Raw genomic sequence first — 49989 nt, 5'->3', positions numbered from 1 at the left:
CCTAGCCCCTCTCCCCCCATCAACCGATCGATGGACCAAAGAAAGGCGGCCAGCGTCTTGCCGCTGCCGGTGGGCGCCGTAATCAGCACGTTCCGGCCGGCGGCGATGATCGGCCAGCCGGCGGCCTGGGCAGCGGTTGGGCCGGCGAAGTTCTGGCGGAACCAGCGGTGGGTGGCGGGGCTGAACAACTCCATGGCGCCGTAGATGGGGTCTGTGGGCAGCGAATCCGGGCGCGCGAGCCGGCGGCCCGTCGACGGCGAGTGCCGGCCCAGGCAGAGGTCAGCGCGCCGGGATCTCCGCAATGGCCCGCTGCAAGGCCGCCCGCAGCCGGGCCGGCTGCAGGGGCTTGTGGAGCAGCCGGTAGCCGCTCTCACGGGCCAGGCGGATGCGCTCGGGTGCCGTATCCCCGCTGAGGAGGACGGCGGGCACAGGCTGACCCAAGGCGGCACGCACGGCTGCGATGGCGTCGATGCCGGTCTCCTCATCCCGCAGCCGCAGGTCGGAGAGGATGACATCCGGCACTTGCCCGCCCCGACGCAGCAGCACTTGCGCCTGCGGCCCAGACTGCGCCGTGAGCGCCTCGCACCCCCACTGCTCCAGGAGCACCGCGGTCGCCTGCAGGACATCGCGCTCGTCGTCGATGACCAGGACGACGCGGCCGCGCATCTCCCAGATCGGCGACGGCGACGGCGGCGACGCAGCCGTCTCCTGCCTACGGATGGCGCGCGGCAGCAGGATACTCACCACCGTGCCCCGCGCAAGCCGCGAGCGCAGCGTCAGGGGCAGCCCGAGCAGGTTGCACAGCCGCCGGACGATGGCGAGGCCAAGCCCGAGACCACGATTGCGGTCCCGGTGGGGATTGTCGATCTGGCGGAACTCCTCGAAGACCTCCGCGATGCGGTCCTCCGGGATGCCGACGCCGGTGTCCCAGACCTGCAGCAACACCCCATTGCCGCGCTTACGACAGGCGATGAGCACACCGCCCTGCTTGGTGTAACGGATTGCGTTGCTCAGCAGGTTGCGGACCACGCGCTCCAGCAACAGCGGGTCGGTCTGCACCAGCACGGCGCAGTCGCGGCAGCGCAGCCGAAGACCCTTACGGCGGGCCTCGGCCTCGTGCTCGCGCACGCAGCGCCCAAGCAGCCCTTCGAGGCGAAAATCTTCCGGCTCCGGTGTCACCGCAGCGGCGTCGAGCTTGGAGATGTCCAGCAAGGCGTTGAAGAGCTTGCCGAGCGCCTCGAGCGACTGCCCCACCCGCGGGTAGATATCGGCCCGGTCTCGGTCCGCCCGCGACGTCTTCAGGGCCTCGATGAGCAGGTTCAGTGCATGCAGCGGCTGGCGCAGGTCGTGACTCGCCGCCGCGAGGAACTTCGACTTGGCGACGTTGGCGTCCTCGGCGATCTGCTTCTGGCGTTGCAGGTCCTGAAGCAGGGCATCGTTGGCGTACTTGAGGCGCAGCGTCTGGGTGACGACGCCATTGAACACCAACGCGAAATAGACACATCCGGCCAGGAACACCAGCACCATGAGGCCGATCACCGCGATGCCTTCCGGCTCCTGCGTGAAAAAGTGGAGCGCCAGGGGCAAGGCGATGGGCAGTATAAAACCCACGTAGACGCTCAGCAGGTACGACAGCACGCCGATCGCGCCTGCCATCACGCCCCCCAGCGTGAGAGCAGTCAGCACCAGCACATCGGTGGAGCCCAGGTCCAGAATGTAGAGTGCGCTGCCCCAGCCTGCACCCGAGAAGACCGCAGTGAGCGTATAGAGTAAGGGGGTGGTGCGGCGGATCGGCCGCCCTCGGGCGGGAGGTAACACGAAGCGATGCAGCAATTGACGGATGAGCACCACTGTCAGAAACCCTGCCATCCAGATCCAAGGCCGCGGAGTCTGCATCTGGAGCCATAGGGCACCTGCGAAGATGGTGGCCAAGGACACGTTGAGTACCTGGCCCCGCGGGATCTGCTGGTGCAGGAGGCGCAGACACTCCTCGGCTACGTCCTGCCGGCGGGCCGTCACGAAGTCTGGGATCGGTTGTTGATGGGGTAATCGGCCCACGCTGGCCAGCTCACTCGCCGTCGAACTCGAAACCCCGCTGCTGCGCCAGCATGACCGCCTCGGTGCGGTTGCTGGCGCCGAGCAGGCGCAGCACACCTGCGACATGGACCTTCACGGTGTTGTCCGACACCGCCAGTGCGCGCGCGATCTGCTTGTTCGACCAGCCCCGCCCGAGCAATCGGAGCACCTCCTGCTGACGCCCCGTGAGCAGCGTCGACAGCTCACCGGCCTGAGGTAGGCGCGTGGTCATCATTTCCGCCGGCGGCGCCGCTTGCATCAGCGCCGCCGGCATATAGACCCCGCCGGCAAGCACCAGCTTGAGCGCCGAGATCAGCAGCTCGCTCGACGACGATTTGGGCACGTATCCGGCCGCGCCGAGCTCAAGCGCCGCGCGCACGTGCGCTGCGCTCTCGCTCGCCGACAGCACCACCACCGGCACCGAGCCCGCCGAGCTGCACACCTGCCGCAGTAGATCGAGCTCGACGGCGCCCGGCATGAACAGATCGAGCAGGATCAGGTCCAGCTCGGCCACCGCCGCCAGGCAGTCCATCACCTCCGCAGCGGTGGCCGCCTCAAACACATGCGGCTCCGGGTCCAATTGCGCCAGGGCTCCAATCAGGCCCGCTCGCACCAGGGCATGGTCATCTGCTACCAAGATGTTCAGTGCCGGCTCCTCCATCGAGGCTGAAGCGACGCAAAAGCATTAGCCCATTTGGGCTAGCTCGCTCGCGTCATGGTCTCTCCCCGGAGGCAATCATACACTGCTCTCGAACGGGGCCTAGTCTCATGGAACGTCGCCGCATCGGCACTGCCTGTGAAGCGCGCACGAGAGTCAGGACCGGCAACAACCAGGAATGAGGTACACAATGAACGCTAAGCGCCTGAATCAAAGTCAATCCCGCCGCATCGCCGGCGTACTGCTCTGCGCGACGGGGCTAGGTCTGCTGCCCGCTTCTCACGCATCCGCCGAGGACGCCGACAATGGCGTCGCTGCCATCGAAATGCGTCGCCTCCTGCAGCCGACGCCGGGCGAGCTGGCACAAGAGCAAAAGGGCCGGATTTACATCTACGACGGACTGCGTGCCGTCGATGTCGAGAATGCCATGGACACCGCATTCGACCGCATCGAAAACATGATGTTTATCCGTGTTCGCAAGACGGACGAGCACGGCAAGACGCTTCGCGACCCCGCCACCGGCGAGGTCCAGTTCGAAGACGACGGCTGCTGATGCGAGCAGGGGCTATGCCACGGGCCAAGGACCAAAACACACGAACCTCCGGGTTTTCGGTACCAAGGCGTTTCCCGGTGGCCGGTCCAGACGTATTAAGGGCACCTCGAAAAATTCGAGGTGCCCGTACGGGGCAGGATGCCCCGCCATTGCTCAAGCGCCTAAGCGCTTGAGCAATGGAGCGAAGCGGAAACCGCGTTTTCGCTTCACGTCTCGAAAAATGCCATGGAAGGCATTTTTCGAGGTGCCCTTAAGTAACGGGAGAAATCGGCATGCTGAGAAGACAATTCATCCGCCGCGGCGGCGAGGGTCTGTCCCTGGCGGCACTAGCATCCGCCGGCTTGTTGCCGTCGCTGCTGCGGGCTGAGGCGCCGAGCGATGCCTGGCCGACCGAGGCATTCCATGCCGAGCAGCTCGACCGGGCCCGCCAGCTGCTGTTTGGCTCAGCCTCTGCCGAGCCTACCGATGCCATTCTGATTGAAGCGCCGGACATCGCCGAAAACGGCCGTATGGTCCCAGTGACGACGACGGTCGACTTGCCCCAACCGAGGTCGCTGGCGTTGCTGTCCGACGAGAATCCGTTCCCTTTACTGGCGCTGGCTCATTTCACGCCAGCGGTTGCTGCGACCGTCTCGGTGAGGGTGAAGCTCGGAGCCAGCGCCAAACTGATCGCGCTGGTTGAGGCCGACGGTGGCCTCTACCGAGCCACACGCGCCGTCAAGGTCACGGCTGGCGGTTGTGGTGGTTAGGCGTTGGTTGGCTAAGAGAAACGAGAGGACGTTCTGGCGATGAATAACGAGCACGGCAAGATCCGCGCCCGGCTGCGCGAGGGCAACATCAGCGTCAGGGTGATCATGCGCCACCCAATGGAAACCGGCCGCCGCAAGCATCCCGCGACCGAGGCGCCGATCCCGCGCCACTTTATCCACCAAGTGGTTTGCGAGCATAACGGCAAGCCGGTGATGACCCTGGATTGGGGCTGGGGCATCTCGGCGAATCCCTACCTCGCCTTCGAAATCCTCGCAGGCGCGCCGGGCGACACGGTCAGCGTGCGCTGGACGGATGATCGCCAGAAGACGGCTTCGCTCGAGACCACGATCGCGTGATTGGACTCCACCCGGCATCTGCGTGAGGGGAATTGTCCATGCTGCTGACGAGGTAGCTCGCTAGCGTCTGGTCCACGGCTGAAGCGCCTTGTGGGGATCTTGCGAACCCGTCGTGCTGGCAGTTTTTCAAGGTCCAGAGCGTACGTGAGTATTTACGTATCGAGAGGCGGATTTTTCCGACAAGCTGATTGCGCGAAAAGCGGTTGTCCTGTTGCCTGCCGTTGCATAGCTTGAATGCAAGGTCCGCGTTAGGCGGGCGCCGAAGCAAGATAACCCACACCATAATCAGTCGGGCGAGGGAGAAGAACATGAAGAAGCACGTCGATGTTGCGGTGATCGGCGCGGGACACGCCGGCCTGAACGCGATCAAAGAGATTCTCAAGGTCACGGACGATTGGGTCCTCATCAACGGCGGTCCGCTGGGCACTACCTGTGCGCGTGTCGGCTGCATGCCGTCGAAGGTGGCCATCCACCTGGCAGATTCCTACAAGATGACCGACAAGCTGAAGCGCTACGGCGTGTCCGGCGGTGAGGAGTTGGCGTTGGACCGCCCGGCGGCGCTGGAGCACGTGCGCGACCTGCGCGACACCTTCGTCGATTTGGTGCTCGCCAACACCACCGACGAGATGGACGGCGAGCACCTGATCGAGGAGTACGCCGAGCTGCTTGATCCGCACCGGCTGCGGGTCGGCGAGCGGGAGATCACCGCGGACGCCATCATCGTCGCCACCGGCGCCCGCTCGGTGGTGCCCGAAACCTGGCGAGCCGAGTTCGCCGACGGCATTCTCACCGTGGACGAGATCTTTGAGCAGGAAGAGCTGCCGGCGTCGGTGGCCGTCATCGGCCTCGGCCCCATTGGCTTGGAAATCGGACAGGCGCTGCATCGCCTCGGCGTCGCCGTGACCGGCGTCGACCACGGCGAGCGCGTCTCGCGCATCCAAGACCCCGCCGTGAACCGCGCCGCGCTGGACATCTTCCAGCGCGAGTTTCCGCTGTGGCTGGCGCACGAGCCGCAGATCGAGCGCTGCGACGGCGGCTTTCGGGTGCGCTCCGGCGAGCGCGAAGTCGTGGTGGAGAAGCTGTTCCTGGCCCTGGGTCGGCGGCCCAACCTGGCGCGGCTGCGGTTGGACCGCCTCCGCGTGCCCATGGGCGATCACGGCGTGCCCATCTGCGACCCCGAGACCCTGCGCGTGGGGCGCACGTCGGTGTACCTCGCCGGCGACGCCGCCGGCGGTATCGCCAACCTTCAGCGTGCCGCCGCCCAAGGTCGCATCGCGGGCTGGAACAGCGTGCATCGGCGCAAGCGCAGCTGGCGGGCGCATACGCCCATGGCCATCGTCTTCAGCGAGCCGAACATCGCCTGCGTCGGCATGGAATGGAGTCGCTTCGATGAGCGTTCCATGGTCGTGGCTGAGCAGCGCTTCGGACCCGTGGGGCGGGCGCTGATCATGGGTCAGAACCGCGGGCTGCTGCGCGTCTACGCAGAGCGGAAGTCGGGCCGCATCCGCGGCGCGAGCATGGTCGGCCCGCGCTGCGAGCATCTGGCACATCTGTTGGCCTGGGCCATTGAGCAGAACATGACCGTCAAGCAGGCGCTGGCGATGCCCTTCTATCATCCCGTCATTGAGGAGGCGCTGCAGGATACGCTGCAGGAGCTGAACGGCGAGCTAACGAAACCCAAGATGCGCGGCGGGTTCGCGACCCGCTGGATCGGCGCCGGACGGGCATCGATAGGATCGGCAGCGCAGGTCTGACACCGGCTCACGCGGGGCCTGGGCGCCGCGCTGATCGCGGAGTACAGGGCTGCGAGCGCACGGGGTCTACCATCGAATCTGCAGGTAGCGGAGCACCCGTAGGAGCCTCATCTTGCTGAAAGAAAAGGATAACAATTGGACAGACTCAATTTCTGCCACCCAATGGAGACCGGCCGCCGCAAGCATCCCGCGACCGAGGCGCCGATCCCGCGCCACTTTATCCACCAGGTGGTTTGCGAGCATCACGGCAAGCCGGTGATGACCCTGGATTGGGGCTGGGGCATCTCGGCGAATCCCTACCTCGCCTTCGAAATCCTCGCAGGCGCGCCGGGCGACACGGTCAGCGTGCGCTGGACGGATGATCGCCAGAAGACGGCTTCGCTCGAGACCACGATCGCGTGATTGGAGTCGATCCAGCGTCTGCGTGAGGGTGATTGTCCGTGGTGCTGACGGGGGTAGCTCGCCAGCGCCTGGTCAATGGCTGAAGCGCCTTGTGCCGCACCAAAGCCCCGCGTCATGCGCGTCAGGAACCGCATTGACACTGACATCCGCATATCCGCACTTGACTCGAAAACAACGGTGGAGGTGTGACACATGAGCTTCCGAAACGCCATCTACGCAGCGCTCATTTGCGCGTCGTCTGCTGCCTTCGGGGCCACCCCGGAACCTGGTGACAGCGAGGCGGCGGAAATTCCCATGGGGCAGCGCTTGTTTCAAGAACACGGCTGTACCAACTGTCATGGTGCCGATGGCGTGCACCCAGAGGCGCGGTATGTCCCCGTCCTGCGCGGTAAGCCAGCGACGGACCTCTATGCGCATGCCAAGGAGATCTTCGGCGGTCAGGCAGAGTCCGATAAGACGGTGTTCATGCATGACCAGTTCTGTATCGGGCAGGCAGACCAAGAAGGCTGCTACGAGCCACCCAGTGATGCCGACCTGCGGATAATCGCCAACTGGCTGGGCAGCGATGAGCTGCCGAAGAAAAAGCAGACCGATCAGGGTCTCTATGTCACCGCCCGGCAGGCCTTCGAGCAGCTTCAGCAGCTCGGGGATAACGCCGTGTTCATCGATGTGCGCTCGCGCCCGGAGCTGGCCTTCGTCGGCGCGCCGGCGGGCATCGACGCCAACATCCCGTACATGACCGTTGGCATGTTTGATGAGTGGGATGACAAGAAGTAGACCTTCAAGATGCGGCCCAATAACGAGTTTACGCAGCGGGTCAATCAGCTCATGGAAGAGAAGGGCCTGCGCAAAGACACACCGATCTATCTCGTCTGCCGTTCCGGGAGTCGCAGCTCCAAGGCTGCCAACCTGTTGCATCTCGCCGGTTATACCAAGGTCTACTCGGTGACCGATGGCTTTGAGGGCGACAAGGCGACGGTGGGCCCACGCAAAGGCGAGCGTGTCGTGAACGGCTGGAAGAACGCCGGTCTTCCTTGGACCTATAAGCTCGACAAGCACGTCATGTACTGGGACTTGTAACCCAGACCATGCCTCGGTCATGCATCGGTGTCGTCGCTCTTTGCGCGGCCTCCGGTGCGGCAGACGGAGGCTCCGACGACAGGGCGCGCATCGATCGGGTGCGCACGGCGTGCGTCGATCTCAACCACCCGCCGGATACACCAGCCCCCCGCCCGGCCCCAGCGGCCAGCCGACGGCGACCCAGATCCCCAGGAGTACGGCCCAGACCGGCGCAAATATCAGCGTGTAGGGCAGCATCAGCGCCACCAGGGTGCCGAGGCCGGCCTCAGGGCGGTAACGGCGGATGAAGGCGAGGATGATGACCAGGTAGGGGTTGAACGGCGTAATGCCGTTGGTGACCGAGTCGCCGACGCGGTAGGCCGCCTGGGTCAGCTCCGGGGCGATGCCCGCCTGCATGAACATCGGCACGAACACCGGCGCGAAGAAGGCGTATTTGGCGCTGGCCGAGCCGATGAGCAGGTTGCCGGCCATCACCACACCGATGAACGCCAGCATTAGCACCGCCGGCGCCAGGGCCAGCTCGGCGAGCCAGCCGCCGCCCACCACCGCCAGCATCTCGCCGAGGCGGGAGTGGCCGAAGCAGGCGATGAACTGCGCCGCGAAGAAGGCCAGCACCAGATAGGGCCCCATGGTGCGCATGGTCTCGCCCATCATGTCCACGGCGTCGCGGTCGCGGCGGATGCTGCCGGCGCCGATGCCATAGGCAAGCCCGGTGCCCAGGAAGACGATGAGCAGGATGGGCACCAGCGCCTCCATCCAGCGCGGGAAGCGCGCGCCCTCCCCCGCCAGCGGCGCGCCCGGGAGTAGCACGGCGGCGAGCAGCAGCACCATCAGCACGCCGAAGGTCCAGCCGGCGAAGCGCAGCCCCCGGTCCTCGGCCTGTGGGGCGGCGGCCGGTGTTGCCGGCGCTTCGGTGTCCGACGCGTCGGCGTCCGGAGCCGCCGCCGGCTCGGACCCGCCGGCCATCTCGGCGGCTGTGGGCCGCGGCAGCCGCGGCTCCACGAAGCGCCGGGTCACGAAGGCCCCGGTGGCCGTGAGCAGCACCGTAGAGACGATCATGAACCACCAGTTGGCGCTGATGGCCACCTCGTAGTCCGGGTCCAGCAGGTGCGCGGCGGCGGTGGACAGCCCCGCTAGCAAGGGGTCGAGGCCGGTCAGAAACAGGTTCGCCGAGAAGCCGCAGGTGACGCCGGCGGTCACCGCCGCGATGCCCGCCAGCGGCGAGCGCCCGGCGGCGAGGAACAAGGCGCCCGCCAGCGGCGGCAGCACCACATAGCCCGCGTCCAGCGCCAGCGACGACAGGATGCCCACGAAAACCGTCATGGGCACCAGCAGCCGGCCGGGCGCCGCCGCCAACAGCCGGCGCAGCAGCACCGGCAGCAGCCCGGAGCGCTCGGCGACGCCGATGCCGAGCAGCCCCACCAGCACCAGGCCCAGCGGCGGGAACTCGACGAAGTTGTCCACCAGATTGGAGAGCAGCCACCAGAGGCCGTCGGCGTCCAGCAGGCTGACTGGCGTGATGGGCTCGGTGACCAGCGCGCCGTCGCGCTCCAGGGTGCGGGAGACCTCCCAGCCGAGCCACACCGCCAGCTGCGAGAGCAGCATCACCACCAGCGTGCCCAGCGCGAATAGCGTGGAGGGGTCCGGCAGCCGGTTGCCCAGCCGCTCCACGGTGTTGAGCCAGCCGCCGGTCATTCCTGACCTCCGGACTGGCGGCCGAGCGTCATCTTGTGGCGGTGGATGTGGCCCGACTCGAAGAAGTCCCGCATCGCCAGGGCTGCGATGCGGATGCGCTCCTCCTGATGCGGATAGGCCGCCAGCTGCTCGGCCACCCAGTCGTCCAAGGCCCGTTCCAGCGTGGCGCCGGTGAACACGAAAACCCTGTCTGCAAAGGCCGTCATGATCGCTGAAAAACTGCATGCGCTTGTGGGAGCGGCATCCTTGCCGCGAGATTTGGACACCCGGGCACTGGAAGTCGTCGCGGCAGGGATGGCGCTGCCACGGTCGCTTGAGGGAGCGCCATCCCTGCCGCGAAACGGGCGCGCCGGGGTGAGGGCGGCCCCACCGCTCAGGAGCCCGCGGTGCGCTTTGGCGGCTTCTCGATACCCAAGCGCTTGATCCGCGAGGCCAGCGTCGTCGGCTTGAGCCCCAGGCGCTCGGCGGCGCCGCCGGCCCCGAAGATCTTGCCGCCGCTGGCGTCAAGTGCGGCGACGATCATCGCCCGCTCCTGGGCGCGGCGCTCGGCTTCCGTGCTCGGCGGCCCGGCGGCGGTGCTCGCAGGCGCGGGCTGCGGCGGCGGGCGCTCGGCGGCCGCACCGCCCGCGGGCAGGTCGATCGCCAGCTTGTTGCCGGTGGAGACGATGAGCGCCCGCTCGATGAGGTTCTCCAGCTCCCGCACATTGCCCGGCCAATGGTACGCCTGCAGCCGCTCGACATCGGCGCGGGAGAGCTGCAGGCCGTCGCGGCCGTGGCGGCGGCTCACCTTGCCGAGAAAATGCGCCGCCAGCAACGGGATGTCCTCCGGGCGCTCGCGCAGCGGCACGGACTCGATGGGGAAGACGTTGAGCCGATAGAACAGATCCTCGCGGAAGCGCCCGGCGGCGACTTCTTCCTCCAGCCGGCGGTTGGTGGCGGCGACCACGCGCACGTCGACGCTGCGGGTACGGGTGTCGCCGACGCGCTCGAACTGGCCCTCCTGGAGCACCCGCAGCAGCTTGCCCTGGAGCTCCAGCGGGATCTCGCCGAGCTCGTCCAAGAACAAGGTGCCCTCGTCGGCGAGCTCGAAGCGCCCGACGCGGTCGGCCACGGCCCCGGTGAAGGCGCCGCGGACATGGCCGAAGAACTCGCTCTCGAACAGGTCCGCGGGCACCGCGGCGCAGTTGACACGGATGAGCGGGCGATCGCCGCGGCTGCCGGCGCCGTGGATGGCCCGCGCAATGAGCTCCTTGCCAGTGCCGGACTCGCCGGTGATGAGCACCGGCGCCTGCGTGGGCGCCACCAGCTCGATCTTGCGCACCACCTCCCGCACCGCGCGGGAGCGACCGACGATCTCGCGGTAGTTGGTTTCTTCCTTCAGCTCCTGCTGTAGGTAGTGGTTCTCCAGCTCCAGGCGGTGCTTGAGCTGCTCCAGCTCCGCCATGGCTGCGTGCAGGCGCGCCTCGGCGTCGCGGCGGTCGCTGATGTCGCGGAAGACGATGACCGCACCGATGATGCGCCCGCGGTCCACCACCGGGGTGCTGGTGTACTCCACCGGAAAGCTGCTGCCGTCCTTGCGCCAAAACACCTCGTCGTCGCGACGGTGCACGGCGCCCTCGCGGAAGGCGCCGTAAATGGGGCACTGCTCGGCGGCATAGCCGGAGCCGTCCGGGTGGCTGTGGTGGATGGCGGCGTGCATACCGCGGCCGACGAGCTCTTCGGCGGCGAAGCCCAGCATGCGGGCAGCGGCAGGATTGACGAAGGTGGTGATGCCGTTGCCGTCGACGCCGTAGATGCCCTCGCCCGCTGCGCGCAGGATGAGCTGATTGTCCGATTCGATGTCCGCGAACAGCCGCTCCACCCGCCGCCACTCCGAAAGGCCGCTGCGCAGGTAGGCCCCGGCGTCCGAGTGCAGCTCCCGCCGGCGCACGGTGGTGAGGTCCCGCGCCGTCACCAGCACCAAGGCGCGCTCTTCGGCGGCGCCGTCCAGGACCACCCGCCGGGCGTTGTACTCCAGCGCCAACCGCGAGCCGTCCGGCAGCTCGGTACTGAGGCCGTCGGTCCAGCACTCGCCGCGCTCCAGCACCGCCTCCGTGAACACCACCAGGGCGCCGCGCTCGCCGGAATGGAGCGCGCTCGGCGCCAACGCCAGCAGCTCCGGTCGGCTGCGCTGGAGCAGCGCGCAGGCCTGCGCGTTCACCTCGACCATACGGTCTGCGAGCGGGTCCCACAGCAGCTGGGCGTCGGGGTGCAGCTCGAACAGCGCGCGAAAGCCCTCTGGGCTCAGTGCCGGGGCACTGGCGGGGCTCGCGGCTTCAGCCGGGAGAGGGATGACGCGGGCGGGATCGGAGGGCGGTGTCATGGTCTACGCATTTTCGTGGTACAGCGACGCAATTTCGTGATCTACGAAAGCTCGTAACAGAGTGCGGCGTCCCTCGCGCATCCCAAGTACCCGCAGAAACAGGCTTTCGATGCCTGGCAGACCGCTGGCACGCGGTTTGCTTCCAGTGCCCGTGTCAGCTGCGGCGCAGCAACCGCCGCAAGTGCCGACCGGGTTGCGCCGTACGAATAGCGCGCAGGCTAGGGACCGGCTGCACTCCCACAGGGCAGATCGAGACGCCAAACAACCGAAACCAAGATCGCTTGCAACCACTGCGCCAGTCGGCGCAGTGCAGGCGTGGATGCCAATCCTGAGCACCTCCCAACCAAGGGGAAACCGATGTCGTACCGAAGCCTGGGCAATCCCTTCGACGCTAACGCCGACCTCCAGCATGGACCCGCCTGCAACTGCCCCATTTGCGTGTTCAAGCGCGAGCAGGAGGCGAGCGCCTACGAGTGCACCGAGTCCGAGATGACCGAGCGTCTGGAGCGCGCGGTGTTCGAGGACGCCGCGACGGACACCGGCGCGGCGTCGTCCGCCCTTGCCGCCGCCGGCGCCAGCCGGCGCGAGACCTTCGACTCCCCCGACGACATCATGGACCGCGCCATCGAGAGCGCCATCGTCCGCGGGGTTTTCGGCCACAACGACATGAGCCGCCGCCAGTTCCTAGGCGTCGTCGGCGGCGGCACGCTGGCGAGCATCCTCGGCACCATGCTGCCCATGGACAAGATCAAGGCGGCCGCCAAGGAGGAAATGGGCGCGCTCGAGAAGGCCAAGCTCAAGGTCGGCTTCGTGCCCATCACCTGTGCGACACCCATCATCATGGCGCACCCGCTCGGCTTCTACGAGAAGTACGGGCTGGACGTGGATGTCATCAAGACCGCCGGCTGGGCCGTCGCCCGCGACAAATCCCTGTCCGGCGAGTACGACGCCTCCCACATGCTCACGCCCATGCCGCTGGCCATGACCATGGGCGCCGGCTCCACCGCGGTGCCCTATCGCATGCCGGCTGTGGAGAACATCAACGGCCAGGCCATCGTCCTGCACAACGACCACAAGGACAAGCGCGACCCGAAGGACTGGAAGGGCTTCAAGTTCGGCGTGCCATTCGACTACAGCATGCACAACTTCCTGCTGCGCTACTACGTCGCCGAGCACGGCTTGGACCCGGACCAGGACATCCAGATCCGCGTGGTGCCGCCGCCGGAGATGGTCGCCAATCTGCGCGCCGGCAACCTCGACGGCTTCCTGTCGCCGGACCCGTTCAACCAGCGCGCCGTTTGGGAGAAGGTGGGCTTCATCCACATCCTGACCAAGGACATTTGGCCCGGTCACCCCTGCTGCGCCTTCGCGTGCTCGGACGAGTTCGCCGAGACCATGCCCAACACCTATTCGGCGCTGCTCAAGTCCATCATCGATGCGACGCACTACTCGCAGAAGGCCGAGAACCGCAAGGAGATCTCGGCGGCCATCGCGCCGAAGAATTATCTCAACCAGCCGGTGCCGGTCATCGAGCAGGTGCTCACGGGGCGCTTCGCGGACGGCCTCGGCAATATCCAGGACGTGCCGGACCGCATCGACTTCGATCCCTTCCCCTGGCATTCCATGGCGGTGTGGATTCTCACGCAGATGAAGCGCTGGGGCTATGTCGAAGGCGATATCGACTACAAGGCCATCGCCGAGCAGGTCTACGTGGCCTCCGACGCGGCCAAGTACATGAAGGAGCTCGGCTACGAGCCGCCGGATAAGACCTACGAGAAGTACACCATCATGGGCAAGGAATTCGATTGGACGAAGCCCGAGGAGTACGTGGAAAGCTTCGAGATCAAGCGCGCTTGATGACCAACGCGGCATGAGGCCCGCTCCCACTGTGATCTGGTATTGGCCAAGGACGGCCACTCAGCAGCGGCCTTATTGACCTAGGTAAAATCGCCAAGGCGCTCGGCATTGACCACGGATTGCCCCATGAGCGAATGACACCATAGTCTTCACCGCAGGGCTCATTGCATTGAGCGAGCCCTTGCACGCCCCGTATCGCCGGGGTCAACGCATCGCGCCGAACAGCACAACGACCCCAACTGAATCAGAGCTATGCTCCAATCACTCAACGCCCGTGCCGTACTGGTCTCCCTGGTGCTGCTGGTGGTCACCCTTGGCCTCTGGCAGCTGAGCCACAAGGCCCCCGAAGTGGACACGGAAATGACCGAGTATGAGCGGCTCATGGGCGGCGCCGACCAGGAGGCTCGGGTTCCGCCCCCGTCGCAGGTCATCGGCCTTGCGGTGGAAGAGCTCTCCAACCCTTTCTACGACGCCGGGCCCAATGACAAGGGCATCGGCATTCAGCTCGGCTATTCGATCTTCCGGGTATTGACGGGCTTCGGGCTAGCGGCGCTGGTGGCCATTCCGCTCGGCTTTCTGATCGGCATGTCGCCGCTGATGTACAAGGCCCTGAACCCCTTCATCCAGGTGCTGAAGCCCATCTCACCGCTCGCCTGGATGCCATTGGCGCTCTTCATCATCAAGGACTCGGAGACGTCGTCCATTTTCGTGATCTTCATTTGCTCCATCTGGCCGATGCTGATCAACACCGCCTTCGGCGTGGCCGGCGTGCGCAAGGACTGGGTCAATGTGGCTCGCACCCACGAGCTGACACCCATGAACACCGCCTTTCAGGTCATCCTGCCGGCGGCGGCACCGACCATCCTGACCGGCATGCGCATCAGCATCGGCATCGCCTGGCTCGTCATCGTCGCCGCGGAGATGCTCGTCGGCGGCACCGGCATCGGCTATTACGTCTGGAACGAGTGGAACAACCTGGATCTCACCAGCGTGATCTTCTCGATTCTGATGATCGGCCTCGTCGGCATGCTGCTGGACATGGCGCTGGCCAGCGCTACCCGCCTCGTGCAATACCAGGAGTGACGACCATGGCAGAGCAACACTTCCTCGACATCACGCACCTGGCCAAGCGCTTCGACACCGAGCACGGCGAGCTCACCGTCTTCGACGACGTCAGCTTCGGCCTCGACAAGGGCGAGTTCGTCTGCATCATCGGCCACTCCGGCTGCGGCAAGTCGACCATCCTCAACGTCCTCGCCGGGCTCGACTCACCCAGCGGCGGCGAGGTCTACATGGCCGGCAAGGAGGTCCGCGGGCCGTCGCTGGAGCGCGGCGTGGTCTTCCAGAACTATTCGCTCTTGCCCTGGCGCTCGGCGCTCAGCAACGTGGAGTTCGGCGTGCGGGCGCGCTTCCCGGGCTGGAGCAAGTCCCGGGTGCGCGAGCACAGCCTCCAGTATCTGCACATGGTTGGACTCAAGGACGGCGCCGAGCACCGCAAGCCCTCCGCCCTCTCCGGCGGCATGCGCCAACGCGTGTCCATCGCCCGCGCCTTCGCCACCCAGCCGCAGCTGCTGCTGCTCGACGAGCCCTTCGGTGCCCTGGACGCCCTGACCCGCGGCACCATCCAGGACGAGCTGCTCAAGATCTGCGCCGAGACGCACCAGACGGTGTTCATGATCACCCATGACGTGGACGAGGCCATCCTGCTGGCCGACCGCATCCTGCTCATGACCAACGGCCCGCACGCCCGGGTTGCCGAGTCCGTCAAGGTCAGCATCGAGCGCCCGCGGGACCGCACCACCATCGTGCACGACGCCGGCTACTACCCCATCCGCACGCACCTGGTGGACTTCCTGGTGTCCCGGTCCCGCGAGCTTTCCGACCGCGACGACGCCGTGCGCGATGCGGGCCACACCCGCGAGGTCCAGGCCGAGGCCATGGCACCGGTGGAGGTGGACCCCGCGGCCGACGCCCGTGCCGAGGCCGCCGGCTTTGCCCGACCGCACGCGCCCGATCCGCACGCGCCGCCGCCGCTCAAGGCCGTCAACGGCAACTGAGGTCGCACCGATCGCCGAGCGACGACCGCACCCCAACAGATCATCGAGCACACCACTGGACCCGACCCCATGACCGCATCCTGCGCGCTTGAGAGCGAGGGCTTCGCGCCCCGCCCAGACCTCGACCCGTCATTCGACCCGGCCGACCCACGGGTGCCGGTGACCGTCCTCACCGGCTTCCTCGGCGCCGGCAAGACCACGCTGCTGAACCGCATCCTGACGGAGCAGCACGGCCACCGCATCGCCGTCATCGAGAACGAGTACGGCGAGATCGGCATCGACCACGAGCTGGTGGTGCAGACCGACGAAGAAATCTTCGAGATGAACAACGGCTGCATCTGCTGCACCGTGCGCGGGGACCTGATCCGCATCCTCGCCCGGCTGATGCGCCGCAAGCACAAGTTCGAGCGCATCATCATCGAGACCACCGGCATGGCCGACCCGGGCCCTGTGGCCCAGACCTTCTTCATGGACGAGGAGATGAAGGCCAAGCTGCGCCTCGACGCCATCGTCACCCTGGTGGATGCCAAGCACATCACCGAGCACCTGGACGACTCCGACGAGTGCCGTGCGCAGATCGCCTCCGCCGACATCCTGCTGCTGAACAAGTCGGACCTGGTCTCCGCCGACGAGCTCGCCGCGCTGGAGCAGCGCGTGCGCGGCATGAACCGCCTGGCGCGGGTGCAGGCCACCGAGCACGGCGGCATCGACCTGGATCAGGTCCTGGATGTGCGCGCCTTCGACCTCGAGGCACGCGCCGCCGAGACGCCGGAATTCCTCCAGGAAGAGCTGCCCTTCGAATGGGCCGGGCTCTACGACCTTACGCCCGGCACCTACGAGCTTGCCTTGGCTGCGGGCCCGGACCCGACCATCGACCTCGTCCTCGGCGGCCCCGGTCTGGAGCATGAAGCAATCTTTGCGGACTGGAAGCGCCGCAGCATCCTGCTCTACTCGGGCGATGCCGAGACCCGCTCGGGCAGCGCCGACGATGCCCCCGCCGAGCCCGGCGAGACCCTGTACCGGCTCACCGTCGACGCCACCGACGGCGCCCGGCTCAGGCTCCGGATCCCCGCCGCCGGCCGCTACGTGCTGCTCACCCAGCACCTGCCGGAGGAATTCGACATGCAGCTTACGGACGCCGCCGGCGGCGCGCCGGCGCCCGTCGCCGAGCACCGCTACGCGAGCCCCCACGAGCACGACGACAGCGTCGGCTCCGTCGGCGTGACGGCCGGCGAGCTGGACCCGAGCCGCTTCGAGCAGTGGATCACCAACCTGCTGCGCACCAAGGGCCCGGACATCTTCCGCACCAAGGGGGTGCTGGCTTTCCGCGGCCGGCCCAACCGCTTCGTCTTCCAGGGCGTGCACATGCTCTTCGACGGCGACGACGGCAAACCCTGGCGGGACGCCGAGCCCCGCGGCAGCGAACTGGTGTTCATCGGCCGCAACCTGGACCGGGCCGAGCTAACGGCGGGGCTCAGCTGGTGCTCGGCCTAGCCGCCTCACTACCGACGGTGATGCAGGAACGCTGGCGGCATCAGCTGCCGGAGGCGGTCACCGCGCTGCGCTGGCGGCCCGCCGGTACGGACAGGCACAGCGGCGCCGACGAGGAACTGCTGGCCGCCGGCGCCGACGGCTGGATCCGCACCCATGCCGGCGCCGACGGGGCCGAGCGCCTCGCCTGGCAGGCCCACGACGGCGGCGTCACCAACCTCTGCCTACGCCCGCGGCCGAAGCAGCCAGCCAATGACCTGCCGGCCGTCCTTGCCAGCGCCGGTGAAGACGGCCGTGTCGCGCTCTGGGACACCCGCGGCGGTCTCGTGGCGACCCTCGCCGAAGAATCGAGCTGGGTGGAGCACCTGACCTGGACAGGGGACGGCCGGCTGCTGGCCGCCGCCGCCGGGCGCAGCATCCACCTTTGGCGGGGCGAGGAATCCCTCGGCGTGTGGTACGACGCCAACCGCTCCGTGCTGGCGCTGGCCTGGGCACCGGACGGCAAGCGCCTCGCCACCGCCGCCAACAAGGGTCTGCACCTGTGGCAGGTGGGCGGCGATGCACCGGTGCAGCTGCTCCAGTTTCCGGGGGCGCCGGTGGTGCTGGGCTGGCGCCCGGACGGCAAGGCGCTCGCCGTCGGCACCCAGGACGGCTTCCTGCAGGTGTGGCGGCAGGCCAGTCGCAGCCAGGGCTCGAAGGGCACCGGCCGCAAGGGCGGTTCCTCCCAGCTCACCATGCGCGGCTATCCGGCCAAGGTCAGCTGCCTGGACTGGCATCCAACGCGCTCGCGCGTCGCCACCGCCGGCGGCCAGGACCTGGTGCTCTGGGACATCCCCGCCGCCGGCGAGGGCAAGCCGACGCCGCTGCGCCTGCACCACACCGCCGTCACGGCGCTCGCCTATGCACCGGACGGCGCGCTGCTCGCCTCAGCCGACCGCGACGGCCGCGTCTGCATCTGGTCCGACACCGGCGCCCCGCTCCAATCCCTGAGCCTGGACGCCGAGGTGGCCTGCGCCGTCTGGAACGCCGAGGCCTCCGCCATCGCCTTCGGCTGCACCGACGGCAGCATCATGGTGCTGGATATCGAGCCGGGCGCAGGCTCCGGCCAGCACTCACAATCAAAGCGCTCGCAACCAAGCTGATTCGGGCGCTCGACTACGAAACGGCCTACGAAAAACAAGGCGATTCAACAGCGCGTAATAACCGCAGACCACCCTGAGACGTGCCGAAGGACGGCAGAGGTCTACCGCCTCGCAACACATGCGCCGCGGCCCCAGCCGCAGCATTCGAGCCCATCGCGGCATCCGAGCCCAAGAGTTCCGCAAACCCCCTGTCCCGAGGTGACACCATCATGACCCGAAGCAGCCACGCCGCCATCCTCAACGCCGTCAGCGCCCGCATCGCTACCGCCACCACCGGCCTCCTCGCCACCGCGCCGGCACTGGCCCATCACCCCATGGGCGGTATGACGCCAGAGACCATGACCCAGGGCCTGCTCTCCGGCCTCGGCCATCCGATCATCGGCATCGACCATTTCGCCTTCCTGGTGGTCGCGGCCCTGCTCGCCTTCACCGTCACCGGCACCGCCCGCTGGCTGCTGCCGGCGGCCTTCATCGGCGGCACCGTCGCCGGCACCCTGATCCATGTGCAGGCGCTCGGCATCCCCGCTGCCGAGCTGCTGGTGGCCGCGAGCGTGCTCGCCGGCGGCGCCCTGGTGGTCTCCGGGCGCAAGCTCGGCGCCGGCGCCCTGGCGCTGCTGCTGGCGGGCGCCGGCATCTTCCACGGGTATGCCTACGGCGAGGCCATCATCGGCGCCGATGCTCCGGTGCTCGGCAGCTACCTCGCCGGCTTCGCGCTGGTCCAGTACGCGGTCATGGCCGGCCTGCTGCTGGGTCTCGGCCGGCTCGCCACTCGCTCCGAGGCCACGACGAGCACGCTGATCCGCACCGGCGGCCTAGGTGCGCTGGCCGTGGGTGGGCTGTTCCTGGTGACCGGGCTCGTCTGAGCCGCCAGCTCGAATTCGAAATCGCAGCGCTGACCGCGGCGTCGCCCTGCGCGCCGCAGGTCACCCCTTTGCCTGATACAAAACTCCAGACGAGAGCAGTCCGATGCACGAGAACACCCTGATCTCCCCCGAGCAACTTCACGGCATGATGGACTCGCTGCCGACGGTGATCATCGACACCCGCGCCCCCGAAGCCTACGCCGCCGGCCATATCCCGGGTGCCGTCAACATCCACGACATCTTCACGTATTTGGCCACGTCGGACCCCGAGGGCATGGCCGCCCTAAAGGGCAAGTTCGCCGACGCCTTCGGTGCCGCCGGGCTCTCCGGCGACGAGGTCGCCGTGCTCTACGAGGACACCATGAGCTCCGGCTACGGCCAGTCCTGCCGCGGTTATTTCTTGCTCAAGTATCTGGGCTATCCGAAAGCCGTCGTGCTGCACGGCGGCTACCAAGCCTGGATCCACGACGGCTACGAGAGCAGCACCGAGGCCGTCTCGCCCGAGCCGAAGACCTTCCCCGTCGATGACGGCGCCGCCGACATCATGCTGGACAAGGACGCGATGCTGAAGTCGCTGGACGACCCGAGCGTCATCAAGCTCGACGTGCGCGACGTGGACGAATGGGTGGGCCTGAGCTCCAGCCCCTACGGCGTCGACTTCTGCCCCCGCAAGGGCCGGCTCCCGGGCGCCAAGTGGCTGGAGTGGTACCGCGTCATGAAGCCCGGCGACGTGCCCGTATTCAAGACCAAAGAAGAGCTGGCCGCCGAGTTCCAAAGCGTCGGCATCAAGGCCGACTCCAAGGTCTACCTCTACTGCTTCAAAGGCGCCCGCGCGTCCAACACCTATGTTGCCCTCAAGGAAGCCGGCGTCGACGATGTCGGCATCTACTTCGGCTCCTGGAACGAGTGGTCCCGGGATCCGGCGCTGCCGATTGACGAAAGCCGCCCGAGCTTGGGCTGATTAGCCAACCGCTGCGACGTACGTCCGCAGCATCTGCGAACGACAACGGGCACTGCAGGCCCCCTGGCGCCGGATACCGGGGGTCGCGGTGAGCGGCGCGGCACTTTGCCGCCCAGCGGCCGCTACGGCTTCAGGCGCAGGCCGCCCGACAACGCGGGGTCGCCCAGGGCGTACTCCGTCAGCCAGCTCCGAAACAGGCGGCGAATGCGGTCATGCGTCCATGCATACCACTCCACGTCCTTGACGATGGTGTTGCGGTCGTTGAACGGATGGGTCGGCAGGTGGGGCTGCATGTCGATGCCGGTGCCGATGTGCCCCGAGACGCGGCGGCTGGCGGAGCGGCGCGTCGGGCCGTAGGGCAGGTGGCGCGCGAAGCGGGTAAGCGCGTCGGTGCTGGTGGCCCAGCGGATGAACCGCTTTGCCGCGTCCAGGTGGCGGCTGCCGGCGGTGACGGCCCAGTTCTCCAGCTCCTGGATCTGGCCGTCCCAGAGGATCTCGATGGGGGCGCCGCGGTCGGCCATGGCGGCGAAGAAGCGGCCGTTGTAGCCGGTGGCCATGACCACGTCGCCCTGCTCCAGCAGCCGCGCCGGCGTGGCACCGTCCTGCCACCAGACGACCTGCTCGGCGATGTCCGCCAGCCGGGCCAGGGCCAGGCGCAGCCCGCGGCGGGTGCTGAGCAGCCGGTAGATGTCTGCGGTGGGGACGCCGTAGGCATGCAGGGCCCACTCCAGGTTGCCGAACGGGGCCTGCTGGAGCGCCCGGCGGCCGGGGAAGCGCTCCAGGTCGAACAGGTCCGCGACGCGGTCCGGGCGGATGCCGGGGAAGGCGCGGCGGTCGTAGGCGATGACCGTGGCATAGGCGGTGTGGGCGATGCCGCAGCGGGTCAGCGCGCCGGCGATGAAGTCGCGGCGGGCGGGGGTGCCGTCCGGCGACGGCGGCAGGTCGTCGTGGGGCAGCGGGCGCAGCAGCCCCTCCCGGCAGGCGGTGAGGGTATCGCTCATGGTCATGTCGACCACATCCCAGGTCACCTCGCCGTCGGCGTGCTGGGCGCGCAGCTCAGTGAGACCGCCGTCGTACTGCGCCACCCGAATCTCGATACCGGTGCGGGCCGTGAAAGGCTCGAACAGCGCCGCACGCTGGGCCTGCTCATAAGCCCCGCCCCAGGTGGCGATGGTGAGCATGGGCGGATCGCCGGTCGGCGCCGCCACCTCCGCCCTCGGGGCTGCCGGCGGCGCGCCCGTCGCAGCCGCAGGCGCGTCCGGCTGGTGCATGTAGGCCGGGTTGGGCGCGGCGAGCAGCGCAGAGCCCGGCGGCAGCACCATCGCCAGGACGAGCCCGCACATCAGCAGGTGATCCGCCGCGGCATGTCTGCCCGGCTTACCCGCCACCATGTTCCTCCCGTCTGACGGCATCCAGGGTCTCCACATGGGCCCGGGACAGGGCCACCTCCGACAGCACGCCCACGAGCCGGCGGCCGCCGCGCTCCACCACGGGCAGGGCCTCGCCGGTGAGGGTGCGCGCCTGGTCCACGGCCACCCAGAGCGAGCTGTCGGCGGCCACCACCGGGCGCTCGGCCTCGGCGGCGTCCAGCACCGGCGCCGCGCCCTGCCCGCGCCTGGCCTCCAGCGCGGCCAGGGTGACGGTGCCGCGGTAGCTGCCGTCGGCGTCCACCAGGTAGCCCTCGGCGCGCCCGCGGCGCCCCAGGGTGTCGATGGCGGCGGCAATGGGCAGGTCCGGTGCCAGGGTCACCGGCGCGGGCTGCACCAGGGGCGCGATGCGCTCGCCCTGGAGCAGCGCCCGACTGCGCCCGGCGGACAGGTCCAGCCCACGCCGGCGCAGCTGCACGTCGAAGAGCGAGCGGCCGAACACCCGGGCGCTGGTGAGGTTGGCCAGCGCGACGCTGGCCAGCGCCGCGGTGGTGAGCGTATAGCTGCCCGTCAGCTCGAAGATGATCAGCAGCGTCGCCATGGGCGCGCCGATGACGGGCGCCGTCACCGCCACCATGCCGGCGACGGCATAGACCACCATGGTCGCCTGGACACCGCCGGTGACGAGCGCCACCGCGTTGCCGCACAGCGCCCCGAACAGGGCGCCGATGAGCAGCGCCGGGCTGAACAGCCCGCCGCTGAAGCCGAAGCCCAGGCACATGGCCGTCGCCAACAGCTTGGCCACCAGGATCAGCGCCAGCTCCGGCGGCGGGATGGCGCCGGCGATGGTGGCGAAGCGCAGGGTCTCGGCGCCGATGCCGAGGATGTCCGGCACCCACAGCGCCGCCGTGCCCAGCACCGCCCCGGCGGCGGCCGGGCGCAGCACCCGCGGAATGTGCGAGCGCGGCGCGAGCCAGGCGGCGCCCAGCACCGCGCGCATATAGGCCGCCGCCACCAGGGCGCCGGCGGCACCCATGGCCAGGAACACCAGGTATTCCCAGCGGTGGACGATCTCGGCGGCGGCGACGTGGAACAGCGGCGGGCGCTCGAACACCAGGTCCTCGATGACATAGCCGGCGATGGCCGCCGCCGCCACCGGCGCGAAGGCCCGCAGCGCGAAGTGCCGCAGCACCACCTCGTGCGCGAACAGGATGCCCGCCAAGGGCGCCTTGAAGGCCGTCGCAATGGCCGCCGCGACCCCGCAGGCGATGGCGATGTTGTCGTCCGAGCGCCCGGCCCGCAGCAGCCGCGCCCCGACCGAGCCGAGCGTCCCGCCCATGTGCACCAGCGGCCCGTACTGCCCCACCGAAGCCCCGGACCCGAGCGACACCAGGCTGCTCACCGCCGACAGCAGGCCCGGGCGCAGCGGCAGCCGGCCCTGGCGGGTCTGCACCGCAGCGATGACGTCCGGCGGCCCGTGCGGGCGCCCCTCGGCGATGAAGCGATGCAGCAGCCCCACCACCAGGCCGCCCAGCGTCGGCACCGCCACGGCTGCCGCCGCAAGCCAGGCGCGGTGCTCGAACATCATCCGCGCCCGCGGCGAGATCAGCAGCCAGTCATTCAGCGCGAAGATGGCCAGCACGAAGCTCGCCGTCAGCAGTCCCACCACCAGCCCGACAACCGCGCCCAGGGTGACGACGAGGGACAGATTGAGCTCGGCCCCGCGGGGATGGCGGTGATCGGTCACTGGTGCGAATTCCAACGGCAAGGGAGGCAGGCGACCACATGTTGCGCTCAGGTCACACCGGAGTCTGCCCAAGGGTGCCCCGCGCGGCAAGGTCAAGCGCCGCCGACATCCAAGCCGCAACCCAGCCTTGCGCACCATCGAACCCGAAAACATCGTGCGGGATCGGCGTGCCGACGCCTGCGCTCGTTCCCGGGCTCCGCCCGGGAATGCGGTCACGAGGCTCCGCCTCGCGGTGCTACCTTGTGCTCGGGAGGCAGAGCCTCCCGGCTGGGCTCCCGAGCGGAGCCGGGGAGCCAGTGCGGACGGCAACGCGGCCGGCAGCGGTGCCAATATGGCCAATCCTGCCGACTTACCGGGATAATGGCGGGATGGGGTCCGACGCGCAGGCGACGATGGCGGAGCACTACATCCACGGCTTCAGTGAGGCGGAGCGCCAACGCCTGATGGCGCAGGCGCGAATGCTGGCGACACCAGTGTTCGGCGGGCTGGATTTGTCCGGCGACCGCAGCCTGCTGGAGGTGGGCTGCGCCGTCGGCGCCGAGCTTCAGCTGATTGCGCAGCGCGCCCCGCATCTGACGCTCACCGGCGTAGACCTGAGCAGCATGCACCTGCGCGCCGGCCAAGCCTGGCTCGCCGGGCGCGAGCAGATCCGCCTGCTCCAGGGCGACGCCCGCGCCCTGCCCTTCCCCGACGACAGCTTCGATGTCGGCATGACCATCTGGGTGCTGGAGCACTTGGCCGACCCCGAAGCCGTGGTCCGCGAGCTGTTGCGGGTGGTGAAGCCCACAGGCCGGATCATCCTCACCGAGGTCGACAACCATACCTTCGGCTTCGACCCGCCGCAGCCGGCCATTAGCGCCTGGTGGGACGCCTTCAACCGCTGTCAGGCGGAGGTGGGCGGCGGCGATCCCTGCGTGGGCGCCAAGCTGCGGGGCATTGCGGCATCCCTCGGCGCCGAAGTGCTGGCGGAAACGCCCCGGCTGGTCATCAGCAGCGCCGATACCAGCCGCGAGCGCACCGAGCAGCTCCGGTACCTACGCGAGCTATTGGCATCCGGCGCGGAGCGCATGCTAGCGGCAGGCTATGCGACCACGGCGATGCAGCAGGCCATGGCAGCGGGCTTCGACACCGTGCGGGCGGACGCCGACATCGCCTTCCGCTACGGCGCGGTCAGGCTGGTCTGTCGCAAGCCGCAGCCGGCAGGGGCAGACGACCCTGCGCTTTCATTGCCGCGCTGAGCACTCGGGCCCAGTCGGGCCATGGCCCAGCTTGACCGTAACGCCGGGCAGAGCGCCGGCCCGCACCACTCGCGCGGCCTCAGGCGCCTTCCTCCCGCGCCGCGGGCGCCATGAACTCGGGCCCGGCGGGGTCGGTGACATGCTCGGCGATGATGGCGTCGATGGTCGCGATGGCGTCGGCATCCAGGTGCCAACCATCGATGCTGCTCACCGCGTCCAGCTGATCCGGCCGCCGCGCCCCCCACAGCGCCACGCTGTGGCCCGGCTGGTCCAGCAGCCAACGCAGGGCCAGCGCCATGACGTCCTTGCCCGCGTGCTCGCGGGCGAAGCGGTCCAGGGCATCGACGGCGGCCAGGTATTGATCGAAGCGCGGCTGCTGGAACTTGGGGTCCACCTGGCGCAGGTCGTCGCCCTCGAAGACCCGGTCCCGCGACATCCGCCCGCTCAACAGGCCGCGGCACAGGGCGCCATAGGTGAGGGTACCGATGCCGTGCTCGGCGCAGTAGGGCAGCACCGCGTCGCCCAGCGCGCGCTCGAACAGGTTGTAGGGCGGCTGATTGGCGTGCAGGGGCGCGACGGCGCGAAAGGCATCCATCTGGGCCACATCGAAGTTGGACACGCCGATCGCGCGGATCTTGCCGGCCTTGTATAGCTCCGCCATGACGCTGGCGGTCTCCTCCATGGGCACGCGCGGGTCGGGCCAGTGGACCTGATAGAGGTCGATGCGGTCGGTGCGCAGCCGGCGCAGCGAGTCGTCCACCTCCCGCTCGATGCGCGCCCGGGTGGCCTCGCGCCACAGGCGCTCGTGGTCATCCGACCAATTGATGCCGCACTTGGTGGCCAGCACCACCTGCTCGCGCAGACCGTGCCGGGCCAGGGCCTCGCCGACGATGGACTCGGCATGGCCCATGCCGTAGACCGCCGCGGTGTCGATGACATTGATGCCCAGGTCCACGGCATGGCGGATGGTGTCGATGGAGCGCGCCTCGTCGGTGCCGCCCCACATCCAGCCGCCGATAGCCCAGGTGCCGAGCCCGATGCGCGAGACCTCGAGATCGGTATCGCCGAGGGTGGTGTACTCCATGCTGTCCTCGTAATGGTTGGTTGCTGAGCGGCGAGGCGCCGGTGCTCGGGAACCCCTCGTCTTGGCCGGCGCCGCCGGGAGAGTCCACCCGGCCCATAAGCAAGGCCTATGCCAGCGCCTCCAAACGCTCCGGGCGGCGATCTCGGCAGCGTCCGCCGTGGCCTTTGCCCCGCCGGCTGGTGGACCACAACCAAACGAGCCAGACTGAACGCCACCTGCGCCGAGCGGATGCAGCAATTCGCAAGGCCGCCGGGCATGTCATCAACATGCCGGCACCTGGCCGCGGGCCAGGGAGCGAAGATCCTGCAACCGGTGTTGACCGAGCTTGCCTGACGGCGGCATCCGCCCTGCTCAAACAGGGCCCACACGACCGGCGCGCCAAGCGCTCAACAGTGTTTCGTAGTCGACCGTGCGGCCGCGCTCGCTCGACTCGGCGCGTTGCGGCTTCGGTGCACCCGGCCGCGCGAGCCAGTCTTTCGGGTCCTCGCGCTCGTTCAGGCGGGGCTCGCAGCGGGCCAGTGTGCCCGCGGCGGTGATGCGCGCCAGGGTCTTGTCCTGCGCCCGGGCCAGCTCATCGAGAACCTGCTGGGGCGACTGCTCGCCGCGCACGGCCTTGCCGATGCGGGTCCACCAAAGCTGGGCAAGCTTAGGGTAATCCGGCACATTGAGACCGGTGGGGGTCCAGGCCATACGCGCCGGGCTGCGGTAGAACTCCACCAGCCCGCCGAGGCGGGGCGCAGCCTCGGTCATGGCCTCGGAGGCGAGGTCGCTCTGGCGGATCGGAGTCAGACCCACCAGGGTCTTCTTGAGCGACACCGTCTTGCAGGTGCAGAACTGGGCATAGAGCCAGGCGGCCCGGCGGCGGGCCAATGGCGTGCTGGCGAACAGGGTCCAGGCGCCGCAATCCTGGTAGCCGAGCTTCATGCCGTCCTCCCAGTAGACGCCGTGGGGAGATGGCGCGACGCGCCACTTCGCGCTGCCGTCGGGACCCATCACAGCGGCGCCGGGCTTGATCATGGCCGGCGTGAACGCGGTGTACCAGAACACCTGCTGGGCGATGTCGCCGCGGGCGGGCACCGGGCCGGCGTCGCTGAAGTCCATGCCGCGCGCCTCGGGCGGCGCATATTCTTGCAGCCAGTCCAGGTACTTGCGCAGCGCGTACACCGCCGCCGGGCTGTTGGTGGCGCCGCCGCGAGCCACGGCTGAGCCCACCGGATGGCAGCCCCGGGCGCGGATGCCCCATTCGTCCACAGGGACGCCGTTGGGCAGCCCCGGGTCACCGACACCGGCCATGGCAAGCCAGGCGTCGGTGAAGCGCCAGCCGAGCGACGGGTCCACCTTGCCGTAGTCCATGTGGCCATAGACGCGGCGCCCGCCGAGCTCGCGAACGCGGTTGGTGAAGAAGTCGGCGATGTCTTCGTAGGCCTGCCAGTTGACGGGCACCCCCAGGGGGTAGCCGTAGCGATCCTGGAAGGCGCGCTTCAGGTCTTCGCGCTGAAACCAGTCGTAGCGGAACCAGTAGAGGTTGGCGAACTGCTGGTCCGGCAGCTGGTAGAGCTTGCCGTCCGGCCCGGTGGCGAAGGGCAGCCCGATAAAGTCATCCAAGTCCAGCGTCGGCAGCGTAACCGGTGCACCATCACCCGCCATCCAGTCGGACAAGGGCACCACGGCATCGCTGCGGGTATGGGTGCCGACGAAGTCCGTGTCGTTGACATAGGCGTCGTAGAGGTTGCGCCCGTTGCGGGTCTGTTGCTGGATGCGCTCCACCAGCTCGCCCTCGTGCAGCAGGTCGTGCTGAACCCGGATGCCGGTGATCTCGTGGAAGGCGCGGGCCAAGAAGCGCTGCTCGTAGACGTGGGTGGGGATGGTCTCTGACACCACGTGGATGCGCTGACCCCGGAAGGGGGCGGCGGCACGAATAAAGAAGTCCATCTCCGCCAGCTGGGCGTCGACGCCCAGGGTGCTCGGCGTGAATTCACCGAGCACCCAGCGGCGGGCGGCCGCCGCACGCATGGGAGGCGACGGCCCCGCTTCGGCGAAGCCCCGGGCGATGGGCAGCAGGGATGCTGCCGCGAATGTCGCGGCGCTGCGCAAGAAGCGGCGCCGCCCGATCTGCGCCCGCTCGGAGCGGGTCGGGGGCGGATTCGGGCGTCGGCTCATGGCGGGCTCCAATGCGGACATGCTTGCGGCGCGTGGCTCGTGCTGCGTGCATCCGCCCGACGGGCCTGGTCTCGGCCACGCCGCGGCGGCCGCCCCGAGGACGCCGCGATCCGGGCGGCGTCAGCGGAATTGCACGCTGGTCGGATCCTGCAAGACCAGGTACAAAAGCCCCGCGAGCCCGGCGCCGAGGATGGGCCCGATCACCGGAATCCAGGCATAGCCCCAATCGCTGTTGCGCTTGCCGCCGGGCATGGGCAGCAGCGCATGCACCAGCCGCGGGCCCAGATCGCGGTCCGGGTTGATGGCATAGCCGGTGGTGCCGCCGAGACTCAAGCCAATCGCCAGCACCAGCAGCCCCACGGGCAGCGCATCCAGCGCGCCAAGCCCGAACACCGACACCGCCAGGAAGAGCACCGCGAACACCAGTACGAAGGTGCCGAGGACCTCCGAGAAGAGGTTCGACGGCACATCCCTGACCGCGGGCGCCGTGCAGAAGCAGGCGAGCTTGAGATCGCGGTCGTCGGTTTGCGCAAAGTGCGGGCGATACAGCAGCCAGACGGCAGCGGCGCCGAGCATGGCACCGACGAACTGCGCCAGCAAATAGGCCGGCACCTTCGCCCACTCGAACTTGCCGGCCACCGCGAGCCCGACGGAGACGGCCGGGTTCAGGTGCGCGCCGCTGAAGGCGGCGACGGTGAACACGGCCACGAACACGGCCATACCCCAGCCCCAGGCGATGACGATCCAGCCGGCGCCGTTGCCCTTGGTGCCGGTCAGGACGACGTTGGCCACCACACCATTGCCGAGCAGGAGCAAAATCGCCGTGCCGATGATCTCACCGAGGAATGGGCTCATGCCGTCGCCGCCTCGGGCTGCAGCGACTGCGCCGGGGTGACGGCCCGCGACTCACCGAAGTATTCGTCGTAGCGGGCCTGGGCCTGGTCGCCGAAGAGGATGCGGCAGGCCTCCATCAGACCATCGGCGTGCTGGATGGTCTGCCGCGGCACCACCAGGGCGATCTTGGAGCGCCGGCGCAGGAAGTCTTCCAGCTTGACGATCATCTCTTGGCGCTTGGCGAGCTGAATCTCGCAGCGCAGATAATCCGTGCCCTTGATCAGCACCTCAGCCTGACGCGGGTCCTCGCGGATCTGCGCCAGCAGCTCGAAGGCCTGCTGATCGTAACGGCGCCACAGCCGCGACGACAGCGATTCGATGGACTCGGGCGAGGTCAGACCGTCCAGATCCATGAGCTTGGCCTGGTGCATGTATTCCTCGTACACCGAGCGATGCGGCTCGCCGTACCAGCGGTAGTGCGCAAAGGGCAGCGCAATGCCGAAGCCGCTGACGATGGCCGAGACTTCGTCGCCGACGTTGACGCAATCGGTGAGCTTGCCGCCATAGATGGTGAGATGCCGGTTGGCCCGATCCACGTCGATTTCGTGCTTGCGCGAGAGCTGCATCCAGTCCCTGTCGGCGCCCTCACCGGCACCGTCCGCACGGCGGCGTACCACCAGCGGGCGCACGCCGCAGCGCTCGGCAATGATGTCCTCGCGCATGAGTGGTTTCGCCAGACGCAGGCGCTTATTGATGTTCTCCAGCACGAAGTCGCGGTCGGCGTCCGTCACCTGGGTGTAGGGGGTGTCCACCCGGGTGTCCGTGGTACCGATGCAGGTGCGCACACCCATGGGAATGACGAAGAAGAGCCGCCCGTCGTCGGCGAAAAAGGTCAGGATGTGCCGGTGCTCGGTGATCTGGGGCACGATGAGATGGATGCCCTTGGAGAACAGATGCTGGTGGGCGGTCTCTTCGCTGGTGAGCTGGTTGTGATCGTCGGCGAAGGGGCCCGCGGCGTTGATGAGCGCGCGCGAGCGGATCTCCAGCAGCTTGCCGGTCTCGGTGTCGCGGGCACGGGTGATCCAGAGGCCGTCTTCATCACGGCGCGCCCCTAGGGACTCCACATAGTTGGCCGCGATGCAGCCGCGGTCCATGGCGGAGTGCACGAACTGGAAGACGAAGCGGGAGTCGTTGTCGTGCAGATAGGCATCCGAGTACTCGAAGCCGCCGGCGGCCCGCGCCGTGTCCACCACCGGCTCTTCCCGCTCGATCTGGCGCTTGGCGAGAAGTCGCGGCGGCTTGGTGTAGCCGTTGCCGAACAGCCAGTACACCCAGGTGCCGAGCCACAGAAACCAGGGCGAGAAGCGAAAGCCGTGGTCGATGGTGGCGAAGAAGCGGATCTCCTTGACCCGGCTCGGGTAGCTGTCGATGAGGTGGTTACGGCTCAAGCAGAGCTTGCGCACCAGGCCATAGTCGCCGCTCTCCAGGTACTTGATGCCGCCCCAGGCCAGATTGGACGACTGCTGGCTGGTGAAGCCCGCGAAGTCACGCTTGTCGATGAGCGCGGCGCGCGCACCTTTGCCGGACAGGGCCGCGGCGGAGACGGCACCATTGATGCCGCCGCCGATGATGAGCGCATCGAAGACGCCCTCGGACAGCTTGGCGATGTTATTCTCACGCAGGGTCATGTCACTGGACCTCGGCTCTTGTCAGCGGGGAGCGGCCTGGGCGACCGTGGAAGCGCCATCCTTGCCGCGATGACTTCCAGGACATTGCCCGCCCCGCGTCGCGGCAGGGATGCCGCTCCCACTGGGACGGGGACTACTCATCGTCCAGCGCCCAGCCCTTGGCCAAGTCCACGGCCTTGTGCCAGCGCCGATACAGGCGCTCACGCTGGTCCGCGTCCATGCGCGGGCGGTAACGGTTGTCCAGCGCCCACTTCTCGGCGATCTCCGCCTTGCTCTCCCAGAAGCCCACGGCCAGACCTGCGAGATAGGCAGAGCCGAGCGCCGTGGTCTCGACGATGCGCGGGACCTCCACCTCGACACCGAGGATGTCCGCCTGGAACTGCATCAGCACACTGTTCACCGAGGCGCCGCCGTCGCAGCGCAGCTCCTTCAAGGTGATACCGGAGTCGCGCTGCATCGCATCGATGACGTCCCGGGTTTGGTAGGCCATGCTCTCCAGGACGGCGCGGGCCACATGGCCCTTGCCGGTGCCGCGGGTGATGCCGATGAGCATGCCGCGGGCGTAGGGGTCCCAGTGCGGTGCACCCAGCCCCACCAACGCCGGCACGAAATAGACGCCCTCGTTGTGTGGCACGCCGCGGGCGAGCTCGCGAGTCTCGGCGGCATTGCCGATGACGCCGAGCCCATCGCGCAGCCATTGCACCGCAGAGCCGGTGACGAAGATGGCCCCCTCCAGGGCATATTGCACCGGCTCGTCGCCGACGCCCCAGGCGATGGTGGTGAGCAGGCGCTCGTTGCTGGCGACCGCGTCCGCGCCCGTATTCATGAGCACGAAGGAGCCCGTCCCATAGGTGTTCTTGGCCATGCCGGGGCTATGACAGGCCTGGCCGAACAGCGCCGCCTGCTGATCGCCGGCGATGCCGGCCACCGGGATGCCACGAGTGCCGAAGAACATCTGCGGATTGGTCTCGCCGTAGACGGTCGACGACGGGCGCACCGCCGGCAGCATCGCCGCGGGGATGTCGAACAGCGCCAGCAGCTCGGCATCCCAGGTCAGCTCCCGGATGTTGTAGAGGAGGGTGCGGGAGGCGTTGGAGTAATCGGTCACATGGGCGTTGCCGCCGGTGAGCTGGTACACCAGCCAGGAATCGATGGTGCCGAAGCAGACCTCCCCGCGTGTAGCCCGCTCCCGCAGGCCCGGGGTATTGTCCAACAGCCACTTGAGCTTGGTACCGGAGAAGTAGGGGTCGACGACGAGCCCGGTCTTGGCGCGGACCATGTCCTCGACGCCCTCGGCCTTCAGCTGGTCGCAGTAGCGCGCTGTCCGGCGGTCCTGCCAAACGATGGCGCGGCCCACGGGCTTACCCGTCGCCTTGTCCCAGACCACCACGGTCTCGCGCTGGTTGGTGATGCCGATGGCGGCGAACTCGTCCGGCTGGATACCCGCCGCGCGCAGCGCGTCGGCGACAACCTTCATGGACACCAGCACGATTTCCTCGGCATCGTGCTCCACCCAGCCCGGCCGCGGATAGTGCTGCGTAAACTCGGAGTAGGCGCGGCCACGCACCTGCCCCGCATGGTCGAAGACCAGCACCGTCGTGCCGGTGGTGCCCTGGTCGATGGACAGGACGTAGCCTGATTGCATGCTTATCCTCCTCCGCCCGCGTTAACGGAGCCAGTGGTTTTTTTCGGCAGTCTTGTTTTTGTGCGCGTCCAGATGCGAGGCCGTGTGCGCCACTCATCCGCATCCGCCCCATCAGCGGCGTGCACGGGCGTGCTTCCCTCCGGGTACTAGCGAGGAGGTGCCCGAGCGGGCGCTATGGCTGGCAACGCATCATGCTAGCGATGCGTCGGCGCTGGCATGCTCCGCCTTTGCTGTCCCAAACGTCAATAGCCTGTGACGTTCAGACCAGCAGACGCTTCGCCGCATCCGACGCGGGCGCCGTCGATGCGGGTCGGTACAAATGTTTGCCCGACCTCGGGTGTTGTTCGGTGAAGGGGGAGCCAAGCGAATGGGCGGGGTCGGCAGGACGCAAGCGCTGCGAGTTGCCGGCGGGATGCCAGCCATTTCAGCAGCGCTCGGGCTCGGTGCAGGCAGCCATCCTGGAGCCCAAAGCCAAAAAGACGATAAGGCGCAGAGGGACCTGCTCCTTGTCAGAGCCCCATCTTCTCGAAAAAGCTCTTGACGCCGTCGAGCCAGCTGGTGGAGTGCGGGCTGTGGTGCTTGCCGCCGTGGGCCAGGGTCTCGTCCAGCTCGCGCAGCAGCTCCTTCTGGCGCTCGGTGAGGTTCACCGGGGTCTCGACCACGACGCGGCAGATGAGGTCGCCCACCGGGCCACCGCGCACGGGCTTCACGCCCTTGCCACGCATGCGGAACATCTTGCCGGTCTGGGTGCCCGCCGGGACCTTGAGCACGACCTTGCCGCTCAGGGTGGGCACTTCCATCTCGCCGCCCAGGGCCGCGGTGGCGAAGCTGATTGGCACCTCGCAGAAGAGGTGGCTCTCCTCGCGGGTGAAGATGGGGTGCTCCTGCACCATCACCTGTACATAGAGATCCCCTGGCGGGCCGCCCTGCTCGCCGGGCTCGCCCTCCCCCGCCAGGCGGATACGATCGCCCGTGTCGACGCCAGGCGGCACCTTGACGCTCAGGGTCTTCTCCTCGCGCAGCCGGCCGCTGCCGCGGCAGTGCTTGCAGGGATCATCGATGACGCTGCCGGTACCGCGGCAGGCGGGGCAGGTCTGTTGAATGGAGAAGAAGCCCTGCTGCATGCGCACCTGGCCGTGCCCATGGCAGGTGCTGCACTCCTTGGGCTTGGTGCCGGGCTTGGCGCCGCTGCCGCCGCAGTAGTGGCACTCCACCGTGGTGGGGATCTTGATGCTGACGTCCTTGCCCGCGACAGCCTCTTCCAGGGTCAGCGACAGCTCGTAGCGCAGATCCGTGCCGCGGTGGGTGCGCCGACCGCCGGCGCGCCCGCCGAAGATGTCGCCGAAGACATCGCCGAAGATGTCCGAGAAGCCGCCGGCGCCAAAGTCACTTGGGCCGCCACCGCCGAAGCCGCCCTGCCCGCTGACGCCGGCGTGGCCGAACTGGTCGTAGGCGGAGCGCTTGCGGGGGTCGCTGAGGACGTCGTGAGCCTCTTTGGCTTCCTTGAACTTGGCAAGCGATTCGGCGTCGTCCGGATTGCGGTCCGGGTGGTACTTCATCGCCAGGCGGCGGAAGGACTTTTTGATGTCCTGCTCGCTGGCGTTGCGGCTCAAGCCGAGGACTTCGTAGTAATCGCGGGGCATCGGCGGGGTCCGGGGAACTGCGGTGTGATTTGGGTCTGGGCGCTCTGGCATGCTCTGTGAATGCGCGTCATGCATCCACCGAGCGACGGCTTTGCTGGTCTCGCCGTGGCGTTTCCGGCGTCCATGATCGCGTCATCGGCCGCCGGCCGGGCAGAAACGATCAAGACGCGTGAGCCTGCGCCCACGCGTCTCCCGTCCCGGCTTTGCAGCACGAGCGCGCTTACTTTTTGTCGTCGTCCTTGACCTCTTCGAACTCGGCGTCCACGACATCGTCGCCGCCGCCGCTCTCGCCGCCGCCAGCGGCGCCCGCGCCTCCGGCCGACCCGGCGCCGGCTTCGGGGCCGCCCTGGCTCTGAGCGTAGAGGCGCTCGGCCATCTTGGCGGAGGCATCGCCAAGCTCCTTGGTCAGGGACTCGATGCGCTCCTTGTCCTCGCCCTGCATGGCCTCTTCGAGCTCCTTGATAGCGGACTCGATCTTGTCCTTCTCGCCGGGCTCCAGCTTGTCCTCGCCGAGCTGCTCCAGGGACTTGCGGGTGGCGTGGATCATGCTGTCCGCTTGGTTGCGGGCGCCGACCAGCTCGTGGAACTTCTTGTCGTCTTCGGCGTGGGCCTCGGCGTCCTTCACCATGCGATCGATCTCGTCGTCCGACAGACCGGAGCTGGCCTTGATGACGATGGACTGCTCCTTGCCGGTGGCCTTGTCCTTGGCGGAGACGTTCAGGATGCCGTTGGCGTCGATGTCGAACTTGACCTCGATCTGCGGCACGCCGCGCGGTGCCGGCGGGATGTCCGCCAGGTCGAAGCGCCCGAGGGACTTGTTGTCCATGGCCCGCTCGCGCTCGCCCTGGAGCACGTGCACCGTCACCGCCGTCTGGTTGTCGTCGGCGGTGGAGAACACCTGGCTCGCGCTGGTGGGGATGGTGGTGTTCTTCTCGATGAGCTTGGTCATGACGCCGCCCAGGGTCTCGATGCCCAACGACAGCGGGGTGACGTCCAGCAGCAGCACGTCCTTGACGCCGCCGCCGAGCACGCCGCCCTGGATGGCGGCGCCCACGGCCACAGCCTCGTCCGGATTCACGTCCTTGCGCGGGGACTTACCGAAGAACTCCTCGACCTTCTCCTGCACCTTGGGCATGCGGGTCTGGCCGCCCACCAGGATGACCTCGTTGATCTCGCCGGCACCGACGCCGGCGTCCTTGAGCGCCGTGCGGCAGGGCGCGATGGTGCGGTCGATGAGATCCTCCACCAGCGATTCCAGCTTGGCCCGGGTCAGCTTGACGTTCAGGTGCTTCGGCCCCGTCTGGTCCGCGGTGATGTAGGGCAGATTGATGTCCGTCTGCTGGCTGGCGGAGAGCTCGATCTTGGCCTTCTCGGCGGCCTCCTTCAGGCGCTGCAGCGCCAGCGGGTCGTTGCGCAGATCGAAGCCCTGCTCCTTCTTGAACACCTCCACCAGGTGGTCGATGACGCGCAGGTCGAAGTCCTCGCCGCCGAGGAAGGTGTCGCCGTTGGTGGAGAGCACCTCGAACTGGTGCTCGCCCTCGATCTCGGCGATCTCGATGATGGAGATGTCGAAGGTGCCGCCGCCCAGGTCATAGACGGCGATTTTCTGATCGCCGCGCTTCTTGTCCATGCCGTAGGCGAGCGCCGCCGCCGTGGGCTCGTTGATGATGCGCTTGACCTCGAGCCCAGCGATGCGCCCGGCGTCTTTCGTGGCCTGGCGCTGGGAATCGTTGAAGTAGGCCGGCACCGTGATGACGGCCTCGGTGACGGTCTCGCCCAGGTAGTCCTCGGCGGTCTTCTTCATCTTCTGAAGGACCTTCGCCGAGACCTCCGGCGGGGCCATCTTCTTGCCGTTCACCTCTACCCAGGCGTCGCCGTTGTCGGCCTTGACGATGTTGTAGGGCACCATCTCCTTGTCCTTGGAGACGATGTGATCCTCGTGGCGGCGGCCGATGAGGCGCTTGATGGCGAACAGCGTGTTGTTCGGGTTGGTGACCGCCTGGCGCTTGGCGGACTGGCCCACCAGCACCTCGCCGTCGTTGCTGTAGGCGACGATGCTGGGTGTGGTGCGATCACCCTCGGCGTTCTCGATGACCTTGGGCTTGTCGCCTTCCATTACGGCGACACAGGAGTTGGTGGTGCCTAGGTCGATGCCGATGATCTTTCCCATGGTGTCTCTCCAAAATCTGCAATGTGGTGAATCTGGGTTGTGCCCCCTCGGCACGCGCCGTCAGAGGCCGAAACTGCGAGGGAGGTTGGGCAAAACCTTGAAATTCTCAAGCCTACTGCGCCCCGCAGCCGGTGCGTCCCGGAGCCGTCTGAGCCAGATCAGATCCGGGATCACGTCCTGGATCAGGTCCCGGATCAGCTCCGGGATCAGATCCGGGTCGGGCACCGGCTTAGGCCTCCGAGGAGACCATCACCAGCGCCGGGCGCACCAGCCGGCCGTTCAGCGTGTAGCCGGTCTGGATGACGTTGGTGACGGTGTTCGCCGGCAGGTCCGAGCGCGGCTGCATGGACATGGCCTGGTGGTAGTCCGGGTTGAAGGGCTGGCCCTCTGGGTAGATGCGCTCGACGCCGAACTTGCTCATGGTGTCGCTCAGCAGCTTGAGCGTCAGCTCCGTGCCCTCCCGCAGCTTGGCGACGTCGGCATCGGGCTCCTGCGCCGCGGCGTAGCCGAGCTCCAGGCTGTCGCGCACCTGCAGCAGCTCTTTGATGAAGCCCTCCAGGGCGAACTTGTGCGCGTTCTCCAGCTCCTTCGCCTGGCGGCGGCTCATGTTCTCCATCTCGGCGCGGGTGCGCAGCAGCTGGTCGTGCGCCTGGTCCGCCTTGGCGCGGGCGTCTTCCAGCAGCATGGTGAGCTGTGTGGGGTCGGCCGCGGGCTCACTGTCTACAGGCGGGTCACCCGCTGCACCGCCCACGGGCTGCTCTGCGCCAAGGTCGCCCGGCGCGGCGCCGGCTTGCTGCTGCCCGCCGGCGGCTTCCTCGGGCGTGGGCTCGTCGGCGGGCCGTGCCGCCGTTGCGTCGGTCTCGTCGTCGGGTTGGCGATCTCGCTCCGGGCTCATGGTGTCTTCTCCAGGGACTGCCTCTCGTAGGCATGCCTCTCCAGCGTGTGAATGTCTGTGCGCGACGGCGCGGCCCGGCTGGGATCACCACTGCCGCTGGCTCGGCGCTGTCGCGCGCGCCGGCGTCCGATGAGCCGGCTGTTGGCGGCGCGCGCCGAGACGGTGTTCGGCGCGGCCGCAGGATGTTGTGTCGTAGCGCCCGTGGTGTGGCCGCGGGCGGGCTCTGGGGCGAATGGCACTAACTTAAGCGGCGTCTTCATAAAAACAGTCACTTAGCGAAGCGCTTGGCCTGCAACCCGAACAGCTCCAGGCCGTCCGACATGCGAAGACCGCCCGCTTGTGCCGCAGGAGAGCTTGGATCGTCGTATCGTATTCAACGTAAGTGTCTGATTCATATCGCGGACTGGCTTAAGTTAGCGCCATTCGGCTCTGGGGCTTTTTCTCCGGGCCGATTTAAGGGCGCCTTAGGGCCGCCGCGAGCAGTTTGGCGGTCACGTCCACCACCGGAATCACCCGCTGGTAGTCCATGCGCGTGGGGCCGATGACACCGAGCACGCCGAGGATCTGGTCCTCGACCCGGTAAGTGGTCGTCACCAAGCTGCAATCGTCGAGCAGCTCGAAGCCTGACTCCTGGCCGATGAAGATCTGCACGCCGTCGGCCTCGATACAGCGGTCGAGCAGATCCAATATCTGGCGTTTCTCCGTGAAGGCCTGGAACAACGACTTCAAGCGCTCCATGTTCGCCAGCTCTTCGAACTCCAGCAGATTGGTCTGCCCGGCGATGAGCACGTCGTCTTCGTGCTCGGCGCCTTCCACCACCCGCTGGGCCATTTCCATCGCCCGCATCATGAGCGCATCCATGTGCTGGTGCGTCTGCTTCAGGTCCTCCAGCAGGCGTCGGCGCACCTCGCGCATGTCGAGCCCAGAGAACATCTCCGTCAGGTAGTTCGACGCCTGTTGCAAGTGCGATGCCGAGCACTCCTGCTCGGTGTGGATGATCCGATTGTGGACCTCGCCGTCGGCGGTGACCAAGATCGCAAGGACTCGCGTGCCGGAGAGCTTCAGGAGCTCGATCTGATGAAAGACCTCGCGCTCGTGCCGCGGCACCATCACCAGGCCGGCAAGATGCGTCACACCGGAGAGCAGGCGCGAGGCGGATTCGATCAGCGCCTTGGACTCGCCGCCGGGCTCGAAGCCCGAGCGCATCTTGTCCACCAGCGAATGATCCATGGGCGAGACGGTGAGCAGACTGTCGACGAACAGCCGGTAGCCGGACACCGTCGGTATGCGCCCGGCGGAGGTGTGCGGCGAGGCCACGAGCCCCAGCTCCTCGAGGTCCGACATGACGTTGCGCACGGTGGCCGGGCTCAGGTCCAGCCCGGCGTCGCGCGCGAGGGTGCGCGAGCCCACCGGCTGACCGTCGCGAATGTGGCGCTCGATGAGGGCCTTCAGGAAGTGCAGCGCGCGCTCGCTGATCTGTCCCCCGCCAGACAGCGTAAACTTGGTGTCGCCGGTATGCGATTGACTGCTGTTGGCCATGGGACTGCAACATTATAGAAAGAAGGCCGACGGACCCAAGGCTGGTGCCGGGCATCCATCGCCGGCATGCCACCACCCACAGCGGTCGCTGCGGGCCCGCCGCCGGCGGCGACGCAGGCTTAGCACTCCACATCTGCGAGTGCTAACACTGTCAATCTAGGGCGAGCCCCGCCGGGTGTCAACCGCGGACAAGGGGTACACCAAGCCGAACGAGCCGGTCCAGGCGCAGCAACACACGCCCGCTCGGCTGTCGCCGCCGCCGGGCGCGGGCCTTTGTTGGCGCGCCCGCGAGCCCGTGCTACCGTCCGTGATCAAGGCGATGCAGACACCGCCCGAGCACCCGACCCCGCTGCCGCAGCGCGTGGCCGCCCAGTGACCGAGACATGAGCCAATTCCGAGTCGCCGGCATCATCGGCAAGCAACACCAGGACCCGCAGCTGGCCGGCACCATCGCCCGGCTCGCGGCGCATCTGCGCTGGCGGGGCCTGTCGGTGCGCTTCGACCCGGAGTCGGCGGCCGTCGCCGGCGATGCCGTGGGCGGGGATGCGGGCGCTGCCCTGAGCATCCCGGCGCTCGGTGCCGCCTGTGACCTCATCATCGTCGTCGGCGGCGACGGCACCCTGCTGCACGCCGCCCGGGAGCTGGCACCGGCGGACGTGCCCCTGCTCGGCATCAACCTCGGGCGCCTCGGCTTCCTGGTGGACATCTCGCCGGACCACCTGGAAGAGCGCCTGGACCAGATCCTAAACGGCGAGCACCACGCCGACGCCCGCGCCATGCTGGAGGTGCACACCGACGGCACCAGCGGCCGCGCCGTCAACGACATCGTTGTGCACAAGTGGAACAGTGTGCGCATGATCGAGCTGGAGACCTGGATCGACGGCGTCTTCGTCAACGCCCAGCGCTCCGACGGCGTCATCGTCTCCACCCCCACCGGCTCCACCGCCTATGCCCTCTCCGGAGGCGGCCCGTTGGTGCACCCCGGCCTGGATGCCCTGCTGCTGGTGCCCATCTGCCCGCATACGCTGAGCAACCGTCCGCTGGTCATCGGCGGCGACAGCCAGATCGAGCTTCGCATCCGCGACTACGAGCACGAGCAGGTACGCCTCACCTGCGATGGCCAGATCAACCTGCCGCTGGCGGAGGGTCGGGCAATCTACATCCGCCGCAGTCCGCACCGGCTGAAATTGCTCCACCCGCGCGGCTATGATCACTACAGCATCCTGCGCGCCAAGCTCGGCTGGGCCAGCGAGCGCCGGGCGGACGGCGCCTGCTGATGCATCGCAGCCGGCGGCGCCACCCCGGCCACCGGCAACCGCAGCCCCCTCGGGACCGATCCACCGGCCATGCTTACACACATCGCCATTCGGGATCTCGTCATCGTCAGCCGCCTGGAGCTGACGCTCACCGGCGGCATGACCGCGCTCACCGGCGAGACCGGCGCCGGCAAGTCCATCCTCATCGACGCCCTCGGCCTGGCGCTGGGCGAGAAGGCCGACGCCGACATGATCCGCAGCGGCTGTGAGCGCGCCGAGGTGAGCGCCGGCTTCGACGTGGCGCAGTGCCCGGAGGCGCGCGACTGGCTCGCCGAGCAGGCCCTCGACGACGGCGAGGAGTGCGTCATCCGCCGCGTGCTGGTGCGCCAAGGGCGCGCCCGTGCCTTCATCAACGGTCGCTCCGCCAGCGGCGCCCAGCTGCGCGCGCTGGGGGACCTGCTGGTAGACATCCACGGCCAGCACGCCCACCAGTCCCTGCTGCGCCCGGCGGCCCAGCGCGCGCTGCTGGACGCCTACGGCGGCCAAAGCGAGCAGGCGGCGGCGGTGGCCGAGCTCTACCGGCGCTGGCGGGAGCTGGACACCCGCCTCGCCGAGCTCACCGCCGCCCGTACCCAGCGCGCCGAGCGCATGGACCTGCTGCGCTTCCAGGTCGAAGAGCTGGCGGAGCTCGGCCTCGCCGACGGCGAGCTGGAGGCGCTGGACGCCGAGCAGCACCGCCTCGCCAACCTCGGCCGGCTCCAGGGCACCGCCGCGGCGCTGGTGGAGCTGCTCTACGAGGGCGAGGGCGCCCTGCGCGATCAGCTCGGGCGCGCCGGCGCGGAGCTCGCGGGTCTTAGCGACATCGACGCACGCCTGAGCGAGCCCCGCGAGCTCATCGACAGCGCCACAGTGCAGGTGGAGGAAGCGGCCTCGGCCCTGCGCCAGTACCTGGACCACCTCGACATGGACCCGGGCCGGCTCGCCGAGGTGGAAGAGCGCCTCGGGCGCATCCACGACCTCGCGCGCAAGTACCGCATCCAGCCGGCGCAGCTCGCCGACACCCTCGCGGAGCGGCAGGCGGAGCTCGACGCCCTGGAGCAGGACGACAAGACCCTGGGCACCCTGCAGGCGGACCGGGATGCGGCCCTGAGCACCCTGTTAGAGGCCGCGCGGCGCCTAAGCGAGGCGCGCCGCAGCGCCGCCCAGCGCCTCGGCGCGGCGGTCACCGGCTTCATGCAGGAGCTCGGCATGGGCGGCGGGCAGTTCGCGGTGGCCGTGGAGACGGCCGGCGACGACCAAGTCGGCGCCCAGGGCCTGGACGCCGTCGCCTTCCAAGTCAGCGCCAACCCCGGCCAGCCGCTGCAGCCGCTGGCCAAGGTGGCCTCCGGCGGCGAGCTCTCGCGCATTAGCCTCGCCATCCAGGTGGCCACCGCGGAGCTCGGCCGCATCCCCACGCTGGTGTTCGACGAGGTGGACGTGGGCATCGGCGGCGGCGTGGCGGAGATCGTCGGCCGCCTGCTGCGCCGCCTAGGCGAGGCCCGCCAGGCGCTCTGCGTCACCCACCTGCCGCAGGTGGCGGCCCAGGCCCACCAGCAGCTGAAGGTGCAGAAGCAGGCCGTCGACGGCCAGACCTACACCGACATCGCCCCCCTCGCCGACGATGCCCGGGTGGATGAGATCGCCCGCATGCTCGGCGGCACCGAGATCACTGCCACCACCCGCGCCCACGCGGCAGAGATGCTGCACGGGGCGGGCTAAACTAGAGAGGCACCCCGCCGCCATGCCCGCGGTGCCGAGCTCCGTCGCGGCGGGGACGCCGCTCCCACGAAAAACCTGCGGACAGTGTACGCAGGCCCAAGGCGTCTAAAACTCGGGGACAGTGTATGTAGCTCCAAGGCGCCGACAGCTCATCGGCCGCGCACAGCGCCCTGGAGTCATCCGTATCTCGCGGCCCCGGCTGCGCTCGCTGCTTGCCCACAGCATGATCTCGGCTATCCTGCCTTGGCGCCGAACGCCGGTGCCGGCGGCGACCTCGAGGCGCCAGAGGTGCTCCATACACCGCCCCGCAGTCAATCCGTATAACGTCACCGTGTTTCCTCTTTTTGGTTGCCGTGCTTCGGAACAGTCAGTCGCGGGTGGATGCAGCGCAGGCAGGCGATGCCGGTCTGCGGCATACCTTGGATGTGGGCCTCTGGCTCATCGGAGCGGCCTATCTGGTGGCGGCGCTGGTGGGGCTGCCCCTATTCGGCGACGGCGCGTACTACTACTTCAAGCTGGCAACGGACGTCGACCTGCTGCTGCCGAACCTGCGCGTCACGGCGGTGCTGCCGCAGTTGCCGGCATGGCTCGCGGCCAGCCTGGGTCTGGATGCCGTGGCAGTGCGTCACGCCTTCAGCCTGAGCTATCAGGCCCTGCCCTGGCTGTCGCTGCTGGCCTGCTGGCTCGTGGTGCGCCGGCGTTGGCCCGCGCTGATGGTGTTTCCGCTGCTGGCCGCGCTGGCCAATCTGATCAACTTCTCCGGCGTCTCCGAGCTGCTGAGCAGCCTCTACCTCACCTGGCCCCTGGCGCTGGCCATGGCGCTGGCGCCAGAGCGTCCTTGGGTGCGAGCCTATGCACTGGCGGCCGGGCCGCTGCTGCTGGGGCTGCATCCCATGGCCTTCGTGCCCGCCTTCGCGCTGGCGGCGGGCGCCGCGGTCATTGCCTGGCAGACGCCGGCACAGCGCCGCACATGGCGCCGGCTGGGCCTCTGGCTGGCGGGCTTCGGGGCGTTGCGACTGCTGTGGACGCTGCTCGGCGCCAACGCCTACGAGCGCGGCAACCTGACGCCGGGCGGGCTGGCTTGGTACCTGCTCACGGAGACACCGGGACAGCATGTCCTGCTGGCGACGGTGGTGCTGGCGGGGCTCCTGGCGGGCTGGGTCCTGTGGCGCCGTGCGCGGGGCAGCCATGCGGCACCCGTAGCGGCGGCGCTGGCAGCCCTGTGCCTGCTGGTGCTGGCGGCGGCGCTGGCGGTGGCGGCGGAGCTGCTGTTCGGCCACGGCATCAAGCTCAAGGCGGCGCTGGTCTTCGTCGCCGAGCTGGGCCTGATGACCCTCGCCTTCGCCCTCATCCGGCTCACCGCACCGAGCGCCGCCGCGTCGAGCCCGGCGACCTCCGCAGCGTTGCCGCGTGGCCCGCTGCGCTGGCTCGTGGCGGCCATGATGGTGCTGATCCTGGCCAAGTCCGCGGCCTGGTGGACGGCCACACACAACCTCAAGACCGTCATCGCCGCCACCGCTGCCGACTGCATCGCCTTCGCTCCCGAGACCCCCTATGGCCTGCAGTGGCCCTGGATGCAGGTCATCGACGACTGGGCGACGCCGATGAACGCCCTCGCCTTTCGGCCGCGGGTGCCAACCGCCGCCGGCGGCGTCGCACCGGTGCCGCTGCTGCTGCCCTATGACGGCTGTACCGTGCTGGCGCGCACCGGGAAGGCCCACCTGACTTCCTGGCTCGTACGGGACTTCGCGACCCTGGAGGCGGTCTTCGGGCCGCTGCGCTACCCGGGCACCGATCCGCGTTAGGACCAGCAAAGGGTGATCGCGCGCGCCGGCCGGAGCCGGCAACCGGCATCAATAAGCGGCGACGGCGTCCTCGCCCTGCGGCGCGGCGTCGGGCAGCTCGCCGATGTCGGCGAGCAGGCGCCGATGCACCGGCCAGAGTCGTGCCATGATCAAGGGCGCCCCGGCGAGATCTCCGGCGCGGGCCTTGTGCTCCAGCGTCTGCGCCAATGCCTGCGCCGGCTCGGCGCCGACGTTGCCGACGCTGCCCTTGAGCGCATGTGCCGCGGTGAATACCGCCTCGGCGTCGCCGGCATCCACACCCGCCTGCAGGCTCTGCATCAGCTCGGTGGTCTTGTGGGCGAGCAGCTCAAGAAACCGCGCGAAGCCGTCTTCCAGGAGCTCTTGCAGGCTCGACAGCACATCCGGGTCCACCACGATGGCATCGGCATCCGCCTGCGCCGCCGGCTCGCCCGCCGGCGGCGGTGCCGCAGCGTCGGACACCGCGAGCCAGCGCTCAAGACAGGCGCGCAGCTCGGCCAGCTTGAGGGGCTTGGCGAGATGGTCGTCCATGCCTGCCGCGATGCAGCGCTCGCGGTCCCCGGCCATGGCATTGGCGGTGAGCGCGATGATGATCGGGCAGGCAATCGGCTCGCGGTGCGCGCTGGAGTCTTGACGAGTCCGACGGCGCAGCTCCGCGGTGGCCTGGAAGCCGTCCATGTTCGGCATTTGACAGTCCATCAGGATGAAGTCGTAGGCGCGCTCGCCGACCATGCGAACCGCCTGCGCACCGTCCTCTGCCAGGTCCGCCTGGACCCCCAGGCGCTGCAGCATGCTCATCGCCACCCGCTGGTTGACGGCGTTGTCCTCCGCCAGCAGGACACGTGCCGCCAGCGGCCGCGGCGGCTCGGGCTCGCTGGCGTTGCTCTGCTGCGGCGAGGCGCCCCCGGGGCCGACCGCGGACACTGGGACCGGGCCGGCGATACTCACCAGTGCGTCATGCAGATGGGATTGGCGAATGGGCTTGGCGATGGCGTAGCGGATGCCCTCCGCGCGAATCTCCGGGTCGCTGTGCCCCATGGAGCTGAGCATCATCAGCCCGATGTCGGCAATCTCGGCCTCGGACTTGATGCGGCGTGCCAGCGCCAAGCCATCGAGACGCGGCATTTGCATGTCCAGCAGCGCGATATCGAAGGGATTGCCGGCATGCGCAGCGGCCCGGAGCCTTTTCAGCGCCTCGAAACCGTCCGGCGCGGTGACGCAGGCGATGCCCCAGCTTTTCAGGTAGTGGGCGACGATGGCGCGGTTGGTGGCGTTGTCGTCCACGGCGAGAACGCGCAGGTGCTGGAGATGGGTCTCGTCGGCCGCCGGAGCCGGGATCGCGCGCTGGCGCTCGAACGGCACCGTGAACCAGAACATCGATCCCTGTCCGTAGACGCTGTCGACGCCGATCTCGCCGCCCATAAGCTCCACCAGCTGCTTGCAGATGGCGAGCCCGAGCCCGGTGCCGCCAAAGCGGCGGGTCGTTCCCGCATCCGCTTGGACGAAGGGCATGAACAGCCGCTCCGACTGCTCCGGGGTCATGCCGATGCCCGTATCCTGCACCTCGAAGTGCAGGTGCGCCCGGTCGCTGCGGGCATCGGTCACCGGCAGGATGCGCAGCACCACCTCGCCCTGCTCGGTGAACTTCACCGCATTGCCGACCAGGTTGTTGAGGACCTGTCGCAGGCGCGTGGGGTCGCCCACAACACAGGTTTGGGTCTCGATCGGGATGTAGCAGGCGAGCTCCAGCTGCTCGCTCTGCGCCCGCGCCGACAGCAGCGTGGTGACATCCTCCGCGACTAGGCGCACATCGAACGGAATGTGCTCGAGGTCGAGCTTGCCGGCTTCGATCTTGGAGAAATCCAGCACGTCGTTGATGACGGTGAGCAGGCCCTCGGCAGAGCCCAGCGCGGTCTCGACGAAGCCCTGCTGCTCGGTGTCGAGCCCGGTCTGCGAGAGCATCTCCAGCATGCCCAGCACGCCGTTCATGGGCGTGCGGATCTCGTGGCTCATGTTGGCCAGGAAGCGCGACTTGGCCGCCACCGCCTCCATGGCCGCACTGCGCGCCCGGTCCAGCTCCTGTTTGGCATGATCGTCGGCAACGGCGACCCCGATCATCCCCGCCACCAGCGACAGCATCGACACCTGGGCACGCGTCAGCGCCGACTCGGCCCGACCGCCGAGCCAGGCGCCGCCGCGCACTCGTCCAGCCTGGACGATGGGCAACAGCAGTCCCTCCAGGGCCGGTAGATACAGGGGTTGGAAGCCCTCGCACTCGTGTGCTGCGAGGGCTGCGGGCAAATCCGCCGGCGTCTCGCCTTGGCGCAGCAGCTCTGCCGGCGTATCGCCGTCTTGCAGGTGCACCACCAGCGCGGCGCCGTTCAGATTGAGGCCGTCGAGGTCCTGCAGCGCGGCAACCACCGCGCGCAGCCGTCGATCCAGGGCGCCGCTGCCTTGCAGGATGCCCGCGATGCGCGCCCGCAGCTCCGCGGCCCGCATCTCCCGAGCCTGCTCCTGCTCCCGTGCCACGTCCGCGGAGACGTCCCGCTGCACCGCCACGAAGCCCCAGGGGTCGCCGCCGCCGTCGCGCAGCGGGGCGATGGTGGTCTGCGCCCAATAGGCCGTCGCGTCGTCGCCGTCGTGCCGACGGTTCAGCAGACGTCCTGCCCACACCTCGCCGGCGGTGATGGTGCGCCAGAGATCACGATAGACGGACTCGGGTGTGCTGCCGTCGGCGAGCACGCTCGGGCGTCGGCCAATGGCGGCATCGGCGCTGAGGCCTGTAATGCGCGTGAACGCTGGATTCACGTACTCGATGACGCCATCGAGACTGGTGACATAGATGGCATCGGCACTCGCCTCGACGGCCGCCGCGAGGCGCCGGCGCGAGGTTTCCGCGTCCACCAGGGCGCTGATGTCGCTGAACATCAGCGCACAGCCCGTGACCTCGCCGCTCTGAACGATGGGATACAGGAGCATCGACACCGGCAGGCGCTCGTCGTCGTAGGTGTGCAAGGTTGCACGCCGATCGCGCAGCTCCTCCCCGGCGCGCACCCGCGCCAATATGGCAGCCAGCGTCCGGTCCGTGACCGCCTCGCCATTGGCGGGTGTGAAGCGGTACAGGATGGGCTCCCCCGCCATGGAGCCGCGCGCGCCCAGCAGCCCCTGTGCTGCCGGATTCATGCTCACCAGCGCCCCCGTCACGTCCAGGGTGCAGAAGCCGTCTCTGAACCCGTTGATGATGGCCCACAGCTTGTCGCGCTCGCGCGCGATCTCGGACTCGGAGGAGCAGCGCAGATCATCGTAGAGCGACTGCATCTCGCGCGAGGAGACATCCAGCGCGCGCTCCAGCAGGTACCGGTCCTTCTCGTGCGCCACATAGGTCTCGTCGATGCGATCGAGCAGCGCGCACCAGGCGCTCGGGTCTGCGGGCACCGCGTCACGGCCGAGTCCGCAGCGGTGCAGTTGGCGTTGCAGCAATCTGTTCATGTCGGTGCACTCACAGCGACTTCTCCGCCGACCGATGGGGCCGGACTCAGCGCTCGTGTATGGTCGTCATGGTCATGCTCTGGTTGTGCAGGTCACAGACGCCGCTGGCGTAGGGCGAGAGCTCACCATAGGAATAAAAGCCCACCTGGAGGGTGCCCGCCGGCAAGGCGTCCAGCGTCGCCTCCACCTCGTCCTCGGCTCGGGCGCCGAGCACCATGCGGCGGCCGACGCAGCTGATGGCGACCGCCAGCGTGGCAGCGCCGTCGGCGCCGCGGTTGCGGGTCATCAGCGCCGCCGCCTCGGCACCGTCCACCAGGTGGTCGAAGCTCGCGCGCATGAGCCGGGCGAGCCCGCCCATGGGGATATCGCCGGCAAAGGTCATGGACTCGGACGCCTCGTCCACGCCGATGATGGTGCGTACCAGGCGCTTGTGGTCGCCGTCGTCGGCGCGCAACGCCAGCGGAAAGCGCAATCCCGTTGCAGGCAGGCCCTCGGCCATCTCGCCCAAGTACTCCTTGTAGAGGCGCAGCGCCGGGCGGCCATCCAGCTCGTAGAGCACATTGCCCTCGGCCCAGGTGACGCGCCGCTCGGGCCCGAAAATGTCCCAACCCCCTCGCGAGCCGTGGCCCATATGCACCCGCGCCCCGTAGAAGCCGACAGCGCTCACACGCCCCGCAACGGGGCGGCCGTGGTGCAGCACCCATGTGCGGCGGAAGCGATCGCCGTCGCCGGCGAGCCCGCCGGTGACGATCACACGCCCCTGAAAGATGTCATTGAAGCCGTCCACCAGCCGGCTGGCGTTGACGCTAAGGCCATCGGACAGCACCAGCACTCCGCGCAGCTCGCCGGCGGCCGTGGCACGAACAGCCAATCGCCGAGCCAGGGCGGCACCGGCGGCATACGAGTCGCTGCTCGCCGACAGCGCCAAGGTCTCGATTGCGAGCCGCGTCTGCGCGAACCGAGCCACGGCCACCGCCAGGCCGCGCTCGGACACCGTCGGCCCCAGGATCTCGCCGGCGGAAGAGCAGCCCGCCAGCACGGACCGCGGATAGGCGCGCCGCAGCGCCTCCAAGGGCTCGGGATCGTCCAGATACTCGCTGTCGCCGAAGGCCAATACCAGCGTCTGATCGCTGTCGAGCGCCGGGAGCTCGGCCCGTGACCAGCCCTGCGCCGCGGTGTAAGCGAGCCCCTGTACGTCCATTGCCGCCTCTCGTCGTTATCCTGTCTGCGCTGGCCCCGAGTAAGGCTCGGGACCGCTGCCTAGTTAGCATAGGGCGGGCGCGGGCACGGCATCCGGACACGCATCGCACAACGCGCAATCGCCGGCGCCGCTTGCCTGCGACGAGCGCTAAGCGCGCCGGCGCCGGCTGCAAGGCCGTGCAGGTCAGGACGGCAGCGGGGCCTTGGGTCCGGTCGGTCGCTGCGGGGCCGCGGCGGCCTCGGCGCGCAATGCGAGGCTCATTGCACGCGTGCCCGCACGCGAATCGGCCTTGCCACGCCGGCGGCTACGGCCGCTCGACACCCGCCTCTTCCCGCTCGCGCTGCTGCAGCTCCCACATGGCGGCATAGACGCCGGCGTCGGCGAGAAGCTTGGAATGGCTGCCGTGCTCGACGATGCGCCCGGCGTCCATGACCAGAATCCGGTCGGCGTCGACGATGGTGGACAGGCGGTGGGCGATGGCGAGCGTGGTGTGGTGCTCGGCCACCTCCGCCAGGGTCTGCTGGATGGCCTGCTCGGTCTGGCTGTCCAGCGAGGAGGTGGCCTCGTCGAAGACCATCATGCGCGGGCGTTTGAGGATGGCCCGGGCGATGGCGACGCGCTGCTTCTCGCCGCCGGAGAGCTTGAGGCCGCGCTCGCCGACGATGGTGTCCCAGCCCTCCGGCAGGCCCTCGATGAACTTGCGGATGTGGGCCAGATCGGCGGCCTGCTCCAGCTCCTCGAAGCGCGCCTCCGGGCGGCCGTAGGCGAGGTTGTAGCGGATGCTGTCGTTGAACAGCACGGTGTCCTGCGGGACGATGCCGATGCCTGCGCGCAGGCTCTCTTGGGTGACCGCACGGATGTCCTGGTCGTCGATCAGGATGCGCCCGCCGGAGACGTCGTAGGAGCGAAACAGCAGCCGCGCCAGGGTGGACTTGCCGGCGCCACTGTGGCCCACCACGGCGACCTTCTCCCCCGGCTCCACCCGGAAGTCCACGTCGCGCAGGATGGCCCGGTCGGGTGTGTAGTGGAAATCCACGTGCTCGAAGCGCACGGCGCCGCGGCTGAGCTTGAGCGCCGGCGCATCGGGCTCGTCTTCGATCTCCGGCTCGCGCTCCAGCAGCTTGAACACCAGGTCCATGTCCGCCAGCGCATACTTGATCTGGCGGTAGACGATGCCGAGGAAGCCCAACGGGATGAACAGCTGAAGCATGAAGGCGTTCACCAGCACCAGATCGCCGATGCTCATGCTGCCGTCCACGACGCCCTGCGCCGCGAAGAACATGATCACGGTGACGCCGAGCGCGATAATGCTGCCCTGGCCGAAGTTCAAAAGTGACATGGAGCTCTGGCTCTTGACGGCGTACTCCTCCCACTCGCTTAAGGTCCCGTCGTAGCGCTCCAGCTCCATCTTCTCGTTGCCGAAGTACTTGACCGTCTCGTAGTTGAGCAGGCTGTCGAAGGCCTGGGTGTTGGCCTGGCTGTCGAGCACGTTCATGCGCCGGCGGTAATCCATGCGCCACTCGGTGATCGCGAAGGTAAAGCCGACGTAGATCACCACGGTGCCAAAGATCACCAGGGTGAAGACGAGGGCGTACTTGGTCAGCAGCACAGCGGCCACCAGCGTGAACTCCACCAACACCGGGATCACGCTGAATACCAGATAATTCATGATGGTGGACACCGAGCGCGTGCCCCGCTCCAGGTCCCGGCTCACGGCACCGCTCTGGCGCTCCAGGTGGTAGCGCAGCGAGAGCTTGTGCAGGTGCTCGAGCACCCGGGTAGAGAGCCGCCGCATGGCCCGGTAGCGCACCCGCGCGAAGATCACGTCCCGCAGCTCATTGAACAGCGAGCCGGCCAATTTGAGCAAGCCGTAGGCCAGCAATAGGGATACCGGCAGCACCAGCATCTGCGCCTCGGCGTTCTCAAAGGCATCCACGATGTCCTTGAGCACGATGGGCACACCGACATTGGCGAACTTCGCCAGCACCAGGCAGCCCAGCGCCAGCGCCGCGCGCCCGCGGAACTCCCATAGGAAGGGCACCATGCTGCGCAGGTTGTGCCAATCGCGGCGGTCGTTGTGGATGGCTTCGGTGGCGAAAATGCGGTTGACCATAGGGACGGCTGGCTCGGACGGCTGGCTAGGGGATCAGAGTAACGAGTTTCTGGGGGCGAGGGGCTAGGAGCGAGGGGCTAGGTGCTAGGTCGGGGCAAGCTGCGCCTAGTCCCCAGCGCACCACTGCCAGAGCACCATCGGGAAAGTCGCGAGCCCGCCCCGGGTACGCCGACTCCAGTCGGCACCCCGAGGCAGGCGGACTTCAGTCCGCCTGTCGCACATGATCGCCTGGCCTCAGAGTTTTCGCAGCGCTGCAACAGCCCCTAGCCCCTAGCCCCTAGC

At 68.3% G+C, this 49989-nt stretch carries 40 protein-coding genes; 19 read left to right on the top strand and 21 right to left on the bottom strand.

Features of this window, described 5'->3' with window-relative positions; translation table 11 throughout:
- The 3 genes from CKO31_RS15470 to CKO31_RS15460 all read right to left on the bottom strand — a co-directional run.
- Positions 1 to 206: DEAD/DEAH box helicase (locus CKO31_RS15470; RefSeq protein ID WP_438874012.1), on the bottom strand; the 206-nt coding region annotated here is incomplete at its 3' end.
- A 73-nt stretch (positions 207 to 279) separates the two neighbouring features.
- Entirely contained in the window at positions 280 to 2058 is a 1779-nt protein-coding gene (locus CKO31_RS15465; protein ID WP_200239252.1) for an ATP-binding response regulator, read from the bottom strand.
- A gap of 10 nt (positions 2059 to 2068) precedes the next feature.
- Positions 2069 to 2737 (bottom strand): response regulator, encoded by a 669-nt coding sequence (locus tag CKO31_RS15460; RefSeq protein WP_200239250.1) that lies wholly within the window; start codon positions 2735 to 2737, stop codon positions 2069 to 2071.
- Positions 2738 to 2924: 187 nt separating this feature from the next.
- On the opposite strand from CKO31_RS15460, the gene CKO31_RS15455 reads away from it, so the two are divergent.
- The 7 genes from CKO31_RS15455 to CKO31_RS15425 all read left to right on the top strand — a co-directional run bounded on the left by CKO31_RS15455 (position 2925) and on the right by CKO31_RS15425 (position 7629).
- A complete protein-coding gene (locus CKO31_RS15455) occupies positions 2925 to 3287 on the top strand; it encodes a hypothetical protein (RefSeq protein ID WP_200239248.1) in 363 nt (120 codons plus the stop codon).
- 272 nt (positions 3288 to 3559) lie between these two features.
- Positions 3560 to 4036, top strand: coding sequence for a thiosulfate oxidation carrier protein SoxY (locus tag CKO31_RS15450; RefSeq protein WP_200239246.1), 477 nt, complete (start codon positions 3560 to 3562; stop codon positions 4034 to 4036).
- Positions 4037 to 4075: 39 nt separating this feature from the next.
- Positions 4076 to 4393, top strand: coding sequence for a thiosulfate oxidation carrier complex protein SoxZ (gene soxZ, locus CKO31_RS15445; protein ID WP_200239244.1), 318 nt, complete (start codon positions 4076 to 4078; stop codon positions 4391 to 4393).
- 308 nt (positions 4394 to 4701) lie between these two features.
- Positions 4702 to 6147: a dihydrolipoyl dehydrogenase gene (locus CKO31_RS15440; RefSeq protein WP_200239242.1), complete on the top strand. Its 1446-nt coding sequence runs from the start codon at positions 4702 to 4704 to the stop codon at positions 6145 to 6147.
- Between the two features lie 135 nt (positions 6148 to 6282).
- Positions 6283 to 6549 (top strand): thiosulfate oxidation carrier complex protein SoxZ, encoded by a 267-nt coding sequence (soxZ, locus tag CKO31_RS15435; protein ID WP_242475403.1) that lies wholly within the window; start codon positions 6283 to 6285, stop codon positions 6547 to 6549.
- 192 nt (positions 6550 to 6741) lie between these two features.
- Positions 6742 to 7326 carry a c-type cytochrome gene (locus tag CKO31_RS15430; RefSeq protein ID WP_200239240.1) on the top strand — a complete coding sequence of 195 codons (585 nt, stop codon included), beginning with the start codon at positions 6742 to 6744 and terminating at the stop codon, positions 7324 to 7326.
- 9 nt (positions 7327 to 7335) lie between these two features.
- The gene (locus CKO31_RS15425; protein ID WP_200239238.1) at positions 7336 to 7629 is read left to right on the top strand and encodes a rhodanese-like domain-containing protein; all 294 of its coding nucleotides are present in this window, start codon (positions 7336 to 7338) and stop codon (positions 7627 to 7629) included.
- 120 nt (positions 7630 to 7749) lie between these two features.
- Here CKO31_RS15425 and CKO31_RS15420 read toward each other — a convergent pair whose 3' ends face one another.
- From CKO31_RS15420 to CKO31_RS15410, 3 genes are all read right to left on the bottom strand, one after another.
- Entirely contained in the window at positions 7750 to 9324 is a 1575-nt protein-coding gene (locus tag CKO31_RS15420) for an AbgT family transporter (RefSeq protein ID WP_200239237.1), read from the bottom strand.
- Positions 9321 to 9530 carry a hypothetical protein gene (locus tag CKO31_RS15415; protein WP_200239235.1) on the bottom strand — a complete coding sequence of 70 codons (210 nt, stop codon included), beginning with the start codon at positions 9528 to 9530 and terminating at the stop codon, positions 9321 to 9323. Before CKO31_RS15415 ends, CKO31_RS15420 begins: the two co-directional genes overlap by 4 nt.
- A 167-nt stretch (positions 9531 to 9697) precedes the next feature.
- Positions 9698 to 11686 (bottom strand): sigma 54-interacting transcriptional regulator, encoded by a 1989-nt coding sequence (locus CKO31_RS15410; protein ID WP_200239234.1) that lies wholly within the window; start codon positions 11684 to 11686, stop codon positions 9698 to 9700.
- Positions 11687 to 12043: 357 nt separating this feature from the next.
- Here CKO31_RS15410 and CKO31_RS15405 point away from each other — a divergent pair, with 357 nt between their 5' ends.
- The 7 genes from CKO31_RS15405 to CKO31_RS15375 all read left to right on the top strand — a co-directional run bounded on the left by CKO31_RS15405 (position 12044) and on the right by CKO31_RS15375 (position 20057).
- Positions 12044 to 13543, top strand: coding sequence for a CmpA/NrtA family ABC transporter substrate-binding protein (locus CKO31_RS15405; RefSeq protein ID WP_200239232.1), 1500 nt, complete (start codon positions 12044 to 12046; stop codon positions 13541 to 13543).
- A 252-nt stretch (positions 13544 to 13795) separates the two neighbouring features.
- Positions 13796 to 14626: a nitrate ABC transporter permease gene (ntrB, locus tag CKO31_RS15400; protein WP_200239230.1), complete on the top strand. Its 831-nt coding sequence runs from the start codon at positions 13796 to 13798 to the stop codon at positions 14624 to 14626.
- Positions 14627 to 14631: 5 nt separating this feature from the next.
- Positions 14632 to 15600 (top strand): ABC transporter ATP-binding protein, encoded by a 969-nt coding sequence (locus tag CKO31_RS15395; RefSeq protein WP_200239227.1) that lies wholly within the window; start codon positions 14632 to 14634, stop codon positions 15598 to 15600.
- A gap of 69 nt (positions 15601 to 15669) precedes the next feature.
- Complete coding sequence (locus CKO31_RS15390; RefSeq protein ID WP_200239225.1) at positions 15670 to 17094, top strand: CobW family GTP-binding protein; 1425 nt, start codon at positions 15670 to 15672, stop codon at positions 17092 to 17094.
- 20 nt (positions 17095 to 17114) lie between these two features.
- Positions 17115 to 18233, top strand: a complete 1119-nt coding sequence (locus CKO31_RS15385; protein ID WP_200239223.1) for a WD40 repeat domain-containing protein — start codon at positions 17115 to 17117, stop codon at positions 18231 to 18233.
- Positions 18234 to 18442: 209 nt separating this feature from the next.
- Positions 18443 to 19096: a HupE/UreJ family protein gene (locus CKO31_RS15380; RefSeq protein WP_200239220.1), complete on the top strand. Its 654-nt coding sequence runs from the start codon at positions 18443 to 18445 to the stop codon at positions 19094 to 19096.
- 103 nt (positions 19097 to 19199) lie between these two features.
- Positions 19200 to 20057, top strand: a complete 858-nt coding sequence (locus tag CKO31_RS15375; RefSeq protein WP_200239218.1) for a sulfurtransferase — start codon at positions 19200 to 19202, stop codon at positions 20055 to 20057.
- Positions 20058 to 20179: 122 nt separating this feature from the next.
- On the opposite strand, the gene CKO31_RS15370 is transcribed toward CKO31_RS15375, so the two are convergent.
- On the bottom strand, positions 20180 to 21469 hold the full coding sequence (locus CKO31_RS15370; RefSeq protein WP_200239217.1) for an ABC transporter substrate-binding protein: 1290 nt from the start codon (positions 21467 to 21469) through the stop codon (positions 20180 to 20182).
- The gene (locus tag CKO31_RS15365) at positions 21435 to 23171 is read right to left on the bottom strand and encodes a chloride channel protein (RefSeq protein WP_322789155.1); all 1737 of its coding nucleotides are present in this window, start codon (positions 23169 to 23171) and stop codon (positions 21435 to 21437) included. The genes CKO31_RS15370 and CKO31_RS15365 overlap by 35 nt, the downstream gene beginning before the upstream one ends.
- Positions 23172 to 23539: 368 nt before the next feature.
- Between CKO31_RS15365 and CKO31_RS15360 the strand changes: the two genes are divergently transcribed.
- On the top strand, positions 23540 to 24409 hold the full coding sequence (locus CKO31_RS15360; protein WP_200239214.1) for a class I SAM-dependent methyltransferase: 870 nt from the start codon (positions 23540 to 23542) through the stop codon (positions 24407 to 24409).
- Between the two features lie 79 nt (positions 24410 to 24488).
- On the opposite strand, the gene CKO31_RS15355 is transcribed toward CKO31_RS15360, so the two are convergent.
- The 10 genes from CKO31_RS15355 to hrcA form a co-directional block, all read right to left on the bottom strand.
- On the bottom strand, positions 24489 to 25493 hold the full coding sequence (locus CKO31_RS15355; RefSeq protein ID WP_200239212.1) for an aldo/keto reductase: 1005 nt from the start codon (positions 25491 to 25493) through the stop codon (positions 24489 to 24491).
- A gap of 351 nt (positions 25494 to 25844) precedes the next feature.
- Positions 25845 to 27653 (bottom strand): ABC transporter substrate-binding protein, encoded by a 1809-nt coding sequence (locus CKO31_RS15350; protein ID WP_200239210.1) that lies wholly within the window; start codon positions 27651 to 27653, stop codon positions 25845 to 25847.
- A gap of 120 nt (positions 27654 to 27773) precedes the next feature.
- Positions 27774 to 28508, bottom strand: a complete 735-nt coding sequence (locus tag CKO31_RS15345) for an MIP/aquaporin family protein (protein ID WP_200239208.1) — start codon at positions 28506 to 28508, stop codon at positions 27774 to 27776.
- Positions 28505 to 30175, bottom strand: coding sequence for a glycerol-3-phosphate dehydrogenase/oxidase (locus tag CKO31_RS15340; RefSeq protein ID WP_200239206.1), 1671 nt, complete (start codon positions 30173 to 30175; stop codon positions 28505 to 28507). The genes CKO31_RS15345 and CKO31_RS15340 overlap by 4 nt, the downstream gene beginning before the upstream one ends.
- Before the next feature lie 133 nt (positions 30176 to 30308).
- A complete protein-coding gene (gene glpK / locus CKO31_RS15335; RefSeq protein WP_200239204.1) occupies positions 30309 to 31820 on the bottom strand; it encodes a glycerol kinase GlpK in 1512 nt (503 codons plus the stop codon).
- A gap of 509 nt (positions 31821 to 32329) precedes the next feature.
- Positions 32330 to 33463: a molecular chaperone DnaJ gene (gene dnaJ, locus CKO31_RS15330; RefSeq protein ID WP_200239202.1), complete on the bottom strand. Its 1134-nt coding sequence runs from the start codon at positions 33461 to 33463 to the stop codon at positions 32330 to 32332.
- Between the two features lie 220 nt (positions 33464 to 33683).
- Positions 33684 to 35633: a molecular chaperone DnaK gene (gene dnaK, locus CKO31_RS15325; protein ID WP_200239199.1), complete on the bottom strand. Its 1950-nt coding sequence runs from the start codon at positions 35631 to 35633 to the stop codon at positions 33684 to 33686.
- 60 nt (positions 35634 to 35693) lie between these two features.
- The gene (locus CKO31_RS15320; protein WP_200239197.1) at positions 35694 to 35858 is read right to left on the bottom strand and encodes a hypothetical protein; all 165 of its coding nucleotides are present in this window, start codon (positions 35856 to 35858) and stop codon (positions 35694 to 35696) included.
- A 4-nt stretch (positions 35859 to 35862) separates the two neighbouring features.
- Positions 35863 to 36528, bottom strand: coding sequence for a nucleotide exchange factor GrpE (grpE, locus tag CKO31_RS15315; RefSeq protein ID WP_200239196.1), 666 nt, complete (start codon positions 36526 to 36528; stop codon positions 35863 to 35865).
- Positions 36529 to 36981: 453 nt separating this feature from the next.
- A complete protein-coding gene (gene hrcA / locus CKO31_RS15310; RefSeq protein ID WP_200239194.1) occupies positions 36982 to 38067 on the bottom strand; it encodes a heat-inducible transcriptional repressor HrcA in 1086 nt (361 codons plus the stop codon).
- Positions 38068 to 38242: 175 nt separating this feature from the next.
- On the opposite strand from hrcA, the gene CKO31_RS15305 reads away from it, so the two are divergent.
- From CKO31_RS15305 to CKO31_RS15290, 4 genes are all read left to right on the top strand, one after another.
- The gene (locus CKO31_RS15305; RefSeq protein WP_200239192.1) at positions 38243 to 38443 is read left to right on the top strand and encodes a hypothetical protein; all 201 of its coding nucleotides are present in this window, start codon (positions 38243 to 38245) and stop codon (positions 38441 to 38443) included.
- A gap of 7 nt (positions 38444 to 38450) precedes the next feature.
- Positions 38451 to 39344, top strand: a complete 894-nt coding sequence (locus CKO31_RS15300) for an NAD(+) kinase (RefSeq protein ID WP_200239190.1) — start codon at positions 38451 to 38453, stop codon at positions 39342 to 39344.
- A 69-nt stretch (positions 39345 to 39413) separates the two neighbouring features.
- Positions 39414 to 41081 carry a DNA repair protein RecN gene (gene recN, locus CKO31_RS15295; RefSeq protein ID WP_200239188.1) on the top strand — a complete coding sequence of 556 codons (1668 nt, stop codon included), beginning with the start codon at positions 39414 to 39416 and terminating at the stop codon, positions 41079 to 41081.
- Positions 41082 to 41458: 377 nt separating this feature from the next.
- Complete coding sequence (locus tag CKO31_RS15290) at positions 41459 to 42886, top strand: hypothetical protein (protein WP_200239185.1); 1428 nt, start codon at positions 41459 to 41461, stop codon at positions 42884 to 42886.
- 48 nt (positions 42887 to 42934) lie between these two features.
- Here CKO31_RS15290 and CKO31_RS15285 read toward each other — a convergent pair whose 3' ends face one another.
- The 3 genes from CKO31_RS15285 to CKO31_RS15275 all read right to left on the bottom strand — a co-directional run bounded on the left by CKO31_RS15285 (position 42935) and on the right by CKO31_RS15275 (position 49707).
- Complete coding sequence (locus tag CKO31_RS15285) at positions 42935 to 46393, bottom strand: response regulator (protein ID WP_200239183.1); 3459 nt, start codon at positions 46391 to 46393, stop codon at positions 42935 to 42937.
- Between the two features lie 46 nt (positions 46394 to 46439).
- Entirely contained in the window at positions 46440 to 47594 is a 1155-nt protein-coding gene (locus CKO31_RS15280) for an FIST signal transduction protein (protein ID WP_200239181.1), read from the bottom strand.
- Positions 47595 to 47898: 304 nt separating this feature from the next.
- On the bottom strand, positions 47899 to 49707 hold the full coding sequence (locus CKO31_RS15275) for an ABCB family ABC transporter ATP-binding protein/permease (protein WP_200239179.1): 1809 nt from the start codon (positions 49705 to 49707) through the stop codon (positions 47899 to 47901).
- Between the last annotated feature and the right edge of the window lie 282 nt (positions 49708 to 49989).

The sequence above is a fragment of the Thiohalocapsa halophila genome, assembly GCF_016583825.1.
Taxonomy (GTDB): Bacteria; Pseudomonadota; Gammaproteobacteria; order Chromatiales; family Chromatiaceae; genus Thiohalocapsa; species Thiohalocapsa halophila.
Note: the sequence above shows the minus strand (reverse complement) of the source record. Positions and strands in the feature narration are given on the sequence as shown.

Coding starts and splice junctions, on each gene's coding strand:
- ntrB (WP_200239230.1), top strand. CDS start 13,796: ATGCTCCAATCACTCAACGCCCGTGCCGTACTGGTCTCCCTGGTGCTG.
- glpK (WP_200239204.1), bottom strand. CDS start 31,820: ATGCAATCAGGCTACGTCCTGTCCATCGACCAGGGCACCACCGGCACG.
- recN (WP_200239188.1), top strand. CDS start 39,414: ATGCTTACACACATCGCCATTCGGGATCTCGTCATCGTCAGCCGCCTG.
- CKO31_RS15410 (WP_200239234.1), bottom strand. CDS start 11,686: ATGACACCGCCCTCCGATCCCGCCCGCGTCATCCCTCTCCCGGCTGAA.
- CKO31_RS15375 (WP_200239218.1), top strand. CDS start 19,200: ATGCACGAGAACACCCTGATCTCCCCCGAGCAACTTCACGGCATGATG.
- CKO31_RS15460 (WP_200239250.1), bottom strand. CDS start 2,737: ATGGAGGAGCCGGCACTGAACATCTTGGTAGCAGATGACCATGCCCTG.
- dnaJ (WP_200239202.1), bottom strand. CDS start 33,463: ATGCCCCGCGATTACTACGAAGTCCTCGGCTTGAGCCGCAACGCCAGC.
- CKO31_RS15415 (WP_200239235.1), bottom strand. CDS start 9,530: ATGACGGCCTTTGCAGACAGGGTTTTCGTGTTCACCGGCGCCACGCTG.
- CKO31_RS15390 (WP_200239225.1), top strand. CDS start 15,670: ATGACCGCATCCTGCGCGCTTGAGAGCGAGGGCTTCGCGCCCCGCCCA.
- hrcA (WP_200239194.1), bottom strand. CDS start 38,067: ATGGCCAACAGCAGTCAATCGCATACCGGCGACACCAAGTTTACGCTG.
- dnaK (WP_200239199.1), bottom strand. CDS start 35,633: ATGGGAAAGATCATCGGCATCGACCTAGGCACCACCAACTCCTGTGTC.
- CKO31_RS15395 (WP_200239227.1), top strand. CDS start 14,632: ATGGCAGAGCAACACTTCCTCGACATCACGCACCTGGCCAAGCGCTTC.
- soxZ (WP_200239244.1), top strand. CDS start 4,076: ATGAATAACGAGCACGGCAAGATCCGCGCCCGGCTGCGCGAGGGCAAC.
- CKO31_RS15425 (WP_200239238.1), top strand. CDS start 7,336: ATGCGGCCCAATAACGAGTTTACGCAGCGGGTCAATCAGCTCATGGAA.
- CKO31_RS15355 (WP_200239212.1), bottom strand. CDS start 25,493: ATGGAGTACACCACCCTCGGCGATACCGATCTCGAGGTCTCGCGCATC.
- CKO31_RS15360 (WP_200239214.1), top strand. CDS start 23,540: ATGGGGTCCGACGCGCAGGCGACGATGGCGGAGCACTACATCCACGGC.
- CKO31_RS15345 (WP_200239208.1), bottom strand. CDS start 28,508: ATGAGCCCATTCCTCGGTGAGATCATCGGCACGGCGATTTTGCTCCTG.
- grpE (WP_200239196.1), bottom strand. CDS start 36,528: ATGAGCCCGGAGCGAGATCGCCAACCCGACGACGAGACCGACGCAACG.
- CKO31_RS15420 (WP_200239237.1), bottom strand. CDS start 9,324: ATGACCGGCGGCTGGCTCAACACCGTGGAGCGGCTGGGCAACCGGCTG.
- CKO31_RS15285 (WP_200239183.1), bottom strand. CDS start 46,393: ATGAACAGATTGCTGCAACGCCAACTGCACCGCTGCGGACTCGGCCGT.
- CKO31_RS15340 (WP_200239206.1), bottom strand. CDS start 30,175: ATGACCCTGCGTGAGAATAACATCGCCAAGCTGTCCGAGGGCGTCTTC.
- CKO31_RS15350 (WP_200239210.1), bottom strand. CDS start 27,653: ATGAGCCGACGCCCGAATCCGCCCCCGACCCGCTCCGAGCGGGCGCAG.
- CKO31_RS15280 (WP_200239181.1), bottom strand. CDS start 47,594: ATGGACGTACAGGGGCTCGCTTACACCGCGGCGCAGGGCTGGTCACGG.
- CKO31_RS15405 (WP_200239232.1), top strand. CDS start 12,044: ATGTCGTACCGAAGCCTGGGCAATCCCTTCGACGCTAACGCCGACCTC.
- CKO31_RS15430 (WP_200239240.1), top strand. CDS start 6,742: ATGAGCTTCCGAAACGCCATCTACGCAGCGCTCATTTGCGCGTCGTCT.
- CKO31_RS15380 (WP_200239220.1), top strand. CDS start 18,443: ATGACCCGAAGCAGCCACGCCGCCATCCTCAACGCCGTCAGCGCCCGC.
- CKO31_RS15385 (WP_200239223.1), top strand. CDS start 17,115: ATGCAGGAACGCTGGCGGCATCAGCTGCCGGAGGCGGTCACCGCGCTG.
- CKO31_RS15275 (WP_200239179.1), bottom strand. CDS start 49,707: ATGGTCAACCGCATTTTCGCCACCGAAGCCATCCACAACGACCGCCGC.
- CKO31_RS15440 (WP_200239242.1), top strand. CDS start 4,702: ATGAAGAAGCACGTCGATGTTGCGGTGATCGGCGCGGGACACGCCGGC.
- CKO31_RS15300 (WP_200239190.1), top strand. CDS start 38,451: ATGAGCCAATTCCGAGTCGCCGGCATCATCGGCAAGCAACACCAGGAC.
- CKO31_RS15455 (WP_200239248.1), top strand. CDS start 2,925: ATGAACGCTAAGCGCCTGAATCAAAGTCAATCCCGCCGCATCGCCGGC.
- CKO31_RS15450 (WP_200239246.1), top strand. CDS start 3,560: ATGCTGAGAAGACAATTCATCCGCCGCGGCGGCGAGGGTCTGTCCCTG.
- CKO31_RS15370 (WP_200239217.1), bottom strand. CDS start 21,469: ATGCCGTCAGACGGGAGGAACATGGTGGCGGGTAAGCCGGGCAGACAT.